The sequence below is a fragment of the Paenibacillus alkaliterrae genome, assembly GCF_021532375.1.
Lineage (GTDB): Bacteria > Bacillota > Bacilli > Paenibacillales > Paenibacillaceae > Pristimantibacillus > Pristimantibacillus alkaliterrae.
In genome coordinates this window covers 1-57,671 of sequence record NZ_JAKGAP010000023.1, presented here as the reverse complement: position 1 = coordinate 57,671, position 57,671 = coordinate 1, and the positions used below count along the sequence as shown (strand labels likewise).

Genomic DNA, 57,671 nt, shown 5'->3' with positions numbered 1-57,671 from the left:
GCAAGGTTTTCAAGGCATTAAGTTTAGTCGTTTCTTCGCAAACTCGTTCATCATTTCCATTTTGAGCGTTTTGGGGAATGTCATAACCTGCTCGCTGGCTGCTTTCGCCTTCGCCAGGCTGAAATTTAAATTTAGCAAGATATGGTTCTCATTAATGCTGGTTACGATTATGCTCCCTTATCATGTGACGCTTGTTCCGCAATACGTAATTTTTAATGAGCTGCACTGGATAAATACGTATTACCCGCTTGTTTTGCCGAAATGGCTGGCGACGGACTCTTTCTTCATCCTGCTGATGGTTCAGTTTATACGGGGGATACCGCGGGAGCTGGATGAAAGTGCGACAATTGACGGCTGCAGTCAAAAACAAATTTATTTCCGCATGATTCTCCCGCTGCTTGTCCCAGCGTTGATTACGACCGCTATTTTTACGTTCATTTGGACTTGGGATGATTTTTTCAGCCAAATGATCTATCTGAGTGATTTAAGACTGTTCACGGTCCAGCTCGGCATACGGGCATTGTTCGACCCTTCGGGTTCATCCGACTGGGGCGCGCTGCTTGCGATGTCTACCTTGTCGCTCCTTCCGATTACAGCGGTATTTCTCATGTTCCAGCGTTATTTTCTAGAAGGTATCGCGACGACAGGCTTGAAATAAACGCGGGAAAGTGACGGAGTGCTACCCGAAAAAATTAATAATGAACTGCCGAAATAATGAAATGTTACATGAACACACTATCAAGTAAGATGAACAATGTAAGCGGTTCACAATATATCAATTGGGGGTAATTGGGATGAAGCAACGTATATTGATTTTTCTATTAGCGGTTTTGATGATGGTCGTTACGGCTTGCGGCGGAGGCACAAGCGCAGGAGAGACGAACTCGGGCGGCAGCAACAGCGGCTCCCAGGTCGGGGAAGAAAACGGCGGGCAGGAGCAGGTTGAGCTGCGCGTTATGTGGTGGGGTGACCAAAAGCGGGCAGACCGGACAAATCAGGTGCTCGAGCTGTTCCAGAAGAAATATCCGCACATTAAAATTTTAGGTGAATTCGCACCGGCAACGGGTTATTTTGATAAGCTGAACACTCAGCTGGCTTCCGGAACAGCTGCCGATATTTTCTTCCTCGGCGGCAATGTGGTCGACTATGCGAACAAGGGCGTCCTGCTTGAACTTGATCCGTATGTAGGCAATGAGTTAGATCTGTCAGATATGGATAAGTCAATGATTCAATACGGCACACTAGGCGGCAAGCTGCTGCACATCTCGGCGGGTGCCAACGCAAGGGGTATTGTCCTGAATCAAAAGCTGTTCGAGCAGGCCGGCATTCCTGTGCCGCAGGACGGCTGGAACTGGGAGGATTATGCTCGAATCAGCAAGGAAATTGCAGACAAGCTGGGTAACGGTGTGTACGGCACTTACAATTTCACGGTAGACGGAATGGATATTGGCTTGAAACAGAACGGTAAGCAGCTTTATAACATAGCGGAGGGCAAACCCGGCTTCGAAGAAGCGGACGCGCTTAGATGGTTCAAACAATGGGAAGAAATGACGACTTCCGGCGGCGTTGTCACTCCAGAGCTTGCGGTATCGAATCCGCCGAGCGATCCAAGTAAATCGCTGATCGTAACGGGCAAAGTTGCTATGAGCCTCATCCCGTCAAATCAGCTCGCGGCGCATCAAAGTCTGACGGAGGATCCGCTCACAATGGTGCAGCTGCCACGGGGTCCGAAGGGCACGGGAGTTGTATTCGAATCGAGTCAGGGACTTTCGGGTTATGCAAAGACGCAGCACCCGAAGGAGGTTGCAATGCTGATTAACTTCTTTATTAATGATCCCGAAGCAGCGAAAGTTTTAGGTAACGATCGGGGTGTTCCGGTCACCTCCAAGAACAGGGCTGTACTTGAAGGAGAAGCAAGCGAAGTAGATCAGATCGTATACGATTATACTAGCCGCGTATCCAAAGCGACGATAACCGAGCCGTTCGCGGTCAGCTACAATCCTCCGGGATTCGCTGAATTTTCCAAGCTCGCTGAAACCAGTGTTCAGGAAATCGGATTTGGCCGCAAAACAGTGGAGCAAGCGGTAACGGATTTTTATAGCGGTACGCTTAAAATATTCGAGAGCAATCAATAAGCCGAATCTGTTGATGAACAGGCTGCCGCAAGGCAGTCTGTTTCCATGATTGGCACAGAATGGAACGATAATAGAATGACCGACTCAAAAAGAAAGGGTGGTTAGACGAATGAGCGAGGCATTGCTGAAGCGCCTGAGGGGAATATCGATTGAGCAGAAGTTCGGCCAAGGGAAAAAAGGTTCTGATTATGCTGTTATCAAGGAATGGAAGCAATCCGGTGTAAGATTTGCCGCAACCCAAGGCCGGTTGGAGAGCGTGTATGATGAGGCGATGCGCAAGCTGCTGGACTGCATTGTGCCTACCGGGGAAAATCCGGAGCCTATTCTGCATGAGGGCGGTGTGTATTTGGGCTGCTGGCTGGAGAGTACGGGCACGATCAACGCAGAGCTGCTGTCCCGATTTATTCCTTCCGTATCGGAAACGACATATCGTTCCTTTGCCGTCTATCAGAGGGAGGACGGTATGCTCCCTTATAAAGTGACAGAGCATGGGCCGTCTTTCCGGCAAATTCAGCTTGTTACGCCGCTTGCCCGCTGTGTCTGGAATCATTATAGTCTGCACGGCCGAAGCAAGGAATTTCTGCAAACGATGTACGATGCGATGGCGCGTTACGATGAGTGGCTGATGACTTACCGCGATACCCGTGGAACGGGCTGTGTCGAAGCGTTCAGCACGTTCGATACCGGACATGATCTCTCTCCTAGATTCTGGCATGTGCCCGATACGCCGCATCTGGATGATGCAACGCAGTATAATCTGGATTCGCCGGTCCTGCCTTTTCTGGCTCCTGATTTGACGGCCAACGTCTATTGTCAAAGAATGTACCTTGCAGCTATGGCCGAGGAGCTCGGTCTTCCTGCCAAAGGATGGCGCGAGAAGGCAGAGGCATCGCTTTCTAGTCTGTTCGAGTATTGCTTTGACGAAGAGGAACATTTTTTCTACGATCGCGACAGGAATAACGAGCTGGTACGCGTACAGTCGGATGTGCTGCTGCGGGTGATGGCCTGCGAGGTTGGTGACCGTTCATTTTTTGACACGGTGCTGAAGCGTTATTTGTTGAATACAAGAAAGTTTTTCGCCAAATATCCGTTCACTTCGCTGGCTATGGATGATCCTCGATTCGATCCCTTCTCCAGCTATAACAGCTGGGGAGGTTCGTCTAATTTCTTAAGCATGATCCGTACGGCGCATGCATTCGAGAAGCATCAACGGTATGTGGAGCTTACATGGGTCATGTATCCGTTAGTGTCGGCTATGGCAAAGATGACGCGCTTCGCACAGGCTCTCAGCCCTTGGACGGGGGAGGAGGGGTTTACGGAAACCTACTCGCCGGCAATTTTATGCGTGCTTGACTTTGTGGAGCGTTTGTGCGGCATTTTGCCTACGCCGGAGGAGACGCTTTGGTTCACAGGTCTGCTGCCGTATGCGATGGATCATGGCGAGGAAATAGCTGGAGAGACAGCATACGGACGTACGGTCGACGAGATTTTGTTCGAGCTGATCAATACGCGTGAAGAATCGATTATTTATCGCGATGGATACGAACATATGCGCTTTCCAAACGGCATTCGTGTCATTACGGACCGTAAGGGGGGTCTCACAGGTATAGTTGGAATGAGCGTGCGTACGGTGTCGGGCAAGCTGCTCTATGAGGGTAAGGAGCTGGCATTTACGGTGAAAGGCAATGAGCAGCTTCGTTTTGTCAACGGCTCTTTTGAACAGCTGCATGATATCGGCATCGTGTATCCGACCTATGGATAGAATGATAGAACAAGCAATACTTATGAACAAAACGATAGGCTGCACTCGATTTGTGTTTAATTTTTTGTTGGCCAAGCAGCTAGAAAAGGATGCTTATTGGCACATTGTCGAAGAAATGAAGCAAAGCGGTCAATTGCCTTCAAATGAGTGGAAAGGCGAGTTATTTAAGTCGTGCGGTCGAGGAAAGAATTCTAAATGCTGGGAATGCCCAAGCTGCGGCAGTCATCACCATCGAGATCTGAACGCAAGCATCAATCTGAGAAACGAAGCCATCAGGCTTCTAACCGTAGGGACTACGGGGATAGCCTAATCCATTGCTGAATTGAAACCATATGCGACGAACCGCATGTGTAGGTCTGTGAGAGGCCCATGCTCATAAGCATGGGTCTTTTCATATTTTCCCCTTATAGACAGACGCTTTTACTTCAAAAACCCCAGATTAGCGGATATATCGTACCATTCCAACCTTGAAAGACAACTATACAAACCGCCGTAAATCATAATAAAGTCATTTAAATTTTTGCTCGCTGCATCTCGCTTGAGAGCGAATTAGTTGATATACTTGTACTGGAAAACATGCCCAAAGAAGTCGGATTCATACGGCTGAAAGCGATAATGCCGATGAGCTGCAAGCAAGAGGGCCGGGCAAGGGGATGAGGGGAGAAAATGTCTTTTGTAACGCGTTTGAGATGGTTTTTCAAGGATAGATGGGGAAGCTATGCGATTGCGATCGGAATTATGGCGCTCGTCAGCCTGCTGACGACGATACCGCCGAACTTAATCGGGAAGACGGTCGATCAAATTCAAAAAGGCCAGTTGACGGAAGCCGGATTGACGCAAACAGTTCTGCTGCTAATTGGGCTTGCGCTGCTTCTGTATATGATGGTCTACCTATGGATTACGACGTTGTTCGGAAACTCGGCTCTGATCGAGAAGGTGCTGAGAGGCCGGCTGCTTGTGCATTTGACGAGGATGACGCCGGCTTTTTTTCAGCGCAACAGCACGGGGCAATTGATGGCTTTAGCTACGAACGACATACTGGCCATTGGCCAAACGGCAGGCTACGGCGTAATGACACTAGTCAACACGCTTGTCGGCGCCTCGGTCGTCGTCATCATGATGGTTTCCTTGGTCAGCTATAAGCTCATGCTCGGGGCATTAATTCCGCTTCCTCTTCTCGCCGTTGTCATAAGCAAGCTGGGCAAGAAGGTGAGGACCCGCTTTCTCGATGCGCAGGCCTCCTTCGGGAAAATGAATGACCATGCGCTGGAGTCAATTTCCGGCATTCGGGTTATTCGGTCCTATGTGCAGGAAACGAATGATTTGACTGCATTTGATCAGGTGACCTCGGAAGTCATGAATAAAAATAAGCGTGTATCGATACTGAATGCGCTGTTTCAGCCAACCATTTCGCTCATTGTCGGCGTGAGCTATTCGATCGGCATTGGATATGGCTCTTATCTTGTTTTTCTAGATGAAATATCGCTGGGACAGCTTATATCGTTCAATATCTATTTGGGCATGCTGATCTGGCCGATGATTTCCTTCGGCGAGTTCATAAATGTGCTGCAGCGCGGCAGCGCCTCGGCGGACCGCCTGGATGCGGCTTGGGAGCAAAAGCCGGATTTGCAGGATGCGGCTAAGCCGATTAAGGTGGAGGTGCCGACGCATATCGAAATGAAGAAGCTGACGTTCACCTACCCTGCGGCAAGTCAGCCTAGTCTTGATAACGTGTCGTTCCAGCTTCAGCGGGGGCAGACGCTAGGCGTCGTAGGCAAAACGGGAAGCGGGAAGAGCACGCTGTTGAAGCAGCTGCTTCGTCAATATCCGGTTGAGCAGGAGAGGCTGATGATCGCAGGCGTTCCTGTGGAGAATATTGCGCTGGAGCAAATGAAGCGCTGGGTTGCCTATGTGCCGCAGGAGCATCTGCTGCTGTCCAAGTCGATCCGCGACAATATCGCGCTTGGCAAGCCGAATGCTTCGCCTGAGGAAATCGCCCGCGCGGTCCAGATGGCTTCCTTTACCGATGATATCGCACAGATGCCCGAAGGGCTGGAGACGGTCGTGGGCGAAAATGGCGTCATGCTGTCCGGCGGGCAGAAACAGAGGCTGGCCATTGCGCGGGCGCTGCTCATGGACTCGGAAATTTTGCTGCTTGACGATTCGTTATCAGCAGTCGATGCGCGGACTGAGAGCCGCATTCTTCATCATATTCGTCTGGAGCGCGAGGGCAAGACGACCTTTATTACGACACATCGGCTCTCCGCGGTCAGCCATGCGGATTGGATTATTGTGCTCAGCGAAGGAAGGGTGATCGAAGAAGGTACCCATGATGAGCTTATGCTGTTCGGCGGCTGGTATAAGGCGCAGTGGGAACGGCAGCAGATGGAAGCCAGCTTGGAAGAATAAGGAGGAGCAACGATGCCAAAGCAATCGACGGCGAGAAGACTATTCGCATACGCTCTCGTCTATAAATATAGAATATCAGGCGCATTACTCATTCTTTGCTGTGCGGTAGGCGCCGAGCTGGGCGGACCTTTTATTATCAAAACGATTATCGATAAGCATTTGTCGGCTGAAACGGGCGATTTGGGTCCTGTCCTCGGGCTGCTTGCGCTTTATTTGGGACTGCTGCTTGTTGCAAGCATAGGAAACTTTACGCAATCCTATTTGCTGCAATCGACGGCGCTTCAAATTATAAAAAATATGCGCATGGATTTAATGCGGCATATTCAGCGAATTCCGCTTCGATATTTTGACAACACGCCGATTGGCCAAATCGTATCCCGAATAGCGAATGATACGGAAGCGGTCCGCGATTTATTCATGAGCTTTATGGCTACGTTCGTGGTGAGCTTCGTGCAGCTTATCGGGATATACACGGCATTATTTATATTAGATATGCGGCTCGCGTTGTTTTGCTTGCTGCTGCCGCCGCTGTTCGCGCTCATTATGTATGTTCATCTAAAATATTCCAAGGGATACATCGCGGTCATGCGAGCTCGCTTAAGCGACATGAACGCGATGATAAATGAATCGATCGCCGTCATGCCCATTATTCAAGCCTTCCGCAGGGAGAAAGTGACGCTGGATGAGTTTGAGGTGATGAATGAGGAGCGGTACGTGAATCAAATTAAGCAGTTCAGAGTATTTTCATTGTCCTCCCGCAACATCGTAGGGACGGTCGGCAGTCTCGTAACCGCGCTGGTCATTTGGTATTTTGGCCGGGCGTCGCTGGAGGATGCTATACTATTCGGTGTGTTTTACGCCTTTATCGATTATTTGGGACGAATCTTTCATCCGATTATCGGGATTTTTGATCAGCTGACGAATGCGCAAAGGGCGTTTGTATCCGCCGAAAAGGTATTCGCTATATTGGATATGGAGGGTACGGAGGTCGTTGATGCGGACCGCGTCGCGCGTCCGGAGGGTGTCGTGAAATTCGATAACGTCACCTTTGCCTACAAAACGGGGGAGCCCGTGCTGAAAGGGATTTCGTTCGAAGCGCGCCGCGGGGAAACGATCGCTTTGGTCGGCCATACCGGCTCGGGAAAGAGCTCTATCATGAACCTGTTGCTGGGCTTTTACGAGCCTGACCAAGGTGTGATCACGATCGACGGAGCCGATATATCAGCTTTTTCGAAGCAAGCGCTGCGCAAGCATATGGGCATCGTGCTGCAGGACCCGTATTTATTTGCCGGCGATATTAAATTCAATGTAAGCCTGTATAACAAGGACATTTCAATAGAACGTGTGAAAAAGGCGCTGCAGGACGTAGGAGCGGCTTCGTTCATCGAACAGCTGCCGGGCGGCTATGATGAGCAGGTGGTCGAGCGCGGGAGTACGCTGTCCTCCGGTCAGCGGCAGCTTATTTCGTTCGCGAGGGCATTGGCGTTTGATCCGTCGATTCTTATTTTGGATGAAGCTACGGCGAGTATAGACAGTGAGACGGAAGGCCTTATCCAGGAAGCGCTGCGTGTGGTCAGCAAAGGGCGGACGACGCTTGTTATCGCGCATAGGCTGTCTACGATTCGCGAGGCTGACCAAATTCTCGTGCTCCACCGCGGCGAAATTGTCGAGCGGGGCAATCACGAAACGCTGATGGCGCTGGGCGGCCGGTATTTTAAAATGTATCAGCTGCAAAAAGGCGCGGAAACACCTTTATCCGTAAAAACGTAACCTATAGATCGATCCGAATGCGACGATTCCCTATGCGGATGCAAGTGATATTCCTGTGGTACAATAAGACGAGCATGACGATTAGGAGATGACAAACGATGAGTGAACAAGTGAACGAGCAGGAGCTTATCCGGCACATTGTGCAAGAAACCGATGCTGATGAGAAGCTGATCAAGCTGGTGCTGAAGCATGAGCAGGCTTTCATCAGCAATGCGAAGGAAGATAAGAACGGCGAGGTTGAAATTGACGGCGATGAGCTGGTTGATTATATTTTAAGCCGGCCCGACGTCAAATCGAACGAGCTAACCGTAGAATCGATCATGGAAGCTGAGATGGATTATTTCATGGACAAAGGTCTTGCGGGTTACGTAGACTGAATTGAAGACTCGTAGACTAAATTCATGAAGAGAAGACTCATGCCCTGAAACGGGCATGAGTTTTTTATTGAAAAGGTGATTGGTGCGCTATGATGGATTTATACAGTAACTTCTCGCTTACGAATTACTCATACAGGCTCGTTACGAAGCAAAACATGTATGCGAGTGACAAGGAGAAGCTGCTGTTTCTTTTGGTTGAGAAGTAGATGTCTTTACTGCTCGACGGAGTCCATCCTTTTTTTGAAAAACCCCCATTTTTGTGCTAAAGTTTTAAGGTAAAATTCGGATAAACGGAGGTTGAGCTGTTGGTAAAGGCACATAAAGGATTATCATTTTTTGAGATATTGAAGAGGTTCATATTCATCACGATCGGTTCGGTTCTCATGGGCGTCGCTTTGGAATTATTCATTGTTCCTAATAGTATTATCGATGGAGGTATCGCCGGCATATCCATCATGCTTGCGCATGTAACCCCTCTCCCGCTCGGACTTTACTTATTCATCATGAACGTACCGTTTCTCATTCTCGGCTATAAGCAAATCGGCAAAACGTTCGCGATCTCGACGCTGTACGGTATTATTGTTATGTCTATTACAACAGCCATGCTTCATCATGTCGAAGCGTTCACGGAAGAGAAGCTGCTTGCGGTATTGTTTGGCGGTTTGATACTTGGCGCTGGCGTAGGCTTAGCGATTCGATTCGGAGGTTCGCTCGATGGCGTAGAGATAGTATCGATCCTTATTGCGAAGAAGCTGCGCATGCCTATCGGGCAAATCATCATGATTTTCAACGTGGTCATATTTGTTGTTTCCGGCTTCGTATTTGAGTGGGACTCTGCGATGTATTCGATGTTTACATACTATATTGCGATTAAATTAATTGATATTGTCGTCGAAGGTTTGGACGAATCGAAGTCCGTGACGATCATCTCGAGCGAATTCGAGGAAATTTCACAGGCGATAATCGATCGTTTAGGCCGGACGACAACGTTGATCCAGGCGCGCGGCGGCTACTCGAAGGACGATACGCAAATGATTTACTGCGTTGTGTCGCGTCTGGAGCTGGCGAAGCTGAAGGCGATCGTGCAGTCTATCGACGGGAAGGCGTTTATTGCAATCGAGCATGTGTCCGACGTTATGGGCGGCGGATTTTCCAAGGGCAGCATTCATTAATGAAAACATCAGAAAAAAATCCGGACCGTTGTCGAAAAACGCGGGACCGGATTTTTTTGTAGTTCAGGAAATTATGCGACTTTAAAGCACCTTTGTTAAGCATTCTGTGCTAGAGCGTAATTAGACTCATGATCATACTGGCAGTTTTTGGGATAAAGTAAAACTATGTTTGGAATTCTTTGCTTCACTCTCCCCTTTGCTCAGGTAGGAGGTTCATTTGATGTTGCCGAAGTAGACGAACGAAGTTAGTAAATCGTGTAGTATTTTGTCGGGCACGCCGTTCGTGGTACCATCAACTTTATATTCAAGATAGAATACGGTTGAGTGACAGTGAAGGAATTGACCGACATTCTGTCGAATTAATCAGTCATTGCAGACTACATGATAGCGTCAGAGAAGCGCAGTTGCAATCATATGCAAAGAGGTAGCATGGATGCCAGTCAGTACAAGGACTATGTATAATGCTACTAAACACGAGAACTGGAGTTATTGAAACCTATGAATCACTGGATATCCAGTGATTCATAGGTTTTTAATTGTAGGTTGTCGAAGTGCCTTGCTTGGGAAGAGCTTTCGTTAGTCCTTTGTCCTTCACACCCAGAAGGAACAGGAAGGCGATAACCATGCCGCCCGAGGCGAAGTAGAAGAGAACGGAATAACCGAACAGGTCGATCATGCCGCCCATAAGCGGGGGCGAGGTAATGGCGGCAAGTGAAGAAATTAAATAATAGATTCCTGTGCGCGTTCCGATGCTTTGCTCTTTCCCGAGCGCGACGATAAAGGGATAGGAGTTAATGTTGATCATGGCCCAGAAGATTCCGCCGACAATGAGCAGCATGCGAAGCGGCAGCAGCTGGTCGACGAATGATATGGCTGCAAAAATAAAGATCAGGCCGATAACGCCTATGGCGATGATAAGCTTTTTGCCGAACCTTTTGCCCAATAAGCCGCTCGGTATGGCGCCAAGCACGAACGCTAGAGAGAAGAAGGCGAGCGAGAAGGATGCTTCTCCTTCGGTCAGCTGAAGATGGTTTTTGCCATACAGTGTGAACAAGGCTTCAACGCCCTGATACGATAGAAACCAGAAGAAAATCGCGCCCAGCAAGAAGACGGTAGGTCGGTTCCATTCCGCTTTGAACGATACGCTCTCCTTCTGCTCGGCTGGTACATAGACGATGGCATCGCGTTTTTCTTTGATCGTAAACAAAAGGATAGCCAAGCAGATCAGTGTCAAAATGGATGCGGACAGAAACGGCAGCGAGCTGTGCTGCTCATACAGATAAGCACCCCCGGCAAAAGCGATAATGGAGCCGACGCCGCCCATGAAATTAATGATGCCATTAGCTTGCGTTCGCTTGCTGTCCTGTGTAATGTCGGGCATTAGCGCTACAGTCGGAGACCGGTATAAGCTCATCGATAAGTTCATAAGTACCATAAATAAAATAAGGGTAAGCAGTCCGGTATGCCATGGAATCAGCGCTCCGAACACGGCGGCTAGAGGCATGCCGATAAGCAGGTAAGGCATTCTCCGGCCGAAACGGGTATTCGTGCGGTCACTGCGGCTGCCGATCCAAGGCTGCAAAAACAAGGCGAAGTAATTGTCGATCGTCATCATAAAGCCGATCAGCGCGGTGCTTGTAATAAACTTTTCGAGGAAGAACGGAATGAATGCGTTGTACAAAGCCCATGTAATGCTGATACTAAAAAAACCGACCCCGAGCAGCCACGTTTTTTTCATTCCGTGTCCGCTCCTCTCCCGGCTAACACCTCTGCCAAACGATCGGGATAATCGGTAATGATACCCGCTGCGCCGGCACGGGCAAGCTGCTTCATTTCGTCTGTATCGTTAACGGTAAACGGATGGCAGGCGATACCATGCGCGGCTGCCTCAGCCGTCCATTCCGGCGTAACCGCCAGCTTATAGGCATGCAGCGCATCCGCTTGCACCGTTTTCGCATATTCCCATGGGCGGTACAGCCTTTCCATATATAAAATACCGGTACGAATCTCGGGTGCCGCTTGCTTGCATTGTACGAGAGAATAATGATTGAAGCTCGAAATGATGACTCGATCCGTCATTTGACAGGCTCGAACGAGCTCGATTACTTTTTGCTCCAGACCGGGATAAGGCATGATGCCGTTTTTGAGCTCAATGTTAAGAATGGTATCGGTATGCTTGATCAGCTTGAGCAGCTGTTCAAGGGCAGGGATGCGTTCGGCTTTGTATTCGGGTGAAAACCAACTGCCCGCATCAAGCGTCCCGAGCTCCGTCAGGTCGGTATCCTTAATGAGCTGATTTAGCCCGGTCGTTCTTAATAGCGACTCGTCATGGATAATGACGACTTGACCGTCCCTTGTAAGCTGGACATCCGTTTCAATGCCTGTGGCGCCAAGCTCAAGCGCTTTCGAGAATGCTGCGAGCGTATTTTCCGGGCAATAGCCGCTAGCGCCTCTATGAGCGAAATTAATGATTTTTTTCATCGGGATTCGTCCTTTCGGGGATGGATGGGTTAGGCAAAGCGGTAATAGATGAGCAAGAACGCAGCCAGTACGAAAATAAAGTTGAGCGATACGAATACCATTCGATCGATGACCGTGCGGTGCATGGATACCGGCGGCTTGTAGAAGCTGACACCTTCAATAATAAACAGGATCAGCACAATATGGATCATGAAATGTCCGACGAGCTCCTCCATGCCGAACAGCATCGTCGTAGAAATGAAAATCAACGTCAGGACAAATGAGAGAAGCCGGTTCAGTATGCCGACAACAAGCAAATAACCGACGACAAACTCGATAAAGCCGGTCATGACGATAAATAGCCCGGGAGCGAAGCCGAAGGTAGGAACGTTGTGATTGACGATGATATCCTCGGCCATGGACGGATAGATCCATTTCTCGACGGCTACCCAGCAGAGCGACAGACCGGTGCCCAAATAGAGAAGCGGGAAGCTCCATCTCGATTCCTTCGTCCGCTCGAGAAGAAGCACGCCGATAATGGCCAAATAAAAGCCATAGTCAAGCATATGGAACAGCCCGGCTTCTATGCCTGTATCAATAAACAAGACGAGCATCGCAAGCGCGCCTGTCTTGGTGGCATAATGATGAGGAATCAACAGCAGCGCAATGGCAGCCCACATTACAATCGTTTGCCAGCCGCCGGTCAGCTCGAATTCGAGGGCGAAGCGCGTTCCGGTGAGCGCTTGGATGAGCAGCGCGGCAGCCGTTCCGTATTTGAGAATGGGCGGCGAATATTTTCTTAATTGATCAAGGCCGGTATCCATTCGCGCAGACAGCTTAGACTTCGATAGAGAGGGAAGCAGCTGGGTAAGCACCGCGAGCAGAACGGCCGTGAATATGGCGAGCGTCATGAAAAAAGGGGATAACACAGCTGCGATTGATTCCTTCTCTGCGACGACGTCGGTGAACCATTTGACATGCGCATAATAATCCATAGGTGTCATTCCTCCGACAATATTTTACTTTCTATGTGGATAGTAGCATATTGCATTCCATATTAAAAGCGTATGCGATGTAACAAAAAAGTAAAGTGAAAACTGATTCTTTACATACCCCATGGGGGTATGATAAGATAGCCGTGAAATATAGATGAGAGGGGATTTTATAATGGCAAATACGGTAATGAAGGTAGAGGGAATGACCTGCGGACATTGCGTCAGCGCGGTAGAGAAGGCTGTCAGCGATGCGGGAGCAAGCGGGAAGGTTGATTTAGCCGGCAAGAAGGTAACCGTGGAGTACGATGAAGCGAAGGTTACGATTGAAGCCGTGAAAGCAGCGATCGAGGATCAAGGCTACGATGTCGTTTAATTATTTGGCCGATAGTGTAAACTCATGTAATTAAAAGCAGCGCAGATAGGCTTAAACGCCTTTCTACGCTGTTTTTGTTTTTCTTTGTAGTGGCTGTTGTTGATATGTAAATCCCGTATCGACGTTTCCGACAAACGAATCCCATCTAAGAAGCTTCCATCCTCCGTAATATTAAAGCAGAGAAATATATTTTTAGGACTTGAAAATGGAGAAAAACATGGTAGAATGATGATGTAACAAATAAGTTAATTGATTAATAAAAAAGCTTATTTAATGTGGAGGTGGTTAATAAGGCGTAAATACAAGTTTTTTTAGAGTAAAATTGTTTTCACCCCCAATTGATTAATAATTATATTAACCGATTTTAGTTACAAAGGGAGTCATTTCGTGCAAATTGTAATCAAAAAATAATGGAAATGTAAACGCTTCATTTATACGAATGAAACAATTGTAACCGCTTAACTCAAATGAATGAGGAGGGATTTTTAAATGAAAAAGATTGCAAGCTCTTTTATTTTTGTATTGGCACTTATTATGCTCATTACCGCTTGTTCAAGTGGTGCGGGAACACAACCTGTTAATTCCAACAATACAAATGCTGCGAATGCAAATGCAGATGGTAATGAGGCGGCAACGAATGATGCTGCAGGAGAAGAAGCGGTTGATGAGGGTACGCCCAAATCGACGGTAGATCCAGCGCTCGGCGGCGAGGTTACGTTCTGGACTTTCGTTGATGATAAACCGAGATACACTGAGCTTGTAAAGCAATTTAATATCGTATATCCGAACATTAAGGTGAAAACGATTTTTGTACCGTTTGGAGACCTGCATGACAAATTGCAAACGACTCTGGCAGCTGGCAAAGGCGCACCGGATGTCGCGCTCGTCGAGCAAGGTCAATTCCCGCGGTACAGTACAGGGAATGTGCTCGAAGATCTGCTTCAGCCGCAATACGATGCCGGCAAATACCAAAGCTTAGTATCGGAATACAACTGGAGCCGCTGGTCATCCGTTGACGGCAGCAAATTGCTTGGTATGCCGTGGGACGTTACGCCGGCCGTAACTTACTACCGCGCAGACATTTTCGAAGAGCTGGGATTGCCATCCGATCCGCAAGAGCTTGGGGAATATATCCAGGAACCGGAAAATTTCTTCACGCTTGCACAAACGTTGAAGGCAAACGGCAAGTATGCCATGGAATGGCGTGATTCACCGGTTCACTGGCTAGGCGATATGTACGGCTACTTTGACGATGAAATGAACTGGGTTCGCAACACAGAAGAATTCGTGAAGTTCCTTGATCTTTCCAAGCAAGTTAATCAGTTGAAAATTGCGCCGCATGACGGCATTTTTAGCGACAAAGGCAAGCAGCGCGTGAAAAAAGGCGAGTCCCCTATGTTCGTAGTGGGAAGTTGGGGCGCACGCGGTTTGGAAGAGAACTTCCCGGATCAAAAGGGCAAATGGAGAACGACTTCGGCGCCTTTCGGTCTTAACATCGGCATGGGCGGTTCTACATTCGTATTGCCTTCGCAAAGCCAGAACAAAGAAGCGTCATGGGCATTTATCGAGTTTATTACGACGCATGAGGAAGCTTGGAAAGTATGGATTCAGCAATCCATTCAACCGGATTGGAAGCATATCACAAGCCAAGAGTGGTACCTGTCGCATAAGAATGCATACCTTGGCGACCAAGAGGATTACAGGATCTACACCGAACTTGCTAACTTGATTCCTATTAGACGTATCACTCGTCTTGATGGTATGGCCTGGCCGATCTGGCTTGAAAGCGTTTTAGCTGCAATCGATAAAAACATCGATTCCAAAACAGCCATTCAACAAGCGCAAGAAAATGTGGAGAAGAAACTGAAAGTCGAAAAAGACAAATTGATTGCGGAACTCCAAAAATAGTTCTTTCTCTTCCGGATCATCCTTCCAGAAAAGGATGATTCGGATCTTTTATAAGATCAGGAATGAAACACTTATCTCAAAATATATGAAAATATGAGGTAAAGCCTCATATTTTCATATATTTCTTCGCGAAACGCAAGCTGCGTCAGCCTGAGAATGACGTCAGCCGTTTACGCTAGTATGGCAAGGGGGTGCTCCTTGGTGATTCGTTGGCTGAGAAAGTATAAAGTGACATTGGTTGTAATTGCCGCATTGATCTGCTTCTTATTGTGGTGGAACAATTCAAGAGGTTATAACGATGCTGCTATGGCTGGAGTTTCGCTAGATACGGGAATTGATCAATCGTCGATTTTGGAAGGGGAAGACGCCGGCAGCAAGCTGGAGCCTTCTTTCTATAAGTATGTAGACAGTTGGAATGAGCAAGGCGCTGCCGACACGGAGGACTTCAGCCTCACGCTGTCGTCCGTGGATTACACGGCAATCAGTGAGACAGGTACCCGTAAGGAAGCAGGGCTGGGGAATAAAAGCGGTGAGTCATTAGCGCTTATCGATGAGGACAGCTGGGCGGAGTACATCTTTGAAGTGCCGCAGGACGGTTACTATCAAATGGGCATGAGCTATTATGCGATGGAGGGTAAACGCTCATCTATCGTACGAAGCGTGCAAATTGACGGAGCGTATCCGTTCTACCAGGCGAAGAAGCTGGAATTCCAAAGAATGTGGAAGGAAGCGGGAGAGCCTTGGTTCGACAATCAAGGAAATGAATTCAATCCGCGCAGGGAAGAAACAACGGGTTGGCAATATCGAGAATTCCGCGATGCGGAAGGTAAAGTTTACGAACCGTTTCGCTTTCATTTAACGAAGGGCAAGCATACGCTGCGTATTCAAGCGGTTCGTGAGCCGGCAGCTATAGGAGAAATTGATATTTATTCACCAGTTCATGTGCCAAACTACGCGGAAGTGCTAAGCACCTACGAGCAAAAAGGCTACAAGAAGGTAAAAGGCCAGCTCATCAAGGTACAGGCTGAACTATCGAGTCTGAGATCCGATCCTACGCTGAAACGTATCGAGGATCGCGAGCCGGCAACCGAACCTTTCAAGAAGGATTCAATCGTGCTCAATACGTTCGGCGGCGCTAGCTGGCGGACTGGCGGCCAATGGGCAGAGTGGGAAGTGGAAGTGCCGGAAAGCGGCTTGTATGAATTGGGAGCCCGTTACGGCCAATGGTTCCTCAATGGAATGCCTACGCAAAGAAAAGTAACGATCGATGGAAAGCTTCCTTTCAAAGAAATGAACGAAATATCTTTCCCTTATAAAGCTGAATTTCAAATTTCAAAATTCGGCAGCAGCAGTAACGGGGCTAATGAGCCATATCTCTACTATTTAGAGAAAGGCAAGCATGTAATCCGCATGGAAGTGCAGGTAGGGGCTCTCGGACGGATGCTTGAAACCATTACCGATACGACTCGCAAAATGTCATTGCTTGGCCGGGAAGTCATTCAAGTGACGGGCACAAATCCGGATCCGAACGGAGACTGGCGCCTGGAGCAAAATATTAATAATCTAGTGCCGCGTCTTAAATTAATGGCAAAAAGCTTGGATGACACTATCCAAGGCCTGTATGCGCTCGGCGTCCAGCAAGGAAGCTCGGAAGTGAGCACCCTTTACGAAGCGCGCGACGTGCTGCTCAGCTTGTCGGATGACACCATTTCTATTCCGGGACGAATGCCGCAATTTAACGATTTGCAGGCTTCACTCGGCACATGGGTGAATGGTCTCAGCAAACAGAGTTTATTGCTTGATTATCTCATTATCAAATCGCCGGAAACCGAATGGCCTGAGGCGAGTGCGGGATGGTTGGCAAGATCGGGCACGATGCTGTATGACTTTACAAGCTCCTTTACGAAAAATTACGGCGGCATCGGAAACGTCTATGAGGACGAGAAGGTTCTCGACGTATGGATAGCTCGGGGGCGTGATTGGGTCGACATCATCAAACAAATGATTGATGAGGACTTCACGACCGAAACCGGGATAAAAGTCAATGTTAACGTTGTTCCGGCTCAGCAAATGCAAGTGCTTCTGCTTGCCAGCACAGCCGGGCTTGCGCCGGATGTGGCGCTGGGCGTTGAGGGAGAAATTCCGATTGACTACGCGGTCCGTAATGGACTTGTCAATTTGGAGGAGTTCAGCGACTACAAGGAAGTAGCGGAACGCTTCAGACCAGGCGCACTCATTCCATACAAGTACGACGGAGGAAGCTTCGCTTTGCCTGAAAACCAAAACTTTAACATGCTGTTTTACCGCAAAGACATTATGCAGCAGCTAGGCATGACGGAAGAGCAGATGCCGGATACTTGGCAAGAAGTGATGGATTTGATTCCGACTCTGCAGCAGAACGGAATGGACTTCTTCTATCCGCATGCTCCGAACAACCCGGCTGTAGCCATTAATGAGTTTGCGCCATTCCTATTCCAACAGAACAGCGAGTTCTATCGTGAGGACGGTAAGTACTCAAACCTCGATTCCCCGGAAGCGATGGAAGCGTTCAAGCTGTGGACGGGATTATTCACAAACTTTAAGATTTCGAAGCAAGCGGATTTCTATAACCGTTTCCGTTCCGGTGAAATGCCGATCGGTGTTGCGGATTACTCCACATACGTATTGCTCTCGACGGCAGCGCCGGAGCTGACAGGCTGGTGGGGAATGAAGCCAATGCCTGGTATCGAACAAGAGGACGGTCAAATAAACCGCTCAACAGGCGGTTTGGCACAAACGGGCATGATTTTCAAAGACACAGATATGAAGGAACAATCATGGGCGTTTTTGAAATGGTGGACGAGTGCCGATACGCAGGAAAGATTCGGTTCCGAGCTTGAAGCGCTGTTAGGCGTTGAAGCACGTTGGAATACGGCGAATATCGAAGCGCTGAAGCGGATGCCTTGGCAGTCTTCCGATATTGATGCCATTCTCCAGCAGTGGGAATGGTTTAAAGAGCGTGAGGTCGTTATTGGGGGTTACTATACGACAAGGCACATCGCTAATATTTGGAATCAAATCGTATTGAACGGTAAAATACCGCGTGAAGCGATAGAGGAAGGCGTCAAGGAAATCGATAAGGAATTACGCAAAAAACGCGAGGAATTCGGTTTGAATGACGAGTCAACCGAGCAGCAAGCTTCAAAAGGAGGCGACAGTCCGTGAAAATGAATACAGACCCGGCGGCAGCCATAACTATACCCGCAACGGAGCGCCTCCAAAAACAGGGTAAATTATCGTTGCTGTGGCAGGAAATGAAGAGGAACAGGGTCTCATACCTGTTTCTCGCCCCTTTTCTTATCTTGTTTACCTTGTTTACGATTGTACCGGTCGTTACTTCTGTCGTTCTAAGCTTTACGTATTACAACATATTGGAAGCTCCGAAATTTATCGGACTATCCAACTATAGGCTCTTGTTCGTCGATGACGATATTTTCCTTAAGGCGATTGGAATTACGTTGAAGTTCGCCTTCATCACGGGTCCGGTCGGGTATGCTATGGCTTTTCTGCTTGCATGGCTGATTAGCCAAATTCCGCAGAAATACCGTTTTTTTTATACGCTATGTTATTACACGCCATCGATCACGAGCGCAACGGCGATGTCCGTCGTATGGCTCTATTTGTTCGCGGGAGACCGCAAAGGGCTGCTCAATTATTTTGCGATGCAGCTAGGCATTATTGATGAGCCTTATTTATTTTTGCAAAATATTAATTCGATTGTTCCGGTCATCATTATCGTATCGCTTTGGATGTCAATGGGCGTAGGCTTCCTCGCCTTTCTAGCGGGTCTGCAGAACGTTCCGAGAGATTTGTACGAAGCAGGAGAAATCGACGGAATCAAATACAGATGGCAGCAGCTCATCTATATAACGGTTCCATCCGTTAAGCCGCAATTGCTATTTGGAGCGGTGCTCCAGGTTGTCAGCTCGTTGACCGTGTTTGACATAAGCGTGCAGCTTGTCGGTTTGCCGAGTCCGCTTTACGCAGGCCATACGATTTTGACCCATTTATTCGATTACGCCTTTATCAAATTTGAGATGGGTTATGCTGCGGCGATCGCCGTCGTACTGTTCGTCATGATGATCGGACTTAACCGTTTCATATTCAAATGGCTGGGAAAGGACTGAACCGATATGACTGGTGCAGTGAAAGGCAGGAAAGTAGATTGGGGAGGTTTTTTTCTCTATCTTTTTCTAACGTTGTTCGGTCTTTTGATGCTGGCTCCTTTAGTTTATATGGTGTCAACCGCCTTTAAACCGACTAGTGAGCTGTTCCTGTTTCCGCCGCGATTTTTCGTGAACAATCCAACGTTGATTAACTTTCGCGATTTATTGCTTATAACGGGAACGACAAGTGTTCCGTTTTCACGTTTTATTTTTAACAGTTTTCTTATTAGCTCATGTATCGTGGGCTTCGGAATCATCGTGTCGGCAATGGCAGCCTATCCGCTTGCCAAGCACAACATGCCCTTCCGCAGTGCGATTTTCAACATGGTCGTGCTTGCCATTATGTTCTCGCCGATGGTTGTTCAAATTCCGCAATATTTGCTCATCAGCAAAATCGGCCTCATTAATACGTATTGGGCTATGATTTTGCCATATTTGGCAGCACCGGTAGGGATGTTCCTGATGACGCAGTTTCTGCGTCAAATTCCGGATGCGCTGCTTGAGGCGGCGCGAATGGACGGTGCCTCCGAATGGAAGGTGTTCTGGATCGTTGTCATCCCGATGCTGAAGCCGGCTATCGCGACATTCGCTTTATTCAGCTTCATTTCCGCTTGGAACGATCCCTATCCGGCAATGGTGTATACGACCGATCAGGATATGAAATCTTTGCCGCTGGCTATTCAGACGCTTAGCGGGGGATATGGCGTCGTCGCTCGTGTCGGCACGCTAGCCGCCGCCAGCTTATTGATGATTGTGCCGACGATCATCGTCTTTATTGTAACGCAGCGCCTTGTGCTGCAAACGATGGCGCATTCAGGTCTGAAAGAGTAGGAGGGCAACCGGGATGAAGCAGGTTTCGAAATTCCGATTCGTTGTCAGTACGGCTATCGCTCTACTGACTCTGGTTATGGCTTTACCGGCCCAAACGTTCGCTTCCTCTCCTTACGAGGGGTATACGAGGAATAAGCTGGGCGCGGATGTTCATTCTATCAACGGCTATATGTATGAGAACTCGATCGACGGCTACAATTTATCATCAGGTCCTTTTAATGCGCCTGAGGATATTTTTCTAGCTGATGACGGGACGATCTATATTGTCGATACCGGTAATAGCCGAGTCGTTCAATTGAACGCGAACCGCGAGGTGTTGAACATTATCGGCGATGAAGAGGGCGACGGAAAACTGAACGAGCCTAAAGGGGTTTTCGTAAAGCCGGACGGTACCATCTTTGTCGCGGATACGAAAAACCAACGAATTGCGATTTATGATAAGGAAGGCAAATTCACGAAACAATTCGGTAAGCCGGATAATCCGTTGCTTGGCGCTACCTTCTCGTATTCGCCTTCGAAATTGCTGGTAGATAAAAGAAACTACATGTTTGTCGTAAGTGACGGAAATACGCAGGGACTCATTCAAATTGATCCGAACGGACAATTTAAGGGGTTTTACGGAGCGAATCATGTCGGCTTCAGCTGGAGCAGATTATTCATTAAGCTCATCGCCACGGATGAACAAAAGGCGAAGCTGTCCGTCGTCAGGCCGCTCGAATTCTCGAATGCGGTGCAGGACGATGAAGGATTTATTTATACGTCAACGCTTGGAACGGAAACGAATCAATTAAAGCGGCTGTCGCCGGTAGGCGTCGATACGCTCAATAATGGTGATCGCAGATACGGAGGCCGTTTTGATGCAGGTCCATTCGAGGTGCCGTCGTTTCTTGATATTGCGGTAGATAAAGATGGCGTTATAACGGCGCTGGATTTGCAATCGAGCAAAGTATATCAATACGACAAGCTTGGTAATTTCCTGTTTGTATTCGGTGGTCTTGGCGATCAGAACGGTTTGTTCGTAACGCCGTCGAGCCTTGCGCAGTCACAGGACGGCACCGTGTTCGTCGTTGACAAAGGACGCAATCGCATCGACTTGTTCCGTACGACGCCATTTGCAGATATCGTCCATGATGCTTCCAGTTTGTTCGTTGAGGGGCGGTACAAAGAGGCCGAGGGCATGTGGAACGAAGTGCTGCATTTAAACGCAAACTTTGACCTGGCATACCTCGCCATCGGGAAATCGCTTTACAAGGCTGAAAATTACAAGGGCGCGATGGATTATTTTGAACTGGCAAGCTCGCGCGAGGATTATTCGAACGCATTCAAGGAGTACCGGAAAGAATATATTCGCGAGCATTTTGCTTGGATATGCCTCGCGGTCATTACGCTTATCGTCATCTTGCGTTACCTGATGCCTTTTCTTTGGAGAAGAGTGTCTGCGAAATTGGCGGACCGCAGCATAGTTAGAGCGGGCCTGATAAAGGGAGGTGTGCCCCATGATCGCAACGTTTAGAATGATGCGGCAGGTGCTCGTGCACCCGATTGATTTTTACAATGACATTCAAGAGCAGAACCGCATCAAGTGGAGTCAGGCTTTGTTTGTCGTAGCGTGTGCGTACATCGCGAGAATGATAGCGATTTTGATTACAGGCTACGCATTCGAGACGAGAGAGCCGTATGAAATTTCCTTCGTGCACGAGTTTATTTGGATCATCGTTCCGTGGCTGACTTGGACGATATCCAATTGGGGAGTCAGCACGATTCTCGAGGGCGAAGGGAAATTTAAAGAGGTGTTTGTCGGCAGTGCGTTCGCGTTCGTACCGTACGCTGTATTTATTATCCCGATTACGCTTCTTACGAATATACTGGCGCTCGATGAAGGCTCCATTTTCGGTTTTCTGGTTAACGTCACCATTTACTGGGTGGCATGGCTTCTGTTGCTAAAAGTAAAAATCGTGCATGATTTTGAACTAATCAAAGTGGTCTGGATTACGCTGTTAAGCATTGCCGGCATATTGATCATTTGGTTTATCGGCATCCTGATGTTTGGATTAATGAATCAGCTTATTAATTTCATTGTAGATATGTTCAAAGAAGTAAACTTCCGAAGGTAGGTGAACGAGATGAGGAAACAACGAAAATGGCTAATGCTGGCGGTGATATTGCTCGTTGTCAGCATATACCCTCACTTCGGGGCCGCGGAAGTCGATAATGTAGTGCTTGCCGAGCAGGAAACGGGAGACGGTACGGCGGAAACGACCGATACTGGCACGGTTGCTGATACGGAGCAAGCGACAGAGGCTGCTCCGGAAGGCGAGGCGGCTCAGGAGACGGCCGCTCCTGAAGCGGTGGATGCAGGAGCGGCGGTTGAAGTGAAATTATATCCGGTATCTGCCGTCAAGCAGATCGCTGAAAATGACGGATACGTGATGTATATAGACGAGAAAACGGGAAATATTCGACTCGTTGATAAGAAGACGAAGGCAGAATGGCTGGGAACTCCGCAATTGCCTAGAACGACGATGCCGAATAACAAAAAATTTATGGACGCAGCCGTGCATGTGAAATATACGGAGGGCTCCGATACTGTTCAAACCTATTTGACGAAGGAGAAGGAAAACAAGCTTTCCATTGAAGCAGTCGATGACGGAGCGAAGGTAACCTTCAAGTTCGTAAAGGAAAAGCTCGAGTTGGCTCTCGTTTACCGTTTGCTTGATGACGGCTTCGAGGTGACGGTTCCTGGAGACTCGATCAAGGAAAAAGGAAAAGCGAAGTTCGTCAGCATCGAGCCGCTCCCCTTCTGGAACGCAGCTGCTGAGAAGGAGGAAGGTTCCATTTTCCTTCCAGACGGCTCAGGAGCTCTGATGACGTATCGAGAAAATCATCCGCAGTTTTTCTCCGGATATTCGGAACGAATCTACGGTACGGATCCTGCATACGTTGCAGAGTCGCATGAGAATATGGATGCCGTGTGGAGACAGCGCCTCGCGCCTAAGGAGAAAATTGCACTGCCGGTATTCGGTAATTACCGCAATGGCATTGGGTCGCTAGGCATTGTAACCAAAGGACAATACGATACGAAAATTAACGGAACACCATCGGGTATTCGGGCCATTCCTTATTATCGTACCTCTTCAGAGTTTATGTACCGTTGGGACGATGTCATCTTTATCGGCACATCGGGTGAAATTCCGTTTTTCCAGGGAGATTGGATTAAAGGGGACCGACAAATACGCTACGTGCTCTTGCAAGATGAGCAAGCCGATTATGTGGGTATGGCTCAGGCTTATAATAGCTATTTGAAAACAGAGCAAGGCGTTAAGCCGGTCGAACAAACGACCGCTCCAATGAAGGTAAAGCTGCTAGGCGGCATTACGCGTGATGAAGTGCTGGGGAAAACGTACCTGTCGATGACGACCTTTGATCAAGCACGCATAATTATTGATGCTTTCCAGGAGAGAGGAATAGCTGACCTCGAATTCACCTTCTCGGGATGGTCGGAAGACGGATTGTATGGCGATCAGCCTGATCATTTCCCGGTAGAGAAGAAGCTTGGCGGAGCCAAAGAGCTTAAGGAGCTTGCCGCATATGCGAAGGACAAGGGCGTGACGCTTTATTTGGAAGCGAATTATGCGCGCGCGTTCTCGGAAAGCGACGGCATGAAGAAAAGCAAGGATGCCATTCGCGGTATGGACCGCGAGGTGGCGAAAAGCAGCGATTATTTCATCGGCAGCAGGTGGAACGATGATAGTCGCTTGTATTATTGGATGAAGCCGGAGCGCGTGATCGGCAAGCATCTGAATAAAGAGCTGGACGATTATGCGAAGCTTGGCATATCCGGCATACATTTGGCTTATTGGGGCGATACGCTGTATTCGGATCTCGATGAGAAGTCGCCGACTACGCGTCAAGAAACGGCATCCGCTTGGGCGAAGGCTGCCGATGCGGTACGCGAAACGATTGGCAGAGCATCCGTCGACTACGGTTTTGGGTACATGCTTGGTCATGTAGACGGTATCAATCAGGTGCCGCTTGATTCAAGCCATTTTATTTACAATGACGAGACGATTCCTTTTTATCAAATCGCTGTTCGCGGATTAGTTCCATATACAGCCAGCGAGATTAATCTTCGTAACGATGCTCAAAACGAGAAGCTTCGAATGGTCGAATATGGCGCATTGCCAAGTTTGGAATTAACGTATGAGCCAACAACAAAGCTTCAAAGAACGATGGAAGACCGATTGTGGAGCTCGGAGTATACAACATGGCTGGATGATATCGCTTCGCAATACGACGAACTGAATCAAATCTATAAAGCGATCTCGAATCAAGCTATCGCTGACCACGAGCAGCTAGGCAATAAAGTTTACAGAACGACTTATGCGAATGGAACGAAGGTAATTGTCAACTACAGCGGGGCGTCTGTGAATATTGAAGGTGTTTCCGTACCGGCAGCAGGCTATGTCATGCAGAAAGGAGGGGAATGAGCATGGGCAAAAAATTAGGACTCTCGATGAGAGGCCGGCATATCTTTGAAGGCTATTCGTTTATTTCCATATGGATTGTCGGTTTCCTGCTGTTTATGGTCATTCCGCTCGGTCAGTCTTTCTATTACTCACTGAACAATCTTGAGGTGACGGAAAAAGGCCTGATTCCGACTTATACCGGATTAACCCATTATCGGGCAGCTTTTACGACGGATATTCATTTTGTTCCCTTGCTGCAAAGCACGCTGACGACGATGCTGTCTCAGGTGCCGCTCATTCTTATTTTTGCGATGTTTAGCGCTTTGCTGCTCAATCGTCAATTTCGCGGACGGGTCTTATTCCGCGGTATTTTCTTCCTGCCGGTCATTATTGCATCAGGCGCCATATTGCGTGAATTGCTGGAACAGGGAGCTGCGCAGCTCCCGATTTTCAACCAGTATGATCTCTTCGGCAAATTGAGTGCATTTATTCCGGAAGACATTTTGGAACCGCTGCTCGAATATGCCGACTCCTTGACGTTAGTCATGTGGGACTCCGGCGTGCAGATCCTGATCTTTATTGCAGGCTTGCAGACGATCTCCCCATCGCTGTACGAAGCGGCAAAATGTGACGGCGCGACGAAATGGGAAAGCTTCTGGAAAATTACGTTTCCTATGATTATGCCGATGCTGTTCGTTAATACGCTCTACAGCATCGTCAATTCATTTACCAAAACGGATAACCGAATTATGGATCACATTATGAATATCGTGTTTAGGTCGAATAATTACGCTTACGGTTCAGCAATGGGCTGGATTTACTTTATAGTGATATCGGTAGTGCTTGCGATCGTGTTCTTCGTTTTCCGGAAGAGCTTGTCAGCGACCGAAGGTAGGGGGTAGAAGGCATGAATTCAACAAGCGCCACTGAAAAATTTGCCGGCCTGCAGGGCAAAGCGGAAGCGGTCTGGAAAGTATCATGGGTCAAACGCGGACGCGGCATTATCGGAATGGTCTTTTTCTATTTAGTCATTCTTAGCTTAGCGTTCGTATTCGTCTATCCGCTGCTGTTCATGATATCGAAATCGCTGATGCGCCCCGAGGATGTGGCGGATGCTACCATTCAGTGGATTCCGAAGCGATTAAATCTGGAAAACTATTTGATTGCGGGAAAGGCTATTAATTTTTGGCCAGGACTGCTCAACAGTATCATTATTTCGTTCGGCAGCGCTATATTGCAAGTGATTAGCTGCTCGATCGTCGGTTACGGCTTCGCGCGTTATCGCTTCCCGGGGCAGGCATTGTTTCTAGGCATGGTCGTCTTTACCTTTCTTGTGCCGCCGCAGACGATTGTTGTTCCATTGTTCACATTTTTCGCCGATTTGGGCTGGATCAATACGCATTTACCATTTGTGTTCCCGGCATTGCTTGGCCATGGTCTGAAAGGCTCCTTGTTTGTGCTTATATTCATTCAATTCTATCGCACACTTCCGAATGTGCTCGAAGAAGCGGCTAGAATCGACGGAGCGGGTGCCTTCCGCACGTATTGGATGATTATGTTCCCGCTCGCGAAGCCTGCCATGCTTGTTGTGTTTCTATTTTCAGTCGTTTGGCATTGGAATGACCTGTTCGAGCCGTCGATGTACCTTCTCGTGCCGGAGTATTTCAATTTGGCGCAAAATATGGCGTTCTTCAACGGCAATGCTAATTTGGAGATACAACAGGCTTCGACCTCGGTATCGACAGGTACGCTTGGCATGGCGCCGACGCTGCAAAACCAAGTCATGGCTGGCGTTATGCTGACGATCTTGCCAGTCCTTGTCCTGTACTTGTTCACGCAGCGTTATTTCGTGGAAAGCGTGGAGCGTACCGGTATTGCGGGCGAGTAGCCGCATGAAGATCTTCTCCGGCTGTCAGGAGTCAATAATAGAAAAAAGACTCATACGGCTTGCGCCGTATGAGTCTACTCATATCTTTCATAATACAGTCTGAACACGATGTCTTGATTGTAATTACCGAATCCGGCACCGAACAAGGTGACACCGCCTATATTTTCTGCATCATCTTCAATGCCGATTCGGAATTTCCATTGCTTGTTCAAGACGCCAACTTGATCGAGTGTAACGTCGGAAATTTTATGACCATCGATAAATGTTCCGTATGGTGTAACCTTCAGCATTTTAAGCAGGCCGTATTGGTTGATTTCTTCCCACCACCAATCCGGTGTAAACCTGCCGCGTTTGCCGCCGAAATCGCCAGGGCTCGTCCATGTGCCTATTTTACAATCGTTCAAATAGAATGAGATGTCAGACGGCCAGTTTTCATTGGCGGACGGAGCTTCTGATGATATTTCAAGTGAAATTTCGAGTTCAGCAGGTTTCTCGCTTTTCAACAAAAAATTAGCGATTTTATATTCAATGTAGCCGTTGCCGAACCATAAAATTTTGGCATTGATACGTTCTGCATCTAGAAAAAAACGGGGTTCATCGAACATTCCGATCACCTTCATCGTAGTAGCTAAGCCACAGGTCGGTTCAATATCGAAATCGGTATAATGCCCAATAGAAATGATCGATTCGTGATAAAGACGATTGAATTGACCGTTTTTGGAAGGAAAATCAATTTCGATGCTGTCCGTGATAAGCTTACACATCTTCCTGGTTCCGCCGTTGCTTGATACCATTTCAGAGCTGATAAGGCCGGCTTTCTCTAACTTCTTTACATGCATGGTCATAATGGGACTGCTTAATTCGAGCGACTGTGCAAGATCTTTAATGTTCATTTCCTGCTGGGAAAGCAATTGAATAATTTTCAGCCTTACGTTGCTTGCAAGCGCCTCATAAATGGGCAAATGCTTATCAGAAATATCGATCTTCATTACTTCACTCCGCTCTGATAGGTTGAAGTTGCAACTTTGAATTATTAGAGAGCTATTTACTTATTTTATATATAAAAAGTTCTATTGACAAACAATAATTTTGGGACTCTGGAGGATGAAGAGGAAACATGAGCATGCAAGCATCTGGACAGACACAAGCGCAGCTGCGAAATCCATTAGTCGAGCAGCGTGCGGATCCTTGGGTTCTAAAACATACGGACGGCTATTATTATTTTACGGGGTCGGTGCCCGAGTACGATCGGATCGAATTACGAAGGTCGGCAACCATTGCTGGATTGGCGGATGCGGCTGAGGTTGTCGTTTGGAATCAGCATGAGAGCGGTCCCATGAGCAAAAACATATGGGCGCCGGAGCTTCATTTTATAAAAGGGAAATGGTATGTATATTTCGCTGCGGCCCGGCAGGATGCGCCGTTCTCGCACCGGATGTATGTGCTGGAGAACGCTTCGGCTAATCCGCTTGAAGGAAACTGGACGGAGAAAGGTCAAATCATGACGGACTGGGATTCTTTCTCCCTGGACGCGACCAGCTTCGAGCATGCCGGCGAGCAATATTTAGTATGGGCGCAGCAGGATCCTGCCATTCAAGGCAATACGAATCTGTATATTGCGACGATGAGCAATCCATGGACGCTCGGGAGCAAGCAAGTTATGATTTCGAAGCCGGAGCTCGACTGGGAAGTCATCGGCTTTATGGTTAATGAGGGTGCGGCCGTGCTGAAGCGGAACGGAAAAATATTTATGACCTATTCCGGAAGCGCGACGAATCATAACTATGCGATGGGACTGTTGACGGCGCCTGAGACGGCTGATTTGCTCGATCCCGCCGCTTGGGCTAAGTCGCAGGCTCCGGTATTCGCGAGCTGTCCGGAAACGAGCCAATACGGACCCGGGCATAACAGCTTTACGGTTACCGAGGATGGGGAACGGGATATTCTCGTCTATCATGCGCGCAGCTACAAGGAGATCGTCGGCGACCCGCTGTTCGACCCGAACCGCCACGCCCGCGCCAAAGCATTTACATGGCGCAGCGACGGGACGCCGGACTTCGGCACTCCGCCTGCGGATACGGTTTAGCATGGCGCTATATGATGGACAAATCCAGTAAACTGGAGCAATGGGTCCGCACATTAAAAGAAACGGAAGCGCCGAACTAAATAAAGATCGGCGCTTCTGTTTATTTGAACAAAAAAGCATTTATGTTCGGGAAATGACCACTTTTCGCCCAAAAAAGGACGGGCTTCGATCTGGAAGTCACCCTAAGAGCTTACGAGCATGTAAAGGTGCGCATCCGGGTGCCTGAGGGCATGACGGCCGAGGTGCGCGAGCGGAAGCTGGGCGTGTAAAACAAGGAGCGCCTCCGTCAAGATTCATTGCATATAGCATACTTTTTATGCGAGATATTGACATTACGCGGCAGTTAGAACATGAACTTACCACCATTATCCAGCACCTATCGGGTAAATAAACAGGAAAGAAAAAAGCATCAACAAAAATCTCCTTATCGTTTTCATATCAAAACTCGTATAATCGTTTGTCCGCTATGACCAGACAGGCGCTTAGCTGCGCGTCTCGTTTTTCCAGCTCATTTATTTATATGCGATGACGGGTTATCCACCTTTAGGGATAATTAAATTGGATAGGGCTGCCCCGCTGGCACATAAATGCGCCAGCAGAGCAGCCCTTGTGTGTATCGTATATTTAACCGGACCTTATCCTAACGAAAGGCCGTATGGAATCCCCTTGTTAACAGCCAACAGCATGTGTACCAAGTTGCCTAAAACTCGTATCCTAAAACAACGAAAGCCCTACCTCTCTTCCGTCCTCACGGTTCCTATGACCGCGCCAGTGTGAATCAGAAATACATCACGAAACAGGTTTGGGAATTAACATCAAAGAAATCAAATCCGAGGAAAAAATTGAATCTTACTGGGGATTTTCTGAGGTTAAATATAATACATTCCTATAATCATACTGCATAATCGAAATGAAAGCAAACATTTGTTTTCAAACTGTTTCATATATGTTTTATAACGATGATTGCAAACGAATGACTTTTGTCTTTCTGGATACTCTAGGAAAGGAAAGGGGGAATAGAAATGCCGGATTGGTTTGAAATTGTGCTTCGCACATTTACGGCCGTCGTCATTTTATTTGCGCTTACGAAGGCTTTGGGCAAACGACAAATATCTCAGCTGTCTCCATTTGAGTACATAACGGGCATCTCCATCGGTAATGTTGCGGGCTATATGTCGCTTGATCTCGACAATTTATGGTATTTAGGGGTGATCTCCCTGCTCGTTTGGGTGAGCCTGTCGGTCGGCATGGAGTTTATAACGATGAAGAGCAAGAAGGTTCGCGATATTTTTGATGGAAAAGCAACCGTCCTCATTAAAAATGGAAAGCTGTTCAAAAAGCAATTGTTCAAGGAACGGCTGACGCTGGACGAGCTGCTTGAGCAGCTGCGCAAGAAGGACGTATATCGCGTAGCCGATGTAGAGTTTGCGGTTATGGAGCCGAGCGGCGAAATAAATGTGCTGCTCAAGAAGGCGTATCGGCCCATCACGCCGGATATGCTCGGATGGAAGATTGGTGAGGAACATGAGGCTAAGACGGTCATCATGGACGGCGAAGTCGAGTACGACGCTCTTGAAAAATCCGGGCACGACAGGATGTGGCTGGAGCAAGAGCTGAAACGGAATAAACTGCGCCAGGAGGATATTTATCTTGCTCAAGTCGATAGCAATGGCAAGCTGACGCTGCAAACCGCCGATGATCGTCACCTGCCGGAAAACATTCAATCCGAGCCCAAGGAGCGCGTAGCTATTCTAACAGAGCAATTCGAGGCAGAGCTTATTCGCTTAGAAAGGTTGGCTCGCAACGATAAAGACCGCCAAGTATACCAGTCTGCGTTAGACCGTTTTCAGTCTCGCTTCAAGCCACAATAGGAGCATTGGATTAAACGGCAGCTATGTCCATCTAGCGGACCAAAGCTTCATTTCTTTCAAAATATGATGCAAATCCTCGCCTTTCGGCGTTAAAGAATATTCGACCGTTACGGGTACGGTAGGAAAAACGTTTCGTTCAAGCACGCCCTTATCCTCTAGATGACGGAGCGTGCTTGTTAACGCCCGCGGACTGACAGCAGGGATCAGCCGCTGTAGTTCTCCGAATCTTTTGGTGCCGCAAAATAATTCCCTCAGTACGAGAAAAGCCCATTTTCCGCCGATGACATCCAATGTCATCTCAATATTACATTCGATTTGAACAGGTTCCTTCGGAATATAATTGTGTGCGCTCACTATGAAATAACCCCTTTCTGATTGCTGCTACCAATAAGTATAGTATATATAGGAAAGATAATAAAATGAAAAAACATTCACTGCTTTTATTATCGTACGAACTACTATAAAGCTTCTTTCTAAAAAAAGCCTGGGAAATAATAAATGGCGGGGCAAGGATTATTCCTGCTCCACCATTTTTCGTTTTTGAAATCAATGATTTTCGTTATATATAATAGAAGCGATTTTTTTACCGGTCCATTTGCCTTTCGGAGGGGGTGTAGGTTCCTGGCTGCGTGATGTTCGGAGGCATAACCTTGCCGCCGGCAAAATGATATTTGACGACTGTGTTAAACTGATCGATCCACAGCATAAGCGAACGGCCTCCCCAAGCCTCCTTGGCGAATTCGTTGAAATAGTTTATAAACTCCATGTTGGCGGATATATGCACCTCTTGCACCGACGGAGCCAGCTCACGTACTTTTAGTGCAACCGTCTGTTTCAGCTCGTCAGATATATTGTTGATATCATTGACCGAGAAATATGAGTTGTACGGATATACGAGCGCTCTGCTGTTTCCATAAGGGCTTCCGGTGTCAACATTATAGACGCCTTCATTCGTTCCTGTATTGTCTTGCTCCCTCGTGCCCCCGGAGTTGCGGGTGCCTACCGCGGTCCAATCGAGCATGAGCCCGACATAAGCATTTTTATCTGTGAGCATGACGATAGCCGAAGCAATGCCGTTAATGCCGGATACTTTGCGGGAAATGACGGAGCTGTATTCAAAGAAGGAGTTATCATGCTGATGCGGATCTTTGGTCATTGGACCATAAGCTTTGCCGCCGAGCATCTTCGGATCATTCGCTTGACGGCTGCCGTAATCGGTATCGCTATGCTGGGCAAGCTCTTCGTAATTGCAGCCGGAAGCAGCTGTAATAACAACAGCGGATAGCAAAAGCGCGGCTATTCGTTTAACCATTTAGAACGGACCCCCATTCATCGGATAATGGCTATAGTTTTTGTCGCGGCGGTACAAATATACGTTTTGGCGGGCATACATAATTCACCATGGGTTTGGTGCACAATGTAGGGTAGAGAGGAAGCGGTCCTACCAGCAATGATTCTATGAAAAAACAAGCCCAAAAATGTTGCAACGATGCGATTTGACAGCTTTGAGAACAATTTGTGAACTCTCTGCTGAACATTGACAAATAGGGTCTTCAACTTTATATTTAATAAAGTGATTTAAGTTGCAGGAGTTGTAATAACATCTGTGAAACACGCAGCCTAGCCGCTTGCCACGTGATATCAGGCTGCTGCGAAAACGTCAAAAGTGGGGTTGATTAATTATGAAACGGTGGCAATTTGTAAAACGGCTTGCGCCGCTAATGGCCATGATGGTACTCGTATTAGCGGCGTGCGGACGGGAAGATTTGTCGACGCTGAATCCCCAGGGGCCTGTAGCGGAAGAGCAATTCGGACTGATGAAGCTGGCGATAGGAATCATGTTAATCGTGATTGTTGTCGTTTTTGCGATTTCTTTGTATGTCATTATTCGTTTCCGCAGACGTCCTGGAGATAAGACAATACCGAAGCAGATAGAAGGAAGCCACAAGCTGGAGGTCATTTGGACGGTTATTCCGATCATCCTGCTTATAATTCTTGGCGTTCCGACTGTACAATCTGTATTTAATTTAGCGAAAGACTACAGCAAAGATCCGGATGCGGTAAAAGTTATCGTAACCTCGCATCAATACTGGTGGGAGTTCGAATATCCGGAGCTCGGTATTAAGACAGCTCAGGAGCTTATCATTCCGACAGGCAAGACAATTTCGATCGAAGCGAAATCTGCGGACGTGATTCACTCGTTCTGGGTTCCTTCGCTTGCGGGCAAGATCGATACGAATCCTGGGGCGAACGTTAACTTCATGTATTTCTCAGCTCCGAAAGAAGGCGTTTACCTGGGCAAATGCGCCGAGCTATGCGGACCTTCGCACGGACTGATGGACTTTAAAGTAAAATCAGTGGACGAGGCTTCATTTGAACGCTGGGCAGCAGCGATTCAAGAGCCAGTAGCGCTTCCAAGCGATCCCGCGATTGCAGCGGCATTCGAGAGCAAATGTCTTTCTTGCCACGCCGTCGGCGATTTGGGCGGACCGGCTTATCCTAACCTGACTGGAATCGGCGGCCGTGAATCCGTAGCAGGTATACTTATTAACACCGATGATCCGCAATATGACAACGAAGGTTCAGTTTACGATAACCTGTACCGTTGGATTAAAAACCCTGACGAAATTAAACCAGGCAACCAAATGGGCGGGACATATGATTTAACTAAACAAGAACTTGAAGGTATTGCAAAATATTTATCCGAACTGAAACTTGACTACGAACAATAATTTATCGGTGATTGAAGGAGGTACCTACTTTGGCTCATGCGCATACGGTTAAACGTTACAGCGGTTTGATGGACTGGCTGACAACGGTTGACCATAAGAAAATTGGAATTTTGTATATGATCGCCGGCGGATTTTTCTTCCTTGTCGGCGGTTTGGAAGCGATCTTGATTCGGGTTCAATTATGGAAGCCGCTTAATAATTTCGTTAGCGCGGATACGTATAACGAGCTGCTTACGATGCACGGCACAACGATGATTTTCCTTGCGGCCATGCCGCTCTTGTTCGCGCTTATGAATGCGGTCGTACCGCTTCAGATCGGCGCGCGCGACGTTGCCTTCCCTTTCGTCAACTCGTTAGGTTTCTGGACTTTCCTGTTCGGCGGCATTTTGCTTAACGTCAGCTGGTTTACAGGCGGCGCTCCGGATGCAGGCTGGACAGCTTACGCTCCTCTTGCCGGTTCCACTTACAGCAGTAATCACGGAATGGACTATTACGTCCTTGGCTTACAGATCGCAGGTATCGGTACACTTATCGGGGGCATTAACTTCCTGGTTACGATCATTAACATGCGTGCTCCGGGCATGACATTCATGCGTATGCCGATGTTCACGTGGTCAGCATTCATTACATCGGCGCTTATCCTGTTCGCATTCCCGGCTTTGACCGTAGGCCTTGCGGCGCTTATGTTCGACAGATTGTTCGATGCAAACTTTTTTGATCCTTCAGGCGGCGGTAATGCCGTACTATGGGAGCATATTTTCTGGATATTCGGGCATCCTGAGGTTTATATCCTCATTCTGCCGGCCTTCGGTGTCATATCCGAGGTTATCAGCACATTCTCGCGCAAGCGGCTGTTCGGCTACAGCTCGATGGTCTTCGCTACCATCCTGATCGGCTTCCTGGGCTTCATGGTTTGGGCGCATCACATGTTTACAACAGGTCTTGGACCTGTTGCGAATGCGCTGTTCTCGATTGCAACGATGCTTATCGCAGTTCCGACAGGTATCAAAATTTTTAACTGGCTATTCACGATGTGGGGCGGCTCGATCAAGTTTACTGCGGCGAATTTGTTCGCTGTCGGATTTATCCCAACGTTCGTAATGGGCGGCGTAACCGGCGTCATGCTGGCAGCAGCGCCTGCAGACTTCCAGTACCATGACTCCTACTTCGTAGTCGCGCATTTCCACTACGTTATCGTGGGCGGTTTGGTTCTCGGTATTTTCGCGGGACTTCATTACTGGTGGCCGAAGATGTTCGGCCGCGTACTGAACGAAACACTTGGCAAGCTAACGTTCTGGACGTTTTTTATCGGCTTCCACCTGACGTTTTTCATTCAGCATTTCCTTGGCTTGCTTGGTATGCCGCGAAGGATTTGGACATACCTCGACGGTCTAGGCTTTAACGAAATGAATATGATTAGTACGGTAGGCGCGTTCTTGATGGGTCTTGGTACGATCTTCTTCTTGCTCAACGTTGTTGTAACGTCGGCTAAACCGAAGAATGCATCGGCGGATCCTTGGGAAGACGGACGTACACTGGAGTGGACGATTCCATCGCCGCCTCCAGAGTACAACTTCGCGCAAACGCCGCTTGTACGGGGCTATGATGCTTATTGGAAAGAAAAAATGGACGGACACAGCGGCATGACGCCTGCTGAGCCAATCGGTCCGATTCATATGCCGTCTCCATCGATTTTGCCGTTCTTTATGGGTCTTGGATTGTTTATCGCCGGATTCGGATTCATGTACGCGCAGGATTGGGGCATGATGGGTCCGATTAATACGGGTTATGTTATTGCCGCTGCAGGCTTAATAATCGTATTTATTTGCATGATCCTTCGATCTGTTTTTGACGATCACGGCTTCCACATTGAAGAAGAAGAAATCCTCAGAGATAAGGGGGGGAAAGCATGAGTGCGCATTCGCATATAGAAGGGCAATTGCCTCATGAGCCCGAGAAGGCGACCCTCGAGGGACGCAATAAAGTGTTAGGCTTTTGGCTTTTCCTTGGCGGCGAGACAGTATTGTTCGGAACGTTGTTCTCAGCGTTCCTCGCGCTTCGCCATCAAGTGCTTGACGGACCTCCACCGCATGAGCTGTTTCAGCTTCCGCTTGTCGCAATTGCGACGGCGCTGTTGTTAACATCAAGCTTGACCAGTGTATTCGCTGTACACGCTCTTCACACGAATCGTGTGAAAGCTCTAATCAATTGGTTGATTATTACGGTTGTTTTAGGTGCAGCCTTCCTAGCCCTTGAGATTTATGAGTTCTATCACTATGTGCATGAAGGACACGGCTTTACAACGAGCGCTTTCAGCTCCTCGTTCTATACGCTCGTCGGTTTTCACGGCGCGCACGTTGCCTTCGGTATCGTTTGGATCTCGATTATCATTGCGCAATTGATGAAAAAAGGCTTAAACGTTGTTACTGCTCCGAAGGTATATGTATCAGCCATGTACTGGCATTTTATCGACGTAGTCTGGGTATTCATTTTCACTGTCGTTTACTTGATGGGAAAGGTGGTTTAATCGATGGCAAGCAATCATTCAGCCACAGAGCAAAGCACCAAGCGGCATAAGGTCGAAGGAACGAAGAAGCATATTATCGCATTTTTATTCTCCGTTCTGCTAACGTTCATCGCCTTTGCGACCGTAATCAGCGGAGAAATAAACAAAGATTTTATCTACATTATTTTGATTGGGTTAGCTATTTTGCAGGTATTCGTGCAAATGGCGTTCTGGATGCATATGAAGGATCGCGGTCATATGTTCGCCATAATAGGCATTTTGACTGGAGTTTTCGTCGTATTTTCTTGCGTTATCATGGCCGAGTATTGGGCTTGGTGGTAATAACGTTGTTGTAATGGTGGAGAGGAGGGTCCCTAGGCTTGGGTCCCTCCTCTTTTGCAGAAAAAAGGCTAGCGTTACTGAAAGGAGCTTCCACGATGCTTGGCTTACAATATTTTCGCTTCGAAGAATTGTGGACCCCATTATTTTTCTTCGGAATGGCCGCGATCGTCATTCTATATTTCTATTTAATCGGTCCATGGCGGGAGCGTCATTTCCCGCAGGCTCCTGCAGCTACGACGCTGCAGAAGGCGATGTTCGTCTCCGCTGCCGCTATGTTTTATTTGGTGCACGGAGGGCCGCTCAATCTGTTAGGTCATCTGATGTTTACGTTTCATATGGTTAATATGTCTGTATCGTATTTAATAGTACCGCCTATGGTGCTGGTTGGCGTACCGAGCTTTATTTGGCGTAAAATGTTCGAAGCTCGCTTCTGGAAAAAATTCAGCTTGCTGATGCATCCGATTATCACACTAGTATTGTTCAATATGCTGTTTTCTATTTACCATGTTCCACTTGTTCATGACTATGTGATGACGCACTTCACTGTGCATCGTCTTTATTATTTTATTTTGCTCGTTACCGCATTCATGATGTGGTGGCAAATCGCTTGCCCGGTTCCCGAATGGAACAGACTTAACGATATGAAGAGGATGGCCTATGTATTCGCTAACGGAGTACTATTAACACCGGCCTGCGCTTTAATTATTTTCGCTAAGGGCTCGATGTATGCCGTCTACAGCGATCCGAACGTGTGGGTTACGGCTATGGGGTATTGCATTACCGGCGATCCGAGTCGGTTGCTTGACAGCTTCAGCGGTCCGCAGTTCTTTAACCTAATGGATGTTGTTGAGGATCAGCAGCTTGGCGGTATCGTCATGAAGCTCGTTCAGGAGCTGATGTACGGGATCATTCTCGCCTATATATTCAAGCAATGGTTCAAGCGTGAGCATAAGGAGGACGAATTGCCGAATACGAATCCGAATACAGGAACGGCTTAATTTTAAACCTATTTTAAATTGGGTGGGGTAACATTGGATATTTATACGATTATGCCGACGATCAGTACAGCCTTAATTGTCACTAGCGCTGTGCTGGTGGCATTTGGCTGGAGGCTGGCGATCAAAAGGAGATTGGAAGAGCATCAAAGAATGATGTTCTGGGCGGCCATTACCGCTATCTTGTTCTTTATCATCTATTCCTCACGTACTGTAATTTCCGGCAATACGGAATGGGGCGGTCCAGATAGTTTGAAGCCGTTTTACGTTGCCTTTCTTTTGTTCCATATTACGCTTGCTACGATAGGAGCCGTGTTCGGTATTACGACGCTTACGCTCGGCTATAAGAAGAAATTCGTCAAACATCGCAAGTGGGGAAGAGTGACTTCAATCGTTTGGTTTATTACAGCAATTACGGGTACGATGGTATATATTTTGCTTTATTTGATGTATCCGGGCGGTCATACGAAACCTATGATTGACGCTATTTTTGGCTGGTAAGGCGCATCTATTGATGCGGACAAGCCGTGCTTTCAGAAGAGATATTCTCTTTCGGAAGCACGGCTTTTTTATTTGGTTTGGAAAATGTTTACAAAGGTGAGGCACAGTAAATATACTGTGTATAAAGATATATACAGTATAAACACCGTGAATGACGAAAGGAGCAAATATTATGAGCATATGGAAGGGAGCTTGGTTTATAGCCAGGCATGAGCTGGTAAAGGATCGCTGAGGAGTCTCATCTCGCTTGCGTTTGTCGCTTACCTGCTGCTCTTCACGGCACCGTTGTATACTCGGGACTTGGATGCGGAGAGCGCAGTGTGGGTACTAGCTGGAAAAGAAGGTGAAGCCATGCGGCTGCCCATACAAATTAACGAGCAAAGTGCCGAACCGCTCTACCATCAGATTGAAGTGCAGCTGCGGGCTCTGATCGTAAGCGGACAATTAACGGAAGGAATGATGCTGCCATCGATCCGCGAGCTTGCCCAAACGGTAAAATGCAGCGTCATCACGGTCAAGCGAGTTTATAGCGACTTGGAGGCTGAGGGTTTGCTGCGTACGCGGCAAGGAATCGGCACTTATGTAGCGCAGGTTGGAGCGCAGGAGCGCGACCGCCATCGGCTCGCCGCCGTCATTGAGGCGCTCGAGCTTGCGGTCGTTGCCGGCAAGCGGAGGCAATGCACGGAGGAAGAGCTGAAGACGCTGTTTCACGAGGCGATGGGCAAGCACTACGAATAAGAGGAGGAGAAGCATATGGATGACACGACAGCGATTCGGTTAGAAGGCGTTGTGCAGAAGCGCCCGAATTTTCGACTGGGACCGCTTGATCTTAGCATACCGAGCGGCTGCATTACGGCTATCGTCGGTCCGAACGACTCCGGCAAGAACTCGACATTTCGTCTGCTGCTCGATGAGCCATCATCCGGACTTGATCCGCTGGCTTGGAAAACGATGATCGCAATTGTTCATCGGTTTATGGACCGGGGCGATCGTATAGTGCTTATGACCTCCCATATTATTGAAGAAGTGAAACGTCTTGCCGATTTTATCGTATTTATGGCTCAGGGAAGAGTACTTGGCATGTTCGAGAAGGATGAGCTGTTCAGCAGCTGGTTTACGTTATTCGTCAGCGGGGAGGGGCTAACGGCGAAAATTGCGGCGGCGATGCCGGGACAATGCGGCGTGGAGCATGCAGGAGGAACGACTTATCGCGTGACAACGAATAAGGAGTCCGAGGCGGAAGCTTGGTGCAAGGGAGAAGGCTTGCAGCTAGTAAGCAGGCAGGCACTGGAGCTGGATGAGATTATGGGCGCTTTATTGCTGCAAGACCGGTTAAGCATCAGAATGAATGAATGGAAGGGAGCAAAGACATGAATCCATTAAAGGTAGAGAAGGTCGTCAAGCAGTACGGAGACAAAACGGCGGTCAACGGGATTAGCTTTGAAGTCAGCGAAGGGGAAATATACGGGCTGCTCGGCGCAAACGGAGCAGGTAAGACTACAACGATGCGAATGGTTTTAGGGCTTATTTATCCGGACGATGGACAGATCTTGTACCACGGCAAAGCCTACAGCAACGATCAGCTTCGCAATCTGGGTTATTTGCCGGAGGAGAGAGGACTATATCAAAAGGTTCGCGTGAGTGATCAGCTCATCTATCTGGCGCAGCTTCGCGGTATGTCGAAGAAGGATGCAGATGCAAGTCTAAAGCGTTGGTTAGAGCGTTTTGAAGTTCCGGAGTATTACAATAAGAAGGTCGAAGAGCTGTCCAAAGGGAATCAGCAAAAGATTCAATTTATCGCAGGTGTCATTCATTCGCCGAAAATCGTCATTCTCGATGAGGCATTCAGCGGTCTCGATCCGGTTAATGTCGAGCTGCTGAAGACGACGGTGAAGGAGCTGCGCGATTCGGGCACGAGTATCCTGTTCTCGACGCATCGGATGGAGCATGTCGAGGAGCTATGCCGCAACATTACCATTTTGCATCGCTCGAATGTGGTTTTGAAAGGGAATATCAAGGAAATTAAGAAACAATTTCCGAAGGAACGGGTCATTCTAAGCACGGAGAACGAAGTAAAGGGTCTAGATCGCATCGGCGGCGTTACGAACGTGATCCGTCATGAATATGGCTATGAGCTCGGCATTGCAAACGAAGCGGTCGGCGGACATATTTTGCGTCTTGCGATGGAGCAGTCGGCGATTACGAGATTCGAGATCAAGGAGCCGACATTAAATGAAATATTTATTAAAACGGTAGGCGGTGACAGCCATGAATAGCTTTTGGACGGTAGTCGGATTCACGGTAAGAAACAAGCTGAAGGGCAAAGCATTCCTTATCACAACTATTATTATTGCACTTATTATGAGTACCGGCATTAATCTACCTTATATTTTCTCGCAGTTCGGCAGCGGGGATAAAGTAACAAACATCGGCTACATTGAATCGCAGCAGGCGGAGCTGGCGCCGGGCACGGCAACGGGCGATCAATTGAAGGCTTTCTTCGAGGCGCAGGAGAATCCGTCATTGAAGCTGCTGCCATACGAGGATAAAGGCTCAGCCGCAGAGAACGAAATGCAGCTTAAGCAAGCGATTACGGATAAAGATATTAAAGGTTATCTGGACTTTGGCAAAATGACGGAAAGCGGCTTCCCGGAGATGACCTACAAATCGGAGAAGCTGATGGAATTCGAAATGACGAGCTCGCTGCAGGGCGCGCTTCAAATGATCCGCCAAGGGACGATATTGCAGGATGCGGGGTTAACGGAAGAGCAAATGGCTTTGCTGAACGCTCCGATCGACATCGATACGGTTCAAATTTCGGCAACGGAAGGCGCGGGCAATATCGGCGAAGGCAAATCGCCTGAAGAGCAAGCGGTGAACATGGGGCTCATCTACTTTATTATTATTCTTCTGTTCATGGCGGTGATGATTTCGGGTCAGATGATCGCTTCGGAAATTACGGCCGAGAAAAGCTCGCGCGTCATGGAAATTCTCATTACGAGCGTATCGCCGCTTAAGCAAATGTTCGGTAAAATATTCGGCATGTTCGTAGTGGTTGTGCTTCAAATCGCAATTTATGTCGTCGTAATCATCGCGAATATTTCGATGCCGCACAACAATAAAGCGCTCGGGGACTTGAACATTGACCTGAGCCAAATTGATTCGGCCCTGCTTGCATATTCCGTCCTTTTCTTCTTAACGGGCTTCTTCCTCTTCGCTACGCTGTTCGCGGCGGTTGGCTCGCTGGTAAGCCGTACGGAGGATTTGGGTCAGGCGGTAATGCCGATTACGATTCTATCGCTGGCAGGCTTCTACATTTCCATATTCAGCATTGGAAGTCCGGACAGCATGCTGGTTAAAGTATCGTCGTTCATTCCGTTCTTCTCGCCATTTGTCATGATGCTCAGGCTCGGCCTTGCCGATCCTCCTGTTTGGCAGGTGCTGACCTCCATCGGCATATTGCTGGTATTCATCTATGCAGCCGTATGGGTTTCCGCGAAAATCTACCGCACCGGCGTGCTCATGTATGGCAAGCGACCAAGCTGGAAAGAGCTGAGGAAGGCTATGAAGGCTTATAAGGTTTAGGTAATTGATAGTTGTTGTGGGTAACGGTTATAACTGAGACTGATTACGACAATAAATGAGATAAATAACGTCACATGTTTGAGATAAACTGATTAGCCTTGATGATCCAATTACTTGGTTTATCAAGGCTTTTTAACGGAGGGTACATATGGGTTATGATTTTCACTCTTACAGCTACATAATGGAAGTATGGGTCGGAGTCTAGTCGCGCACTTCAACAATCAGCTCGATTTCCACGGGTGTGTGGAACGGCAGCTCGCTGGTTCCAATTGCAGAACGGGCATGCTTCCCGTTCTCGCCGAAAACAGCGACCAACAGGTCGGACGCGCCATTCATTACATAGGGTTGATCCGCGAAGCCCGGTGCGCTATTGACGAAGCCGAGCATTTTAACGATTTTCACAACGCGGTCCAAATCTCCGAGATAGCCTTTCATTACAGCCAAACAGTTGATGATCGTTTGACGAGCTGCAGCTTGCCCTTGTTCAATGGTGATATCGCTCCCAAGCTTACCTTCGAACATGAGTTCACCGTTAATGCGGCAGTCTTGGCCAGATAAATAAATGAGATTTCCTGTTTGATTGTAAGGAATATACGTGAAACGAGATTCCGGCGATGGTGGAAGCGTGATTCCGAGCTCTTGCAGACGTTGTTCGATTTGTGACATAGGATTGACCTCCAAATTTGATTTAAAAAAGAACGTATGATGCCGATTTTGTCTGATCTTGATCGGTAGGCTGGATGAAGCAGATATTGCGAAACTTGACCAGAAGGATACTTTAGGGACTTTTTTTACCGTTGTACTGCTCAATTCTGTGGAATAACAGTCTCTGGAGACTATTATTTGCGTACGTCGACTCCGGCTTACTCCAGCATGCCGCACGCGAGCACAGCCAAGTGCTCCAGCTTGTTACCGCGCTACAGGACGACATTATTGTTCAGGTTGATGGTAGCCCGTTCCTTGTCTAAGTTTCCATCCTGCTTGGTATTCCATTACTCTTCACTCTTCTTCGAGGCGCTTTTACCTTCTTCCAAGTAGCTATAGAGCGTATATTTGGAAATATTCAAATAGGTGCAGATCTTTTCACCCCCTTTTTTAATGAGAAACGCCCCTTTGCTGTCGAGCAGATGAATCATCCTCATCTTGTCCTCCTTGGTCATGACAGCCACCGGCTTGCCGACCTGCTCCTGCGCCTCCTGAATAAGCGCATTTTCATATACATCGAACTGGAACGTAGAATGCGTCCGTCTTTCGTTTGCGTCATATAATTGAGCTTGTTTTCGTTCACTTGATTACCCCGCAAGAGCTCCTACCCGAGATTGGTGCAGGGATCTCCGACTTTGCGGCCGGTGATATGTCCATTGGCAATGACGACAATCGTGCTTTCGTAGGAGCCGGTTAAATTATGAATGTTTTCTCCCTTGCAAGGTTATTTTGAGAAACATAGTATCACAAACCTTTTGAATATCAAACAAAAAGTTTGTTGATCTTAAAAAATATGATTTATTTTTGCAGAGCTCATGGTGGTAAGAATAAACAAGATAACCGAAAATTGAGGGATCTCCATGAGAGGCTGGTTTGCCAAATCCCTGAAGCGTAAGCTGTCTTTGCTCATTGTATTCGCCATCGTATTGCCGCTCTTGTCTACGGGTGTTGTTTCCTGCCGGATTGCGGCCTCTGTGATGGAGGATAAGCGAGGCAGGCGGGGATGAACACATTGAAGCAAATAGGTGTTAACCAACGATGCTGGTTCGATTTATTCTCATCCTTTTAATACCAACCATAAACATTATAACGTTATATTTACTTTGACAATTTTCTGTGTTAACTTAACATTATAACGTTATAAACAATTATCATTTTTCGATGCTATCCTAATGAATTGTAAGCGTGTTTATAGTGTTACGGAAAAAGGTGATGACAATGAGAGAGCGGTTCGTATTACAAAATGTAAAACGCGTGAATGGAGAAGATATCGATATCGTCATTGAGAACAGTAAAATTGCTGAGGTGGCTAATGCCGGGAGCGGACAGGGAAAGCATATTTTAGACTACTCAGGTTTTTATGTATCAAGTGGCTGGATTGATCTGCATGTCCATGCATTTCCTGAATTTGATCCGTATGGCGATGAAATCGATGAGATCGGCGTCAAACAAGGTGTAACCACCATCGTAGATGCCGGAAGCTGCGGAGCGGACCGGATTGCAGATTTGGTTGCGAGTCGAGAACGTTCCCAAACCAACGTATTCGCCTTTTTGAACATTTCGCGAATTGGTTTAAAAAGAGTCGATGAATTATCCAATCTGGAATGGATTGATAAAGAGAAGGTCGTACAGGTGGTAAATGAGTATAAAGAGTTCATCGTTGGATTAAAGGCACGGATAAGTAAAAGTGTTGTTGGCGAAAGCGGTATTGAACCTTTACGTATTGCGCGGTCACTATCTGGTGAAACATCATTGCCGTTAATGGTCCACATCGGTTCCGGACCGCCGAATATTGAGGAGATCGTTCCACTTTTAGCCGAAAGAGATGTCATTACTCATTATCTCAATGGAAAAGAGAATAATCTTTTCGATGATGAAGGTAAACCGCTTCGAGTGTTAACGGATGCAATGGAAAGAGGCGTACATTTGGATGTTGGTCATGGCACTGCGAGCTTTTCATTTAAGATTGCTGAAGCAGCAAAACATCATCGCGTCAATCTAAATACGATCAGCACAGATATCTACCGCGGGAACCGATTAAACGGCCCCGTGTATAGTATGGCAAATGTTCTCTCAAAATTTCTTTACTTGGGCTACTCGCTTGAAGAGGTGATCGCGGCGGTCACCACACATGCAGCCAATTGGCTTGATAAACCGGAGCTTGGCCGAATACAGGTTGGGGACGTTGCGAATTTAACACTGTTTTGCCTGCAAAATAAACCGATTACACTGATTGATTCCGAAGGGGACAAGCGAGTGGCAGAAAAAAGAATAGAACCAAAAGGAGTGATTGTAAATGGCGAGTTACTTGAATGCTAAATATGGGCTAAAACGTGTTATTAATGCAAGTGGACGAATGAGTATCCTGGGTGTATCCGCACCGACGGATACTGTGATGAATGCGATGAAACAAGGCGGTCAAAGTTATGTAGAGATTGCAGATTTAGTCGATAAAGCAGGTGATTACGCAGCACGCATTCTAGAATCAGAGGCAGCCGTTATTGTTAACTCGGCATCCAGCGGCATTGCACTCTCAGTTGCGGCCCTTGTAACACAAGGGAATCGCCGCAAGAGTGAACGTCTGCACCAAGAAGCCATTCGCAAAAATGAAATCATCATACTGAAAGGTCACAACGTACAATACGGAGCCCCCGTTGAAACGATGGTCTATTTAGGCGGTGGCAAGCTCGTTGAAGTTGGTTATGCCAATGAAGGGAAAGCCGAACATATTGAAGATGCGATTTCTGAAAATACGGCAGCCATTCTTTATGTGAAATCCCATCATGCCATCCAAAAAAATATGATTTCTGTCGAGGAAGCATGGGAGATTGCGCAGCGAAACGGCGTTCCACTCATCGTCGATGCGGCAGCGGAAGAAGATATTCAAAAGTATGTGAAATATTCAGACCTTGCGATCTATAGCGGTTCAAAGGCCATTGAAGGTCCAACTTCAGGGATTATCGGCGGTAAGAGCAATTATATTGAGTGGGTAAAAGTACAATTACATGGTATTGGACGAAGTATGAAGGTTGGGAAAGAAACAACATTCGGGTTACTTCAAGCACTCGATGAATACGGCGTCAAAGAAGATAAAAGTGAACAAGAAAAAGAAACATTGCAAGTGTTAGTGCCGCTAAATGAACTTGCAGGCTTCAAGGTGACCATTGTCCAGGATGAAGCGGGGCGGGCGATATTCCGTGCACGTATTCAAATTGATCCGGGGCAAGCAAACACTACCGCCAAGAAAGTTGTGGCAGGACTGCGCGAAGGTGAGATTGCTATCTATACACGCGATTATGGCGTGAGACAAGGCTATTTTGATATCGATCCACGTCCGCTCCAAGGTGATGATATTCATGTTATTGCATCTACCATTCGTGAATTAGCAGGAGGCAAATAAGATGCCCAACATTGCAAAACGTTTTTACAAAGGCCGAGCAGCATTAAATGTATTGGCTAACAGTGTAGAGAATGCCAAAGAGGTATTCGAAGCCGCTGAAGGGTACGTGTTGGTCGGTGTCCTTTCGAAAGACTATCCAACGGTAGAAGAAGCGGTAGCAGCTATGAAAGAATACGGAAAAGCAATTGAGGAAGCCGTATCGATCGGATTAGGCGCCGGCGATAATCGTCAGGCTTCTGTCGTGGCGGCCATTGCGAAACACTACCCTGGCAGTCACATTAACCAAGTATTTCCTGCCGTTGGAGCAACACGCGCCAATCTGGGCGAACAAGATAGCTGGATTAACAGTTTGGTGTCTCCAACTGGACGCGTCGGCTATGTAAACATCTCAACAGGCCCGGTAAGCGCTGCTCAAGACGAACATGCGATTGTGCCTGTTAAAACTGCCATTGCGCTTGTCCGCGATATGGGCGGCAACGCATTGAAATACTTCCCCATGAATGGCTTAAGCCATGAAGACGAGCTGCGTGCAGTTGCTGGGGCATGCGGAGAAGAAGGATTTGCTTTAGAGCCGACAGGCGGCATCGACAAAGAGAATTTCGAAACCGTCTTGCGTATCGCTCTGGAAGCTAACGTTCCGCAAGTCATCCCTCACGTGTATTCATCGATTATCGACAAAGATACAGGGAAAACGAATCCCAGGGATGTACGCGAATTACTGGAGACGATGAAGAAATTGGTTGATCGCCATGGCTAAAAAGATTGCAGCTTTTGGAGATGTCATGATGCGCTTGCAGGTACAGGGGTATGAATTGTTATCGCAAGCCAGCGCATTGAATTATTCTTTCTCAGGTACAGGAGTGAATGTAAGCTCTGCACTGGCGCGTTTAGGGCATACCGGGTATCTTGTATCAAGATTGCCGGCTAATGCGGTAGGCGATGCTGCAGTATCCTATCTTCGAAAACTAGGTATTGCACAATCGTTCCTTGTTCGAGGCGGGAATTACGTGGGCATGTATTTTTTAGAAAATGGATTCGGTGCGCGGCCTAGTCGCGTTACCTATTCCAATCGGCTAGAAAGCAGTTTCAATACAGCCCCCGAAGAAACGTATGATTTTGAAGACATAGCCAAGAATATAGATGTTGTCCATCTTTGCGGAATTACACTTGCCATGAACGATGCTGTCCGGCATCACATGAAATCCTTTGCAAAAGCTGTCAAAGAAAATGGCGGCACCGTTGTTTTCGACTGCAATTACCGTCCAGCCCACTGGGGGCAAGACGGCTATGCAAAGGCTAAACCGCATTATGAAGAAATGCTGCATCTGGCGGATATTGTCATGATGAACGAAAAGGATGCCTTGTTTATCCTAGGTATGCACACGGATAAGGAAGAACGCCAAGAGCAGCTCATGGACCTGATTCCAGCCGTTGCGCAAAAATATCAGATCTTCGTTATAGCGGGTACGCACCGTTCAATCAATGGTGACAATACGCATTCATTATGCGGTTTTATATATAAGAATCAAACATTCACATTTTCAAAACGGCTTACGTTTTCTGTCTATGATAGAATAGGTGCTGGAGATGCCTATACGAGTGGGATCGTACATGGTGAGATGGAAGGATTTCCACCGGAAAAGACAGTCGGATTTGCCGCGTCGGCAGGAATGCTTGCGCATACGGTTGTGGGCGATACTCCAATGTCATCGGAGAGTGAAATACTCCGGGCGATGACAGAATCACTAGGCGACGTGGAAAGGTAGTGGATGTATCAGTGAACTTCTCTCGAAATAAAAGACCGTTATATTTGCAAATAAAGAATATCTTGAAGGATCGGATTTTGCACGGTGTGTATCCCATTGGGACGAATATTCCTTCAGAAACGCAATTGGAAAATGAATTCAATGTCAGCAAAATCACAGTCCGCAATGCTATCAAAGAACTTGCTCAGGAAGGATATCTTGAACCGAGCAGCGGCAAAGGGACGAAGGTGATACGAAATACTTCTGCTTCCAAACTTTCTAAATGGAAACGATTTACAGAGATTTTAGTAGAAGAAGGGCATAAAATTCAAAAACAATTGCTACAAGCAGAAGTGGTCCGCAATGAAGAAGGAACAGAACCGTATCAATTATTTGGGGAGCATTGTCTCCGTATAGAACGTCTTTATCACCTTAATGACGTACCTTATATCCATTATACGCATTATTTAACAATGCAAATGGCAAATATTGAACTATCGGATTTGAATGCTCAATCATTATACGGATTGCTTGAAGAACAAGATATTTCTTTAGAAAAGCATCGGGATGAGTTTGCTGTTGGCACTGCTCCTTCTCATGTGGAGAAGATATTACATGTAAAAGAGGGAACACCTTTATTAAAGAGATTGCGTTATTCCTATGATGAAAGAGGCAATTTGATCGAATACAATAAAGGGTACTACAACACGGAAATGCAAAATTATGTTGTTAATTATGATGTCTGAGAAACAGCGAGAAATCGATGTCGCTTCTTCTCTCGTCAACATCTTGAAAACGCTTACCATGTAAGAGGAGAGGGGATTTATTAATAACCTTTATGGTAACCGGATTAATTCGAATTGCGACAGGTTCAGTATTGGAGACATTACTTTCATTTATTGCTTTTGGAACCGTTTTACTGGTTGATATGTTCATATATTCGAGAAAGAGGGGGGGGGGAGGCAGCATGGAACTTCTTCATTCGATCGGGCAACGAAGGCTTTCGGGCGTTTCACAGCTTTCATTATAACCGGTTCACAATGGGTTATCGAAGTTGTATACGCGTTATATAAACGTATTCAAAAATCGTTTAATCTTGTAAGTAGCACGGAGCAATCCGCCATTGATAACGCTTGCTTGATGACTTGGTTGCCGCCGTCAAATACATATTTACGGGAGGTCATGTTAATGAATCAAACGATGAAACGTGTGCTGAATACCGTTCTTATTTCCGCGGTGTCTGCAGGACTGCTTGCCGGTTGCGGAGGAGGAGAAGGAACAAAGCAGCCGGTCGACGTCCAAGCTTCCGCCAAGCCGTTTGAAGGAGAGAAGCTGACGATTGTTACCGCAAACCATCCATGGGGCGATGCTATTAAAGAGATGGTGCCGCAGTTCGAGGCTAAAACCGGCATGAAGGTGGACGTACAAAGCTTTTTTGAAGACCAACTCACGCAAAAACTGACCGTACAGTTCACTGCGGGTTCAGCCTCTCCGGATGTGTACATGTACCGTCCTCTTCAGGAGGCCAAGCTGTTTTTCAAAAACGGCTGGATTCAGCCGCTTGACGATTACGCCAAAAAAGATGACGACTACGATTTCAACGACTTTTCCAAAGCTGCCGTCGGATCGAACACCGTAGATGGAAAGCTCACCGGCATCCCGATCATTACGGAGCAGCACATCTTGTACTACCGTAAAGACTTGCTGCAAAAAGCTGGCATTCCGGTACCGAAAACGATGGACGAGTTAATCGAAGCGGCTAAAAAGCTGCACGATCCGAAGAACGAAATGTACGGCTTCGCCGCCCGCGGCCAGCTCTCTGCTCTTGTCTCGCAGATCTCTTCGTTTATGTACTCCGAGGGAGGCGAGTTCATGCAGGGTGATAAAGCTACTTTGAATACTCAGGAATCGATTAAAGGGATGGCCACCTACGCAACGCTGCTGAAAGACTATGGTCCTCCGGGCGTGCTCAACATGTCGTGGCCGCAAGCGATCGGCGTGTTCGCGCAAGGAAAAGCAGCCTTTTTCGCCGATGCCAACTCAATTTACAAGAATGCGACCGATCCGGAGAAATCGAAAATCGCCGATCATGTCGGATTCGCCTTATTCCCGGCCGGCAAGGCAGGATCCAAGCCGTTCAATATTACCTCTTGGGGGTTGACAATGAACTCCAAATCCGCGAACAAAGACGCGGCATGGGAGTTTATGAAATGGGCGACCAGCAAGGAAATCGTACTTGCCACCCAGAAAAAGGGCAACCCGGGCGCCCGTTTGTCGGTATGGGATAATCCGGAAGGCACGACCGCATTTCCGAAGGAGTATGCCGACGTTACGAAGGAAACGCAAAAAGGCGGCGTCGATCATTCGCTACCGCAGATCAACAACGTAAGTGAAGCACGCGACATCATCGGCGCAATCGTCCAAAAGGCGATCAGCGGAGAAGACATCAAAGCCGCAGCCGACCAGGCAAACAAAGAATTCCAAGCCTTGATCGACAAAGAAAAAGGGAAATAATGCGGTCTATTACGGGGATGTGCTCTTCGGAGTACGTCCCGGCGCTTAACCCGGGTTTGAAAATGAAAGGATGATGATGATGCCGACAAACTGGTTCGACCGCAATCTGAAATGGATCTACACCATGCCTGCGGTCCTTTTTGTCCTTCTGATGATGGTTTTCCCGATTTTATATACGGTTAGAATCAGCTTTTACGAGTGGAGCATGTCAGCAACGGTACCGCCGAAGTGGGTCGGATTGGCCAATTATTCCGCGTTGCTGTCCGATATCCGATTTTGGTCTTCAGTCAAGAATACGTTCGTTTTTTCGATTGGCGCGTTATTGGCCGAAACGGTGCTCGGCGTAGCGATCGCCATGCTGCTGTACCGCGATTTTCGCGGCAAAAATTTCGTCAAAACGTTGTTTCTGCTGCCGATGGTCGCCACGCCTGTCGCCATGGGTCTCGTCTGGCTGCTTATTTATGAGCCGTCTATTGGGCTAGCCAATGTGCTGCTTAAAATGTTCGGTCTGGATCCGCTGTTATGGATCGCATCTCCTAAGCAAGTCATCGCTTCCCTGATCGTGATCGATGTATGGGAATGGACGCCGATGATCTCGCTTATCGTCATGGCCGGGTTGTCGACGCTTCCGGCGGAACCTTATGAAGCCGCTGACGTTGACGGAGCGACGGGATGGCAGAAGTTCTTTCACCTTACGCTGCCGATGCTGCGCCCGACGATCATCGTTGCCGTCATGCTGCGGCTGATCGACGTGCTCAAAACGTTCGACATTATTTATTCCACGACGCAAGGCGGTCCGAATATGAAATCCGAGACGCTAAACATTTACGGATACACGCTTGGCTTCCAATACTTCAAGCTCGGTATGGCGTCGTCGCTTCTCGTCATCTTCTTCGCGCTCGTCATGGGACTGACGCTTTTCATGATTTGGCTTCGCAAACGTCTGGAGGTGTCCGTATGAAAAAGAAAACACGGATAACAAACGCCATCTTGTCCGGTTTGACGTTTATCGTTATTCTCGCTTTCTCGTTCCCTTTCATCTGGATGCTGCTCGCTTCGTTCAAGACGCAAGCGCAAATTATGTCGAGCGACCAGTTTTTCGTTTTTCAGCCTACGGTTAAAAACTACTCTAACGTCTTTAACCAATACGACTTCTTGAAATTCATTATCAACAGCTTTCTCGTCGCTGCAGGCTCCACTTTCGGATCGCTGCTGCTTGGGCTGCCTGCGGCATACGCGATCGCCCGTTATCAAATGCAAAGCATTGGTCTTATCATCTTGGTCGCGCGGATCATTCCCGGCATTACGTTCCTGATCCCTTGGTTCATCATTTTCTCCAAGCTCGGACTGGTCGATTCGTTTACATCGCTTATTCTAAGTCATATGCTGGTCGGGCTGCCGTTCATCATCTGGGTTATGATTTCGTTCTTCGAAGGGCTTCCACAGGAGATTGAGGAGGCCGGGCTGATCGACGGCTGTACCCATTCACAGGTGTTCCGCCGCATCGTCCTTCCGATTTCCGGTCCTGGTATCATCACGTCGTCACTGCTGTCGTTCATTTTCTCATGGAACAACTTCATGTTCTCGATTATCCTGGCCGGTGACCAAACGAAGACGCTTCCTGTAGCCGTATTTAATTTCATGTCCTACTCGGAAATCAACTGGGGCGCTCTCATGGCCGCGGCCTGCATCATCACGCTTCCGGTCCTCGTCATTGCGCTCTTGGCACAACGATACATCGTGAGCGGTCTTGCGGCAGGCGCCGTGAAGGGATAAAACATATTTATTGGGTTAGGGGCGGTTGAGGATGGCGGGAAAGCCGACGATTTTCAGCAAGGTGATCGTGCTTATTGTGTTGCTGCTGACGCCTGTACTCTTAATATATATTTACACTAACAAGGTTAGCGTCGATGTGGTTAAAGATGAAATCCGGTCATCCAGTCTCAGCCGGCTTTCCTTTTTCCTTCAGCAATTCGATACGACGGCCGAGCAACTGGCAATGTTTCCCGTTATTATAAGCTCAGACCCTTATGTGCGTGAATTTGTCGATCGCAGATCCGAAAAGCCTTATGAAAGGCTGAAGGAGCAAACCCGGATTATGCAGAGGTTCAGTTTGCAAAGCGTATCCGGTGCCTGGACCAACGATTTGACGCTATATTTACCCAAGGAACGCATGGTTATTTCCTCCAACATGTCCAAGGAATACGAGCCCGAGGAAGTGCAAAAAATTACGCAGTTCGCCGAATGGTCGTACGAAACAACCGAACATAGGGATGAAAAGCTGCCTGGTGCCCGTTTTACCCGGCGAATCGCCGACCCGCTCGGAGCGACGCTGCTCTCCCAAATCAATATGATGCTTGAGGTGAGCTTTCCTGTCTCCAATGTCTCGGCGATGCTCGATCAGGTGAAAGCGGGCATCAAAGGCGACCCGTTCTTGTACCGGAAAGGTTACCCGCCGATTGGTAGCGGAACGATGAACGGCGGCGATGTCGGCGCTTTGATTGCCGTGCTGGATGAACATGCCATGGAAGAAAGCGGACACCTCGTGACGCAGCTTGCCGGCAGGCAATTTGCGGTTTATTATGTGAAATCCAAGCAACTGAATTGGTTTCTGGTTGATTATGTGCCGGTTGAAAACATTTTGGCTCCAATCCGCAAAACGAATGCATTATTCTATACGACTCTGGGGCTGCTGCTAGCGATGAGCTTCCTGGCCGCCTATTTGCTCTACCGCAACGTGCAGCGGCCGATCAGCAAGTTGGTGCGCGGCGTTGAACTGCTCAAAATGGGCGACTTGTCTGCACGCATCCGTTACCGCCCGAATAATGAATTTGACTTTTTGTTCGAACGCTTCAATGAGATGGCTGAACAAATTCAAGACTTGGTTGATCGGGTATACACCGAGAAGCTCCGCCTCCATGAAGCGACCCTGAAGCAGCTTCAGGCGCAAATCAATCCGCATTTTCTGTACAACAGCCTGTTTTTTATCATCAACACAGCTATGCTTCGGGACACCCCCTCCGTTGTCGCGATGGCACAAAATTTGGCCGAATATTACCGTTATACGACCCGCATGGAGGAGCGGACGACGCCGCTGCGCGAGGAGCTGAAGCTAGTCGACAATTATTTGACGATCCACAACTTGCGGCTGAAAAGGCTTCACTATGAAATCAATATGCCGGAAGAAATGCTGGAGCTGTCCGTTCCACGCCTCTTGCTGCAGCCGATCGTAGAGAACGCGATCGTGCACGGCATCGAGAACAAACCGGGGGACGGATTGATCCTAATTACCGGACATCTGGTTGATGGCCTCTGTGAGATTGTCGTGGATGACAACGGAACCGGACTTACGGATAAGGCTCTTGCCAGGCTGCAGCAGCAATTAGGCCTCCCGATGGAGGCGGCTGCGGGATGCGGAGTTTGGAACGTTCACCAGCGCTTGCATTTCGTATTCGGCGCAGGCGCGGGGCTCCGCTTGGCCCACAGCACGCTCGGGGGCTTGCGTGTCACGTTAACGTGGAGGAGGGATTCAGAGCATGGCGAAGCTTTTGATCGTGGATGACGAGGAGCACGTGGTGGAACGCCTTGCCGTGCTCATTCCGTGGGAGCAGATTGGCATCACATTCGTGTACAAGGCGAATTCCGCTTACGAGGCACTCGAGTTGCTGAACGTTCAAGCGATTGAAATCGTCATTACGGATATCCGGATGCCGGGAATGTCCGGTTTGGAACTTTCCGAACGAATCCGTGAGAAGTGGATGACAACGAAGTGCATTTTGCTATCGGGCCATGCAGAGTTCGAATATGCCAAAGAAGCGATTCGCTGCGGTACAGCCAGCTATTTGCTCAAACCGGTGAAAGACGAGGAGCTGCTAGCTACCGTCTCCTGCGTTCTCGGAGCGCTCCAGGAGGAGTGGAGCGCAATTATTTCGCAAGAGCGGATCACCAGAACGCTTAGGGAAAATTTACCGCAATTGCGATGCAATTTGCTGAATACGCTGCTCCAAGGCAGGCGCTATTCCAATGACGAGCTGCGGGATAAAATGGCGCTTCTAGCGGTTCCCGATTTTATCGGGCAGCCGTTCTCGCTCCTGCTTGTCCGTCTTGAAGACCCGTTCTACGGTTACGAGCCTCGCAGATTAGCACTGGTGGAATATGCAGTCGGCAACATGGCGGAGGAGCTGTTTGCGCCACACTATGAGCTGTGGCACGGGAAGGATCCGCACGACTATCTCGTTTTTATGGTGAAAACGGGGATTGCTCCCCTTTCCGGCAATGCCTGCACGGAGGAAACGCAGCATGCGCTCGAACGGATGGCGGCGCAGCTGCAGGAGGCGATTCATAAGTATTTGAAAGGTTCGGTCACGGTACTGATTAGCCGCAGCGGAACGTTTCCGAAAGATTTAGCCACGCTTTACGACGGAACATTGTCGGCGCTACGCAAAAGGGTCGGAGCCGAGCAGGATTTGATTCTGACTGTTGTGGACGACATGCTGGAAGGTACCGAGGTCCGACCGGTCCCTTCGCTCTATGAGCTGCCGACTCTTTCGCAGCTGCTCGAGGCGGGTCATTGGACTGCTGTCGACCAGCGGATCGAGCGCATATTCGAGGAGCTTCGAACGAAGCGCGAAGAGGTGGAGGAGCATGTGCTCGAGGTGTATTTCGCTTTTTCCTCCGCGGTCACGCATTATGCGCACAAGAATGGCCGGCCACTCGCCGGGCTGATCGGCCCGAGCTACGAGAAGCTGCTGCACGGCGCGCCTTACCGATCTGTTCAGCAACTTCACGATTGGATAGACGCGGTCATGGGCAGCCTGCGCACCGAAACCGAAACCGAAGCCAAAGATTCGCGAGCGAAGCTGATCGCCGACATCCGGCGATTCGTGGAACGCGATTTAGCCGCCGACGTATCGTTGACGGCTATTTCGGAGCATGTGTACATGCACCCGGTTTATGTTTCTAAAATATATAAGCGGGAAACCGGCGAATCCGTGAGCGATTACGTGTACCGTCTCAGGATGTTGAAGGCTGCTCATTTGCTTTTGCATACTCATGACAAAATTTATGAAATCGCCGAAAGCATCGGCTACCAACGGGCGCACTCATTCATTAATGTGTTCAAAAAGCATACGGGGCTCACTCCCCAGGAATATCGGGATACGTATTACAGTAAAGAGGTGAATCCATATGACAAGGACAAATAGCGAGATTAGTAACGATACGCCGGCGACGCCGTTCGTTATCGTCGATTTGGACGTGGTCGAACGCAACATCGGACGGATGGCCGAGAAGCTGGCACAGTACAACATCAAACATCGGCCGCACATAAAAACCCATAAATCGCTGCGGCTTGCGAATCTGCAACTTGCCGCAGGCGCGATCGGCATTACCGTTGCCAAGCTGGCAGAGGCGGAAGTTTTTGCGGATGGAGGAATCGGAGACATTCTTATTGCTTTCCCCATCATCGGAGAACGGAATCTGAAACGGCTGGAACGGCTGCATACCCGTATTCAGGTCGCCGTGACCGTTGATAGCTGGGAAGCCGCGCAAGGATTGTCCACCATCGGCGTACGGACAAATAAACCGGTTCGCGTCCTGATCGAGCTGGATGGCGGGCTGCATCGCGGCGGCCGGCAGCCGGGCAACGACATCGTCGAATTCGCGCTGCGAATTCGAGAGCTGCCTGGTCTTCAGATCGAAGGCATCATGGCTTACTTCGGGCTCATTTACCAGAGCGGCGATCCGCAGGCGATCGCTTCCGCAGTAGAGACCGAATCCATCTCGATTGCCGAGACGGTCTCGAATTTGCGTCAAGCCGGTATTACGATAGATATCGTCAGCTCAGGTTCGACTCCGGCGGCGAAGCTATGCGAGCATGTGCGCGGCATTACGGAAGTGCGGGCCGGCAACTATATCTTCAACGATGTGTCCGCCGTGCAGATGGGAATCGCCGAGGAAGCGGATTGCGCGCTGCGCGTCGCGGCTACCGTCGTCAGCATTCCGCAGCCCGGCATGGCGACGATCGATGCCGGCACCAAGACTCTTACTAGCGATAAAGCGCATCATCGCGAAGGATTCGGCATCATCGTTGGACGACCGGAAATATACATAGCCGCGCTGAACGAAGAGCACGGCATGCTGCGGTTCGATCCGGAGCGGGTTGCCCTATCGATCGGAGATCGGATCGAAATCATTCCAAATCACTCGTGCGTCATTCCGAATTTGAACGATTCTATTTACGGGATGCGTAAAGGCGTCGTCACGGAGCGAATCAAGATTGATGCGCGAGGAAGCAATTATTAGAGCGTAAGCCGGCAAAGTGTAAGACAACTTGAGGGGAGAGCGAAAGCAATGATCGCAAGGATCGATGAAGAGCGGGTCCGACAAGTTTTGCAGGATTTGGTCCGCATTCCGAGCGTCAATCCGAACTTCGAAGGAGGCGTTCCCGAGCGGGATGTCGCTGCCTATGTCGAAGCTTTCTTCGCCCGTCTCGGGCTTTCAGCCGAACGCAGAGAGGTTCGTCCGAACAGGCCGAACGTGATCGGTATGCTGCCGGGAATGAACCCGGATGCGCTCGGTCTGCTGCTGGAAGCCCACATGGACACGGTGCAGGTGACGAACATGACGATTGAACCGTTCGGCGCGAACATTGAGGACGGCAAACTGTACGGACGCGGAGCCTGCGATACGAAAGCATCACTTGCGGCCATGTTGACCGCTTTGGAATGGTTCGTCATGAACAACGTCAAGCCGCCTGTTCCGGTATTTTTGGCGGCGACCGTTGACGAGGAAGTCAACTATTTAGGCGTGCTGGACGTATTGCAGACGGAGCGCCGATTCGCCGCTGCGATTGTTGGCGAGCCGACGGAGCTGCATACGGTCGTCGCGCATAAAGGGGTAGTCCGCTGCGAAATCGAGACGATCGGCGTCTCCGCTCATTCTTCGAAGCCCGAAGAAGGCTTGAACGCGATAAGCGGCATGTTGAAGGTCATTCATCATATCGACAACGTGATGAACGATCGTCTGCGCGCTATTACGCACCCGCTTGTTGGTCAAGCGACGCTTTGCGTGACGGAAATTGCGGGCGGCGTAGCGCCGAACACGATTCCCGAGCGGTGCCGGATCAAAATCGATAGGCGGACGATTCCCGGCGAGGACAGCGAGCAAGTGTGGTGCGACCTGCAAACGGAAATGGCGCAATTCGAAGCCTTTGACGAAAAGCTGAAGGTGATCGTCCACCCGCCTTTCGTCATCGATTATGCGATGCATACAAGCCCGGACAGTGAAATCGTACGTATGTTGACGGCCGCTGCGGGCAGCAAGATCGGCACAGTCCGGATGCTCGGCGTTCCTTACGGCACGGACGCAAGCAAGCTGGCGCGTGCGGGGATACCATCTGTCGTTTTCGGCCCTGGATCGATCAATCAAGCGCATACAAAGGATGAATGGGTGGAATTGAAGCAAGTTGCGCTCGCCGCGGAAATCATTGCGGACACAATGATGGGGTTCGGGAAGCGGTAACAATAACAGAATGTATATGCGGGATCCAACAACCATGTTGGGTCTTTTTACATAAATAAATAAAATATGGATAACAAATTAAATAGGTGAGGTAAGTCTGTCGCGGAGGAATCCAAAATGGCAAAAGAAATATTGGAGTCGCAGTATATACCGAAGAGCGAAATGCTCAGTGGAAATCTAATGGAAGATGTACAACGATTCAAAGTTATATTTGACCGGTCCTCCGATATAGTCTACCAGTGATGGACCATGTCCTGACCGGTGACACTGTTCTATTGGTTGACACCGTGAAACAAGCGCTTTTTATCATCTCAGTCGAGAAGACTCCCTCTTCAACATAGTAAGGGGGAGATGAATCGATTTCTTTTTGGTTTATGAATGCGAACATATGTGCTATAATTTGGGTGAGGGGGTGAT

At 48.3% G+C, this 57,671-nt stretch carries 51 protein-coding genes and 2 pseudogenes (1 of these 53 running past the window's edge); 44 read left to right on the top strand and 9 right to left on the bottom strand.

Going from position 1 to position 57,671, the window contains the following annotated elements:
• The 9 genes and pseudogenes from L1N85_RS11880 to L1N85_RS11840 all read left to right on the top strand — a co-directional run.
• Window positions 1–658 carry the 3' portion of a carbohydrate ABC transporter permease gene (locus L1N85_RS11880; protein WP_235238090.1) on the top strand. 182 nt of this gene lie to the left of the window's left edge, so 658 of the gene's 840 nt are visible here — the last part of the coding sequence; the start codon falls outside the window, past its left edge; it ends in the stop codon at window positions 656–658.
• 136 nt (window positions 659–794) lie between these two features.
• Entirely contained in the window at window positions 795–2,135 is a 1,341-nt protein-coding gene (locus L1N85_RS11875) for an ABC transporter substrate-binding protein (protein WP_235238088.1), read from the top strand.
• Between the two features lie 109 nt (window positions 2,136–2,244).
• Window positions 2,245–3,897, top strand: coding sequence for an MGH1-like glycoside hydrolase domain-containing protein (locus tag L1N85_RS11870; RefSeq protein WP_235238087.1), 1,653 nt, complete (start codon window positions 2,245–2,247; stop codon window positions 3,895–3,897).
• Window positions 3,863–3,970: pseudogene (locus L1N85_RS27155) on the top strand (helix-turn-helix domain-containing protein); the annotation flags it as partial. The gene L1N85_RS11870 and the pseudogene L1N85_RS27155, both read left to right, overlap by 35 nt.
• 6 nt (window positions 3,971–3,976) lie before the next feature.
• Window positions 3,977–4,207 (top strand): annotated as a pseudogene (locus tag L1N85_RS28165) (zinc ribbon domain-containing protein); the annotation flags it as partial.
• 356 nt (window positions 4,208–4,563) lie between these two features.
• Window positions 4,564–6,306, top strand: a complete 1,743-nt coding sequence (locus L1N85_RS11855) for an ABC transporter ATP-binding protein (RefSeq protein WP_235238085.1) — start codon at window positions 4,564–4,566, stop codon at window positions 6,304–6,306.
• 12 nt (window positions 6,307–6,318) lie between these two features.
• Window positions 6,319–8,076, top strand: a complete 1,758-nt coding sequence (locus L1N85_RS11850; protein ID WP_235238083.1) for an ABC transporter ATP-binding protein — start codon at window positions 6,319–6,321, stop codon at window positions 8,074–8,076.
• Between the two features lie 98 nt (window positions 8,077–8,174).
• Complete coding sequence (locus tag L1N85_RS11845; protein WP_235238082.1) at window positions 8,175–8,453, top strand: hypothetical protein; 279 nt, start codon at window positions 8,175–8,177, stop codon at window positions 8,451–8,453.
• Window positions 8,454–8,758: 305 nt separating this feature from the next.
• Window positions 8,759–9,625: a YitT family protein gene (locus tag L1N85_RS11840; RefSeq protein WP_235238080.1), complete on the top strand. Its 867-nt coding sequence runs from the start codon at window positions 8,759–8,761 to the stop codon at window positions 9,623–9,625.
• Between the two features lie 532 nt (window positions 9,626–10,157).
• Here the strand turns inward: L1N85_RS11840 and L1N85_RS11835 are convergent.
• Genes L1N85_RS11835 through L1N85_RS11825 form a run of 3 tightly spaced genes read right to left on the bottom strand, consistent with a single transcriptional unit; the run spans window position 10,158 to window position 13,080 of the window.
• Window positions 10,158–11,363, bottom strand: coding sequence for an SLC45 family MFS transporter (locus L1N85_RS11835; protein ID WP_235238079.1), 1,206 nt, complete (start codon window positions 11,361–11,363; stop codon window positions 10,158–10,160).
• On the bottom strand, window positions 11,360–12,106 hold the full coding sequence (locus L1N85_RS11830) for a glycerophosphodiester phosphodiesterase (RefSeq protein ID WP_235238078.1): 747 nt from the start codon (window positions 12,104–12,106) through the stop codon (window positions 11,360–11,362). Before L1N85_RS11830 ends, L1N85_RS11835 begins: the two co-directional genes overlap by 4 nt.
• A gap of 29 nt (window positions 12,107–12,135) precedes the next feature.
• Entirely contained in the window at window positions 12,136–13,080 is a 945-nt protein-coding gene (locus tag L1N85_RS11825; protein WP_235238076.1) for a DoxX family membrane protein, read from the bottom strand.
• A 172-nt stretch (window positions 13,081–13,252) separates the two neighbouring features.
• Between L1N85_RS11825 and L1N85_RS11820 the strand changes: the two genes are divergently transcribed.
• From L1N85_RS11820 to L1N85_RS11775, 10 genes are all read left to right on the top strand, one after another.
• The gene (locus L1N85_RS11820) at window positions 13,253–13,453 is read left to right on the top strand and encodes a copper ion binding protein (protein ID WP_235238071.1); all 201 of its coding nucleotides are present in this window, start codon (window positions 13,253–13,255) and stop codon (window positions 13,451–13,453) included.
• Window positions 13,454–13,942: 489 nt separating this feature from the next.
• Complete coding sequence (locus tag L1N85_RS11815) at window positions 13,943–15,361, top strand: ABC transporter substrate-binding protein (protein WP_235238068.1); 1,419 nt, start codon at window positions 13,943–13,945, stop codon at window positions 15,359–15,361.
• 201 nt (window positions 15,362–15,562) lie between these two features.
• The gene (locus tag L1N85_RS27580; RefSeq protein WP_235238067.1) at window positions 15,563–18,565 is read left to right on the top strand and encodes an extracellular solute-binding protein; all 3,003 of its coding nucleotides are present in this window, start codon (window positions 15,563–15,565) and stop codon (window positions 18,563–18,565) included.
• Between the two features lie 2 nt (window positions 18,566–18,567).
• The gene (locus tag L1N85_RS11805; protein WP_235238198.1) at window positions 18,568–19,527 is read left to right on the top strand and encodes a carbohydrate ABC transporter permease; all 960 of its coding nucleotides are present in this window, start codon (window positions 18,568–18,570) and stop codon (window positions 19,525–19,527) included.
• Window positions 19,528–19,533: 6 nt separating this feature from the next.
• Entirely contained in the window at window positions 19,534–20,397 is an 864-nt protein-coding gene (locus tag L1N85_RS11800; RefSeq protein ID WP_235238066.1) for a carbohydrate ABC transporter permease, read from the top strand.
• Window positions 20,398–20,410: 13 nt separating this feature from the next.
• A complete protein-coding gene (locus L1N85_RS11795) occupies window positions 20,411–21,910 on the top strand; it encodes an NHL repeat-containing protein (protein WP_235238061.1) in 1,500 nt (499 codons plus the stop codon).
• Entirely contained in the window at window positions 21,894–22,511 is a 618-nt protein-coding gene (locus tag L1N85_RS11790; protein ID WP_235238059.1) for a YIP1 family protein, read from the top strand. The genes L1N85_RS11795 and L1N85_RS11790 overlap by 17 nt, the downstream gene beginning before the upstream one ends.
• Window positions 22,512–22,520: 9 nt before the next feature.
• Window positions 22,521–24,884: a DUF5696 domain-containing protein gene (locus L1N85_RS11785; protein WP_235238058.1), complete on the top strand. Its 2,364-nt coding sequence runs from the start codon at window positions 22,521–22,523 to the stop codon at window positions 24,882–24,884.
• A gap of 2 nt (window positions 24,885–24,886) precedes the next feature.
• Complete coding sequence (locus L1N85_RS11780; protein ID WP_235238056.1) at window positions 24,887–25,765, top strand: carbohydrate ABC transporter permease; 879 nt, start codon at window positions 24,887–24,889, stop codon at window positions 25,763–25,765.
• A 5-nt stretch (window positions 25,766–25,770) separates the two neighbouring features.
• A complete protein-coding gene (locus tag L1N85_RS11775) occupies window positions 25,771–26,751 on the top strand; it encodes a carbohydrate ABC transporter permease (RefSeq protein ID WP_235238054.1) in 981 nt (326 codons plus the stop codon).
• Window positions 26,752–26,825: 74 nt separating this feature from the next.
• Here L1N85_RS11775 and L1N85_RS11770 read toward each other — a convergent pair whose 3' ends face one another.
• Window positions 26,826–27,740 carry an ArsR/SmtB family transcription factor gene (locus tag L1N85_RS11770; RefSeq protein WP_235238053.1) on the bottom strand — a complete coding sequence of 305 codons (915 nt, stop codon included), beginning with the start codon at window positions 27,738–27,740 and terminating at the stop codon, window positions 26,826–26,828.
• A gap of 128 nt (window positions 27,741–27,868) precedes the next feature.
• On the opposite strand from L1N85_RS11770, the gene L1N85_RS11765 reads away from it, so the two are divergent.
• Complete coding sequence (locus tag L1N85_RS11765) at window positions 27,869–28,837, top strand: glycoside hydrolase family 43 protein (RefSeq protein WP_235238049.1); 969 nt, start codon at window positions 27,869–27,871, stop codon at window positions 28,835–28,837.
• Window positions 28,838–29,859: 1,022 nt separating this feature from the next.
• Entirely contained in the window at window positions 29,860–30,708 is an 849-nt protein-coding gene (locus L1N85_RS11760; RefSeq protein ID WP_235238048.1) for a DUF421 domain-containing protein, read from the top strand.
• A gap of 21 nt (window positions 30,709–30,729) precedes the next feature.
• On the opposite strand, the gene L1N85_RS11755 is transcribed toward L1N85_RS11760, so the two are convergent.
• Window positions 30,730–31,005, bottom strand: a complete 276-nt coding sequence (locus L1N85_RS11755) for a winged helix-turn-helix transcriptional regulator (protein ID WP_235238196.1) — start codon at window positions 31,003–31,005, stop codon at window positions 30,730–30,732.
• A 286-nt stretch (window positions 31,006–31,291) separates the two neighbouring features.
• A complete protein-coding gene (locus L1N85_RS11750; RefSeq protein WP_235238046.1) occupies window positions 31,292–32,020 on the bottom strand; it encodes a hypothetical protein in 729 nt (242 codons plus the stop codon).
• A gap of 367 nt (window positions 32,021–32,387) precedes the next feature.
• Here L1N85_RS11750 and coxB point away from each other — a divergent pair, with 367 nt between their 5' ends.
• The 10 genes from coxB to L1N85_RS11700 all read left to right on the top strand — a co-directional run bounded on the left by coxB (window position 32,388) and on the right by L1N85_RS11700 (window position 41,369).
• A complete protein-coding gene (gene coxB / locus L1N85_RS11745) occupies window positions 32,388–33,440 on the top strand; it encodes a cytochrome c oxidase subunit II (RefSeq protein WP_235238195.1) in 1,053 nt (350 codons plus the stop codon).
• 29 nt (window positions 33,441–33,469) lie between these two features.
• Entirely contained in the window at window positions 33,470–35,353 is a 1,884-nt protein-coding gene (ctaD, locus tag L1N85_RS11740) for a cytochrome c oxidase subunit I (protein WP_235238044.1), read from the top strand.
• Window positions 35,350–35,967, top strand: coding sequence for a cytochrome (ubi)quinol oxidase subunit III (locus L1N85_RS11735; protein WP_235238042.1), 618 nt, complete (start codon window positions 35,350–35,352; stop codon window positions 35,965–35,967). Before ctaD ends, L1N85_RS11735 begins: the two co-directional genes overlap by 4 nt.
• 3 nt (window positions 35,968–35,970) lie before the next feature.
• Window positions 35,971–36,288 (top strand): cytochrome C oxidase subunit IV family protein, encoded by a 318-nt coding sequence (locus L1N85_RS11730; RefSeq protein WP_235238040.1) that lies wholly within the window; start codon window positions 35,971–35,973, stop codon window positions 36,286–36,288.
• Window positions 36,289–36,383: 95 nt separating this feature from the next.
• On the top strand, window positions 36,384–37,286 hold the full coding sequence (gene ctaG / locus L1N85_RS11725) for a cytochrome c oxidase assembly factor CtaG (protein WP_235238037.1): 903 nt from the start codon (window positions 36,384–36,386) through the stop codon (window positions 37,284–37,286).
• A 33-nt stretch (window positions 37,287–37,319) separates the two neighbouring features.
• On the top strand, window positions 37,320–37,784 hold the full coding sequence (locus L1N85_RS11720; RefSeq protein WP_235238035.1) for a DUF420 domain-containing protein: 465 nt from the start codon (window positions 37,320–37,322) through the stop codon (window positions 37,782–37,784).
• A 351-nt stretch (window positions 37,785–38,135) separates the two neighbouring features.
• Window positions 38,136–38,522 carry a GntR family transcriptional regulator gene (locus tag L1N85_RS11715; RefSeq protein WP_235238033.1) on the top strand — a complete coding sequence of 129 codons (387 nt, stop codon included), beginning with the start codon at window positions 38,136–38,138 and terminating at the stop codon, window positions 38,520–38,522.
• 15 nt (window positions 38,523–38,537) lie between these two features.
• The gene (locus L1N85_RS11710) at window positions 38,538–39,158 is read left to right on the top strand and encodes an ATP-binding cassette domain-containing protein (protein WP_235238030.1); all 621 of its coding nucleotides are present in this window, start codon (window positions 38,538–38,540) and stop codon (window positions 39,156–39,158) included.
• A complete protein-coding gene (locus L1N85_RS11705; RefSeq protein ID WP_235238029.1) occupies window positions 39,155–40,060 on the top strand; it encodes an ABC transporter ATP-binding protein in 906 nt (301 codons plus the stop codon). Before L1N85_RS11710 ends, L1N85_RS11705 begins: the two co-directional genes overlap by 4 nt.
• Complete coding sequence (locus tag L1N85_RS11700; protein WP_235238028.1) at window positions 40,053–41,369, top strand: ABC transporter permease; 1,317 nt, start codon at window positions 40,053–40,055, stop codon at window positions 41,367–41,369. The genes L1N85_RS11705 and L1N85_RS11700 overlap by 8 nt, the downstream gene beginning before the upstream one ends.
• Before the next feature lie 201 nt (window positions 41,370–41,570).
• Here the strand turns inward: L1N85_RS11700 and L1N85_RS11695 are convergent, their stop codons facing one another.
• The 3 genes from L1N85_RS11695 to L1N85_RS11685 all read right to left on the bottom strand — a co-directional run bounded on the left by L1N85_RS11695 (window position 41,571) and on the right by L1N85_RS11685 (window position 42,738).
• Window positions 41,571–42,035 carry a RidA family protein gene (locus L1N85_RS11695; protein ID WP_235238026.1) on the bottom strand — a complete coding sequence of 155 codons (465 nt, stop codon included), beginning with the start codon at window positions 42,033–42,035 and terminating at the stop codon, window positions 41,571–41,573.
• A 326-nt stretch (window positions 42,036–42,361) separates the two neighbouring features.
• Window positions 42,362–42,529, bottom strand: coding sequence for a helix-turn-helix domain-containing protein (locus L1N85_RS11690; protein WP_235238025.1), 168 nt, complete (start codon window positions 42,527–42,529; stop codon window positions 42,362–42,364).
• 149 nt (window positions 42,530–42,678) lie between these two features.
• Window positions 42,679–42,738, bottom strand: a complete 60-nt coding sequence (locus L1N85_RS11685; protein WP_235238192.1) for a PAS domain-containing protein — start codon at window positions 42,736–42,738, stop codon at window positions 42,679–42,681.
• A 196-nt stretch (window positions 42,739–42,934) separates the two neighbouring features.
• Here L1N85_RS11685 and L1N85_RS11680 point away from each other — a divergent pair, with 196 nt between their 5' ends.
• The 13 genes from L1N85_RS11680 to L1N85_RS11620 all read left to right on the top strand — a co-directional run bounded on the left by L1N85_RS11680 (window position 42,935) and on the right by L1N85_RS11620 (window position 57,254).
• Window positions 42,935–43,081 carry a hypothetical protein gene (locus L1N85_RS11680; protein ID WP_235238024.1) on the top strand — a complete coding sequence of 49 codons (147 nt, stop codon included), beginning with the start codon at window positions 42,935–42,937 and terminating at the stop codon, window positions 43,079–43,081.
• 211 nt (window positions 43,082–43,292) lie between these two features.
• The gene (locus L1N85_RS11675; protein ID WP_235238023.1) at window positions 43,293–44,393 is read left to right on the top strand and encodes an amidohydrolase/deacetylase family metallohydrolase; all 1,101 of its coding nucleotides are present in this window, start codon (window positions 43,293–43,295) and stop codon (window positions 44,391–44,393) included.
• A complete protein-coding gene (locus tag L1N85_RS11670; protein ID WP_235238022.1) occupies window positions 44,371–45,474 on the top strand; it encodes a DgaE family pyridoxal phosphate-dependent ammonia lyase in 1,104 nt (367 codons plus the stop codon). The genes L1N85_RS11675 and L1N85_RS11670 overlap by 23 nt, the downstream gene beginning before the upstream one ends.
• Window position 45,475: 1 nt before the next feature.
• Window positions 45,476–46,231 (top strand): 2-dehydro-3-deoxy-phosphogluconate aldolase, encoded by a 756-nt coding sequence (dagF, locus tag L1N85_RS11665; protein ID WP_235238011.1) that lies wholly within the window; start codon window positions 45,476–45,478, stop codon window positions 46,229–46,231.
• Complete coding sequence (locus L1N85_RS11660; protein WP_235238008.1) at window positions 46,224–47,240, top strand: sugar kinase; 1,017 nt, start codon at window positions 46,224–46,226, stop codon at window positions 47,238–47,240. Before dagF ends, L1N85_RS11660 begins: the two co-directional genes overlap by 8 nt.
• Window positions 47,240–47,965 carry a GntR family transcriptional regulator gene (locus L1N85_RS11655; RefSeq protein ID WP_235238007.1) on the top strand — a complete coding sequence of 242 codons (726 nt, stop codon included), beginning with the start codon at window positions 47,240–47,242 and terminating at the stop codon, window positions 47,963–47,965. The genes L1N85_RS11660 and L1N85_RS11655 overlap by 1 nt, the downstream gene beginning before the upstream one ends.
• Before the next feature lie 442 nt (window positions 47,966–48,407).
• Window positions 48,408–49,733 carry an ABC transporter substrate-binding protein gene (locus L1N85_RS11650; protein WP_235238006.1) on the top strand — a complete coding sequence of 442 codons (1,326 nt, stop codon included), beginning with the start codon at window positions 48,408–48,410 and terminating at the stop codon, window positions 49,731–49,733.
• A 79-nt stretch (window positions 49,734–49,812) separates the two neighbouring features.
• Window positions 49,813–50,694, top strand: coding sequence for a carbohydrate ABC transporter permease (locus L1N85_RS11645; RefSeq protein WP_235238004.1), 882 nt, complete (start codon window positions 49,813–49,815; stop codon window positions 50,692–50,694).
• On the top strand, window positions 50,691–51,509 hold the full coding sequence (locus L1N85_RS11640; protein ID WP_235238003.1) for a carbohydrate ABC transporter permease: 819 nt from the start codon (window positions 50,691–50,693) through the stop codon (window positions 51,507–51,509). The genes L1N85_RS11645 and L1N85_RS11640 overlap by 4 nt, the downstream gene beginning before the upstream one ends.
• Before the next feature lie 31 nt (window positions 51,510–51,540).
• Entirely contained in the window at window positions 51,541–53,295 is a 1,755-nt protein-coding gene (locus L1N85_RS11635) for a sensor histidine kinase (protein WP_235238001.1), read from the top strand.
• Complete coding sequence (locus L1N85_RS11630) at window positions 53,270–54,937, top strand: response regulator transcription factor (RefSeq protein WP_235237997.1); 1,668 nt, start codon at window positions 53,270–53,272, stop codon at window positions 54,935–54,937. Before L1N85_RS11635 ends, L1N85_RS11630 begins: the two co-directional genes overlap by 26 nt.
• On the top strand, window positions 54,921–56,036 hold the full coding sequence (locus L1N85_RS11625) for an alanine racemase (RefSeq protein WP_235237996.1): 1,116 nt from the start codon (window positions 54,921–54,923) through the stop codon (window positions 56,034–56,036). The genes L1N85_RS11630 and L1N85_RS11625 overlap by 17 nt, the downstream gene beginning before the upstream one ends.
• Window positions 56,037–56,084: 48 nt before the next feature.
• Window positions 56,085–57,254, top strand: a complete 1,170-nt coding sequence (locus L1N85_RS11620) for a M20 family metallopeptidase (RefSeq protein WP_235237995.1) — start codon at window positions 56,085–56,087, stop codon at window positions 57,252–57,254.
• Window positions 57,255–57,671 lie beyond the last annotated feature (417 nt).

Bases quoted from the DNA above. Each gene is read 5' to 3' on its own strand.
- L1N85_RS11875 (WP_235238088.1), top strand. From the start codon at position 795: ATGAAGCAACGTATATTGATTTTTCTATTAGCGGTTTTGATGATGGTC.
- L1N85_RS11870 (WP_235238087.1), top strand. From the start codon at position 2,245: ATGAGCGAGGCATTGCTGAAGCGCCTGAGGGGAATATCGATTGAGCAG.
- L1N85_RS11855 (WP_235238085.1), top strand. From the start codon at position 4,564: ATGTCTTTTGTAACGCGTTTGAGATGGTTTTTCAAGGATAGATGGGGA.
- L1N85_RS11850 (WP_235238083.1), top strand. From the start codon at position 6,319: ATGCCAAAGCAATCGACGGCGAGAAGACTATTCGCATACGCTCTCGTC.
- L1N85_RS11845 (WP_235238082.1), top strand. From the start codon at position 8,175: ATGAGTGAACAAGTGAACGAGCAGGAGCTTATCCGGCACATTGTGCAA.
- L1N85_RS11835 (WP_235238079.1), bottom strand. From the start codon at position 11,363: ATGAAAAAAACGTGGCTGCTCGGGGTCGGTTTTTTTAGTATCAGCATT.
- L1N85_RS11830 (WP_235238078.1), bottom strand. From the start codon at position 12,106: ATGAAAAAAATCATTAATTTCGCTCATAGAGGCGCTAGCGGCTATTGC.
- L1N85_RS11825 (WP_235238076.1), bottom strand. From the start codon at position 13,080: ATGGATTATTATGCGCATGTCAAATGGTTCACCGACGTCGTCGCAGAG.
- L1N85_RS11820 (WP_235238071.1), top strand. From the start codon at position 13,253: ATGGCAAATACGGTAATGAAGGTAGAGGGAATGACCTGCGGACATTGC.
- L1N85_RS11815 (WP_235238068.1), top strand. From the start codon at position 13,943: ATGAAAAAGATTGCAAGCTCTTTTATTTTTGTATTGGCACTTATTATG.
- L1N85_RS11805 (WP_235238198.1), top strand. From the start codon at position 18,568: ATGAATACAGACCCGGCGGCAGCCATAACTATACCCGCAACGGAGCGC.
- L1N85_RS11800 (WP_235238066.1), top strand. From the start codon at position 19,534: ATGACTGGTGCAGTGAAAGGCAGGAAAGTAGATTGGGGAGGTTTTTTT.
- L1N85_RS11795 (WP_235238061.1), top strand. From the start codon at position 20,411: ATGAAGCAGGTTTCGAAATTCCGATTCGTTGTCAGTACGGCTATCGCT.
- L1N85_RS11790 (WP_235238059.1), top strand. From the start codon at position 21,894: ATGATCGCAACGTTTAGAATGATGCGGCAGGTGCTCGTGCACCCGATT.
- L1N85_RS11785 (WP_235238058.1), top strand. From the start codon at position 22,521: ATGAGGAAACAACGAAAATGGCTAATGCTGGCGGTGATATTGCTCGTT.
- L1N85_RS11780 (WP_235238056.1), top strand. From the start codon at position 24,887: ATGGGCAAAAAATTAGGACTCTCGATGAGAGGCCGGCATATCTTTGAA.
- L1N85_RS11775 (WP_235238054.1), top strand. From the start codon at position 25,771: ATGAATTCAACAAGCGCCACTGAAAAATTTGCCGGCCTGCAGGGCAAA.
- L1N85_RS11770 (WP_235238053.1), bottom strand. From the start codon at position 27,740: ATGAAGATCGATATTTCTGATAAGCATTTGCCCATTTATGAGGCGCTT.
- L1N85_RS11765 (WP_235238049.1), top strand. From the start codon at position 27,869: ATGAGCATGCAAGCATCTGGACAGACACAAGCGCAGCTGCGAAATCCA.
- L1N85_RS11760 (WP_235238048.1), top strand. From the start codon at position 29,860: ATGCCGGATTGGTTTGAAATTGTGCTTCGCACATTTACGGCCGTCGTC.
- L1N85_RS11755 (WP_235238196.1), bottom strand. From the start codon at position 31,005: ATGACATTGGATGTCATCGGCGGAAAATGGGCTTTTCTCGTACTGAGG.
- L1N85_RS11750 (WP_235238046.1), bottom strand. From the start codon at position 32,020: ATGGTTAAACGAATAGCCGCGCTTTTGCTATCCGCTGTTGTTATTACA.
- L1N85_RS11735 (WP_235238042.1), top strand. From the start codon at position 35,350: ATGAGTGCGCATTCGCATATAGAAGGGCAATTGCCTCATGAGCCCGAG.
- L1N85_RS11730 (WP_235238040.1), top strand. From the start codon at position 35,971: ATGGCAAGCAATCATTCAGCCACAGAGCAAAGCACCAAGCGGCATAAG.
- ctaG (WP_235238037.1), top strand. From the start codon at position 36,384: ATGCTTGGCTTACAATATTTTCGCTTCGAAGAATTGTGGACCCCATTA.
- L1N85_RS11715 (WP_235238033.1), top strand. From the start codon at position 38,136: ATGCGGCTGCCCATACAAATTAACGAGCAAAGTGCCGAACCGCTCTAC.
- L1N85_RS11710 (WP_235238030.1), top strand. From the start codon at position 38,538: ATGGATGACACGACAGCGATTCGGTTAGAAGGCGTTGTGCAGAAGCGC.
- L1N85_RS11705 (WP_235238029.1), top strand. From the start codon at position 39,155: ATGAATCCATTAAAGGTAGAGAAGGTCGTCAAGCAGTACGGAGACAAA.
- L1N85_RS11700 (WP_235238028.1), top strand. From the start codon at position 40,053: ATGAATAGCTTTTGGACGGTAGTCGGATTCACGGTAAGAAACAAGCTG.
- L1N85_RS11695 (WP_235238026.1), bottom strand. From the start codon at position 42,035: ATGTCACAAATCGAACAACGTCTGCAAGAGCTCGGAATCACGCTTCCA.
- L1N85_RS11690 (WP_235238025.1), bottom strand. From the start codon at position 42,529: ATGACCAAGGAGGACAAGATGAGGATGATTCATCTGCTCGACAGCAAA.
- L1N85_RS11680 (WP_235238024.1), top strand. From the start codon at position 42,935: ATGAGAGGCTGGTTTGCCAAATCCCTGAAGCGTAAGCTGTCTTTGCTC.
- L1N85_RS11675 (WP_235238023.1), top strand. From the start codon at position 43,293: ATGAGAGAGCGGTTCGTATTACAAAATGTAAAACGCGTGAATGGAGAA.
- L1N85_RS11670 (WP_235238022.1), top strand. From the start codon at position 44,371: ATGGCGAGTTACTTGAATGCTAAATATGGGCTAAAACGTGTTATTAAT.
- dagF (WP_235238011.1), top strand. From the start codon at position 45,476: ATGCCCAACATTGCAAAACGTTTTTACAAAGGCCGAGCAGCATTAAAT.
- L1N85_RS11660 (WP_235238008.1), top strand. From the start codon at position 46,224: ATGGCTAAAAAGATTGCAGCTTTTGGAGATGTCATGATGCGCTTGCAG.
- L1N85_RS11650 (WP_235238006.1), top strand. From the start codon at position 48,408: ATGAATCAAACGATGAAACGTGTGCTGAATACCGTTCTTATTTCCGCG.
- L1N85_RS11645 (WP_235238004.1), top strand. From the start codon at position 49,813: ATGCCGACAAACTGGTTCGACCGCAATCTGAAATGGATCTACACCATG.
- L1N85_RS11640 (WP_235238003.1), top strand. From the start codon at position 50,691: ATGAAAAAGAAAACACGGATAACAAACGCCATCTTGTCCGGTTTGACG.
- L1N85_RS11635 (WP_235238001.1), top strand. From the start codon at position 51,541: ATGGCGGGAAAGCCGACGATTTTCAGCAAGGTGATCGTGCTTATTGTG.
- L1N85_RS11630 (WP_235237997.1), top strand. From the start codon at position 53,270: ATGGCGAAGCTTTTGATCGTGGATGACGAGGAGCACGTGGTGGAACGC.
- L1N85_RS11625 (WP_235237996.1), top strand. From the start codon at position 54,921: ATGACAAGGACAAATAGCGAGATTAGTAACGATACGCCGGCGACGCCG.
- L1N85_RS11620 (WP_235237995.1), top strand. From the start codon at position 56,085: ATGATCGCAAGGATCGATGAAGAGCGGGTCCGACAAGTTTTGCAGGAT.